Source organism: Nonomuraea sp. NPDC050227 (genome assembly GCF_044459705.1).
GTDB lineage: Bacteria > Actinomycetota > Actinomycetes > Streptosporangiales > Streptosporangiaceae > Nonomuraea.
Map to the genome: position 1 here is coordinate 281,877 of NZ_JBITJF010000006.1, position 56,459 is coordinate 338,335.

Genomic DNA, 56,459 nt, shown 5'->3' on the forward strand with positions numbered 1-56,459 from the left:
GTACGCGAAGGCGAGCTGGCCGTAGACCCGCGCCGCGCCGCGCCGGTCGGCGGCCAGCTCGGGATGGCGGTCGAGCATCCAGTCGAGCCCGGCGATCCGGTCCGCCCAGCGGGCCGCGTAGTAGGACGAACCACCCCACCGCACCCGGACGAGCGGCCGGTCGACGTGCGTGATCGGCCGCCGCCGGGCCGCGCGCAGGGCGAGGTCCCAGTCCTCGTTCTGGCCCCCGGGGGCGCTCTCGTCGGCCCACAGGGCCCCGCGCCGGAACAGGAACGTCGAGGAGTGCACCATCACCATGCGCGACCGCAGGAGGTCGGCCGCGGTCACCGTGTCGGCGCCCGCGAGCCTGGCCACCCGGCGCCCCGCGTGTTCGACCTCGATGGCACAGCTCGCGAACTCGCCCCCGGTCACGGCCAGCGCCCGCGCCTGGGCGGCGAGCTTGCCCGGCAGCCACAGGTCGTCGTCGTCGCAGAAGGCGACGAGATCGGTGTCGAGGGCAGCGATGCCGGTGTTGCGCGCCCCCGGCAGCCCAGGGGTGCGCCGGTTGGCCAGGGCGGGCACGCCCAGCTCCGCCCCCGGGCGCCCGCGCCCGCCGTCGTCGACCACGACCACGGCCAGCCGCCCCGGATAGTCCTGGGCCAGCACCGCCGCCACGGCCTCGCGCAGCAGCTCGGGCCGGTCGCCGCGGGTCGGGATCACCACCCCCACGGACGGCGGCGCGCTCACGCGGCGACCTCCCGGTAGCCGTACCGGACGCGGAGGGGCCAGGTGAGCGCGGTGACCAGCCGCCGGTCGCGGACGGGCAGCCCCGCACGCCACGAGTCGTCGCACCGCAGCCGGATCCCCCCGACCTGGAACCGCATCGGATTGCCGGACGCGGTGTGCGCGGGCCCGAGCCGCGCGGTCGTGCCCTCCAGGAACGGCAGGCCGGGCACGTCGAGCCCGAGGAAGCCGGCCAGCGCGGTCAGCGTGGGCTCCGGGTCGGCGACCAGGTCCTCGTAGCGCACCCGGGTCACGCGGGCCCCCTGGCGGGCGAGGAGCTCAAGACCGGCGTTCTGGGCCGTCCAGTGGAGGGAGGTGCGCAGCGGCCCCCAGCGGGTCATGGGACGCCCGTCCTCGGGCCGCTCGACGGTCCTGCGCCAGGAATGGGCCACCGCCCGCGGATCCCGGACGACGTGCACGACGCGGACGTCCATGCCGGCCGCGACCAGGCAGTGGGCGAGGGAGGCGTGCTTGCTGGAGTCGATCACGACGGGCGCGCCGGTCGCCTCGTAGACCCTCCGGTAGGCCCGCGCGTACTCGGCCAGGTCGGGATGCGCGATGCGCCCCATCCGGTGGGTGCGATCGACCCGCTGCCGCAACGCGAGCACCCGCTCGGCCACCGACGGCCGCCATCCGCCGAACGCCGCCCGGCCCACCTGCCGCCAGAAGTCACAGGCGGCGAAGGCGGCGCCGCAGCCGCACGGCTCTCCGGCCAGCACGCCCCTCGACCACAGGTGGACCACCTCGCCGAGCGCCACGACGCCGGGCAGCTCGGCGAGCAGCCGCTCCAGCAGAGTGGTGCCACTACGGCCGAGGCCACCGAGGAAGATCACTCGGGTGGCGGATGCGCGGTCGGTCACAGGGGGAGGGCCTTCACACGTCGCCAACACGGAACGCGACGACCCTAGCGCGGAGGGTAATCAGATGGTCAGGAAACCCCGCAAAGATCTACCGAAACGGCGAACGGCCCGGCGTGGTGTCGCCGGGCCGTTCCGGGACGCTCAGCTGGCGTCGATGATCATGCCTGCGCCGACCGTGCCGTTGGTGGCCTCGTCCACGAGGATGAAGCCGCCGGTCAGCCGGTTGCGGGCGTAGTCGTCGACGAACAGCGGCTGGGTGACCCGCAGCGAGACCCGGCCGATCTCGTTCAGGCCGAGGGCGGTGGCCTCCTCGTCCCGGTGCAACGTGTTGACGTCGAGCCGGTAGTGCAGGTCGCGCACCAGCGCCCGCGCCGTACGGGTGGTGTGCTTGATCGTCAGCTTGGTGCGCGGGGTCAGCTTGAGGCCGTCGGCCATCCAGCAGACCATGGCCTCCAGCTCCTGGGCCGCGTGCGGCTGGTTGTTGGGCCTGGCGATCATGTCGCCGCGCGAGATGTCGAGGTCGTCCTCGAAGCGCAGCGTGACCGACATGGGCGGGAACGCCTCCTCCACCGGCCCGTCGAACGTGTCGATCGAGGCGATCCGCGTGCTCAGCCCGGACGGCAGGTGGGTCACCTCGTCGCCCGGCTTGAGCACCCCGCCCGCGACCTGGCCCGCGTAGCCGCGGTAGTCGTGGAAGGCGTGGTCGGTGGCCTTCTGCGGACGGATCACGTACTGGACGGGGAAGCGCACGTCGACCAGGTTGCGGTCGGAGGCGATGTGCACGTTCTCCAGGTGGTGGAGCAGCGACGTGCCGAGGTACCAGGGCATGTTCTCCGAACGCGAGACGACGTTGTCGCCGTTGAGCGCGGAGATCGGGATGAACGTCAGGTCGCTCACGTTGAGCTTGGAGGCGAAGGAGGTGAACTCCTCCCGGATCTCCTCGAACCGCTCCTGCGAGTAGTCGACCAGGTCCATCTTGTTCACGGCCAGCACCAGGTGCGGCACGCGCAGCAGCGAGGTCAGGAACGCGTGCCGGCGCGACTGCTCCAGCACGCCCTTGCGCGCGTCGATGAGGATGATCGCCAGGTCGGCCGTGGAGGCGCCGGTGACCATGTTCCTGGTGTACTGGATGTGGCCGGGCGTGTCGGCGATGATGAACTTGCGCTTGGGCGTGGCGAAGTAGCGGTAGGCCACGTCGATCGTGATGCCCTGCTCGCGCTCGGCCCGCAGGCCGTCGGTCAGCAGCGACAGGTCGGTGTACTCGGTGCCGCGGTCGCGGGAGGTGCGCTCGACCGCTTCGAGCTGGTCCTCGAAGATGGCCTTGGAGTCGAAGAGCAACCGTCCGATGAGGGTGGACTTGCCGTCGTCGACGCTTCCCGCGGTGGCAAAGCGAAGAATGTCCATCAGAAGTAGCCCTCTCGCTTGCGGTCCTCCATGGCGGCCTCGGACGAGCGGTCGTCGGCCCTGGTGGCGCCCCGCTCGGTGATCCGGGTGGCCGCGATCTCCTCGATGATCTCCTCGACCGTGGCGGCCGAGGACGCCACGGCGCCGGTGCAGGTCATGTCGCCGACCGTGCGGTAGCGCACGACGGCCTCGAACAGCGGCTCGTCGTCGCCGCGGGACACGACGTCGGAGTCGGGCAGCAACATGCCGTCGCGCTCGAACACCTTGCGGGTGTGCGAGAAGTAGATCGAGGGGATCTCGATGCCCTCACGCCGGATGTAGTCCCAGATGTCGAGCTCGGTCCAGTTGGACAGCGGGAAGACCCGGATGTGCTCGCCCTTGCGGATGCGGGAGTTGTACAGGTTCCACAGCTCGGGGCGCTGGTTCTTCGGGTCCCACTGGCCGAAGTCGTCGCGGAAGGAGAACACGCGCTCCTTGGCGCGGGCCTTCTCCTCATCCCGCCTGGCGCCGCCGAAGACGGCGTCGAACTCGTGCTCCTCGATCGCGTCGAGCAGCGTGGTGGTCTGCAGGCGGTTGCGCGAGGCGCGCCGGCCGGTCTCCTCGACCACCCGGCCGCTGTCGATCGACTCCTGCACGCTGGCCACGATCAGGCGCGCGCCCAGCTCCTCGGAACGGCGGTCGCGGAACTCGATGACCTCGTCGAAGTTGTGCCCGGTGTCGACGTGCATCAGCGGGAACGGGATGGCCGCGGGCCAGAACGCCTTCTCCGCGATGCGGAGCATGACGATCGAGTCCTTGCCGCCGGAGAAGAGCAGACACGGCCGCTCGAACTCCGCCGCCACCTCGCGCATGATGTGAATGGCCTCGGCTTCGAGTACGTCGAGCTGCGACGTCGTGTAGTCGCGCTGGAGCATGGGCGCTTCCTCCGGCGGTTAGCGGTGCAGGTCCCGAATTCCGGCGAGCAGGGATGTCGCCAGCTCCGGTAGGGAAACCAGGATATCCGGTAGTGACGGGTCGGCTTGGTTGTAGGTCAGCTCCGAGCCGTCGACGCGGCTGGCGAACGCCCCGGCCGCCTGCGCGACGGCGACGGGGGCCGCGGAGTCCCACTCGTACTGGCCGCCGGCGTGCACGTACGCCTCGACCTCGCCGGTGAGCACCGCGGAGATCTTCGCCCCCGCCGAGCCGATCGGCACCAGGTCGGCCCCCAGCAGGTAGGCCAGCTTCTGGACGAACTCCGGCGGACGGGTGCGGCTCACCGCGATGCGGAAGCGGCCCTTCTCGAAGGCCGGCAGGGCGGGCGGCTCGGCGGTGGTCAGCGTACGGCCCTGCGCGGGCAGCGCCACGGCGCCCGCGGTCAGCTTGCCGCGCTCCCACAGCGCGACGTGCACCGCCCAGTCGGACCGGCCCTCCTCGGCGAACTCGCGCGTGCCGTCGAGGGGATCGACGATCCACACGCGCTCGGCGCCCAGCCGGCGCGGGTCGAGCCGCTCCTCGCGGGTGGCCTCCTCGGACAGGACACTGTCACTGGGACGCAACCGTGCCAGCGCCTCCATGAGGAACACGTGCGCGGCCCGGTCGCCCTCCGCGCGCAGCGCCGCGGAGTCGCCGAACCCGGTGCGCTCGCGGACCTGCAGCAGCCGCTCGCCCGCCTCCGTCGCCAGGTCGCCGGCCACGGCGTGGTCGTCGCGAATCGTCATCAATATGCTCCTTGCCCGCGGGCGACGGCCGACCAAGTCTTCCACAGGATCTGCAGGTCCAGCGTGAGGGACCAGTTCTCCACGTAACGCAGGTCGAGACGGACGGATTCCTCCCACGATAGGTCAGATCGTCCGCTCACTTGCCACAGCCCGGTCAGCCCCGGACGCACCAGAAGCCGTCTGCGCACGTCGTCACCGTAGCGCGCCACCTCCTCCGGAAGGGGCGGGCGGGGGCCGACGAGCGACATGTGTCCGAGCAGCACGTTGATGAGCTGGGGCAGCTCGTCGAGGGAGTGGCGGCGCATCAGCGTGCCGAGCGGCGTGACGCGCGGATCGTTGCGGATCTTGAACAGCACGCCGTCGTGGTCGCTGACGAGAGTGATCTTCTGCTGCTCCGAGCCGCGCCGCATGGTACGGAACTTCAGGATCGTGAACGGCCTGCCGTCCTTGCCGATGCGGGTCTGGCGGAACAGCGCGGGCCCCGGGCTCGTGCCGCGCACGGCCACGGCCAGGGCCGCCAGCAGCGGCGACAGCAGCACCAGCAGCGCGGCGGCGACGACGCGGTCGAAGACGTTCTTGACCAGTTGCCGGGCGCCGGTCAGCTCGGGGTGCTCGACGTGCAGCAGCGGCAGCCCGGCGGCCGGCCGGATCATCGTGCGCGGGCCGGCGACGTCCATCAGGGCGGGGGCGACCACCAGCTCGGTGTGGGTGCGCTCCAGCCGCCAGGCCAGCCGGCGCAGCGCGTCGCCGTCCATCTCGGGGCAGGCCAGCACCGCCACGGTGTCGGCGCGCACCTGGTCGACGACCAGCGGCACGTCGCCGAAGTCGCCCGCGACGGGCACCTCGGTCAGCACCCCGGGCGGCTCGCCGTAGGGCAGGCAGGCGGCCACGACGTCCATGCCGTGATGGCGTTCCCTGCGGAAGAGGTGGACCAGCTCGGCGACCGAGGCCGGATGGCCGACCGCGACCACCCGGCGCATGCAGGCCCCGGCCGCCCTGCGCCGGTTGAGCGAGCGCCGCAGCAGGTAGCGGGCGACCAGCGTGAGCAGCGTGACCAGGGGCAGCGCGAGCACGACGTAGCCGCGCGCGACGTCGGTCTTGGTGACGTACGAGCCGATCGCGGTGGCCGCGGTCAGCGCCACGCCGGCGTGCACGACGCGGCGGAACTCCTCGGAGCCGACGCCGATCATGCGGGGCTCGTAGGCCCGGTTGAGCGCGACCGCGCAGATCCACACCCACGGCAGCGCCACGCTGACCAGCAGGTACGGCAGCACGTAAGGGGTGAACCCGCCGAACCTGCCGCAGAAGGCGGCGGCGGACCCGATGCCCGCCCCGCACAGATCGCCCACCACGGCACGGAACCGGTAGGAACGCATCCACGCCGGAGTCACCGGGCTGACCCGCCACGAGAGGGCCTCGCCGGACTTCACGGGCTCTCCTGCCTCACTCCGTGAGGCGGCCTCGGTCGCCAAATGCCGTCTTCCCCCGCTCCGCTCCCGCCGTCGCTCCGGGCGGTGGCACGCCTCTGTGTGCCCGTTCCCGAACGGACAGTCACCGATGCTAGCCGCGCGTGCGGCGCGACAGGCGGCGAACGGTTCTATGCGGCGATCAGCGCGGAGGGCCGGAAATGTGGAGATCAGCCCGGTGGAAGTCGTTCTGGGTGGCTTCCAGGCCACGGGCCATGAGCGACTCGACGACGTCGGCGCCCCGGTCGACGAGGAAGGGCAGATCCTTGCGCTCGACGGTGGCGAAGTCGCGGAGCACGAAGGTGGCCGGGTCCATGCGGCCGGGCGGCCGGCCGATGCCGAAGCGTACCCTCAGGTAGTCGCGGGTGGCGAGGACCTTGGTGATGGACTTGAGCCCGTTGTGGCCGTTGTCGCCGCCGCCGAGCTTGGCGCGCAGCGCGCCGTAGGGGACGTCGAGCTCGTCGTGGACGACGATCAGCCGGTCGGGGCCGATCTTGTAGAAGTCGGCGAGCGCCTTGACCGGCCCGCCCGACAGGTTCATGTACGTCAGCGGCTTGGCCAGCACGGCCGCCCGCGTCTCCAGCACCTCGGACCTGCTCTTGTGCGCCTTGAAGCGCCCGCCGGCCCGCGCGGCCAGCTCGTCGAGCACCATGAAGCCCGCGTTGTGCCTGTTACCCGCGTATTCGGGCCCCGGATTGCCCAGTCCGACGATCAGCCAGCGGTCCATGTGCGCTCCCCTTACAGCGGAACGGGGGCGGCCTCGCGCCACCCCCGTTTTCGCGGTACGTGCTTACTCGGCGGCGGCCTCGGCGCTCTCGCCCTCGCCCTCGGCCTCGGCGGTCTCGCCCTCGGCGGCCTCCGCGGCCTCCGCGGCGGGCTCCTCGGTCGGCTTGGCGATGACGTGGAGGACCACGGCCTCGGGGTCGGCGGCCAGCGTGGCGCCCGACGGCAGGTCGAGCTGCGCGGCGGTGATCACGGTGCCGACCTCCATGCCCTCGACGTCGACCTCGACGCCGGTCGGGATGTGGGTGGCCTCGGCCTCGACGGCCACCGAGACGAGCTGCTGGTCGAGCAGGCCCTCGGAGTTGACGTCGCCGGTGGTGGTGACCGGGATCTCGACGGTGACCTTCTCGCCGCGCTTGACCAGGAGCAGGTCGACGTGCTCGACGAAGCCCTTGATCGGGTCGCGCTGCACGCCCTTGGGCAGGGCCAGCTCGTCGACGCCCTCACCCTGGAGGCGGATCAGCACGTTGGGCGTGCGGAGGGCGAGCAGCACCTCGTGACCGGGCAGGGTCAGGTGCTTGGGGTCGATGCCGTGCCCGTAGAGGACGGCGGGCACCTTGTCGGCGCGGCGGATCTTGCGGGCGGCGCCCTTGCCGAACACCGTGCGCGGCTCGGCGGCGATACGTACTTCAGACATGACATCTCCTAGGGATGCAGAGATCGGATTGTGGCGCGCTCCCCCTCACCCGCCCTAGCGGAAGGCGTTACGAGCGCAACCCGTACAGCTTACTCGCTCAGGTGTCGCCCTCGAACAGGCTCGTGACGGAGCCGTCGGTGAAGACCTCGGTGACGGCGCGGGCGATGAGCGGCGCGATCGAGAGCACCGTCAGCTTGTCGAACCGCTTGGCCTCCGACAGCGGCAGCGTGTTGGTCACGATGACCTCGGAGATGCGCGAGTTCTTCAGCCGGTCGACGGCGGGGTCGGAGAAGACCGCGTGGGTGGCGGCGACGATGACGTTGGTCGCGCCCTGCTCGTAGAGGGCGTCGGCGGCCTTGCAGATCGTGCCGGCGGTGTCGATCATGTCGTCGATCAGCACGCAGGTGCGCCCGCTGACCTTGCCGACAACCTCGCTGACCTTCACGGAGTTGGCCACGTCGAGGTCGCGGCGCTTGTGGATGAAGGCCAGGGGCGTGCCGAGGGTGTCGGCCCAGCGCTCGGACAGGCGGACGCGGCCGGTGTCGGGCGAGACGACGGTCGTGCTCTCCAGGTCGAGCTTGTTCTTCAGGTAGCTCTCCAGGACCGGCATCGCGAACAGGTGGTCGACGGGACCGTCGAAGAAGCCCTGGATCTGCGAGGTGTGCAGGTCGATCGACATGAGCCGGTCGGCGCCGGCGGTCTTGAACAGGTCGGCCATCAGCCGGGCCGTGATGGGCTCGCGGCCGCGGCCCTTCTTGTCCTGGCGGGCGTAGCCGAAGAACGGCATGACCACGGTGATGCGCTTGGCCGAGGCCCGCTTGAGCGCGTCGACCATGATGAGCTGTTCCATGATCCACTTGTTGATGGGACCGGTGTGGCTCTGGATCACGAACGCGTCGCAGCCGCGGACGGACTCCAGGTAGCGGGCGTAGATCTCGCCGTTGGCGAAGTCGATCAGTTTGGTGGGGGTGAGTGAGACGCCGACGTGCTCGGCGACCTCTTCGGCCAGCTCTGGATAGGCCCGGCCGGAGAAGAGCATGAGGTTCTTCTCGCCCGGCTGTTTGATGCTGGTCACTGTTCGTTCTCCTGCTGTGCTCGCTCGGCCAGCGCCCGTTCGGCGGCGGCGGCCGACTTGGTGCCCGCGCGCTTGCGCAGGACCCATTTCTCGATGTTGCGCTGTCGCGCCCTGGCCACGCCCATCGCCCCTGGGGGTACGTCGCTGACGATCACGGACCCGGCCGCGGTGTTGGCGCCTTCGCCGATCGTCACGGGGGCGATGAGCATGGTGTCGCAGCCGACGAACGCGCCGTCGCCCACGGTGGTGTGGTGTTTGTCGACCCCGTCGTAGTTGACGAAGACGGTGGAGGCGCCGATGTTGACGTCTTCCCCGATGGTGGCGTCGCCTGCGTAGGTGAGGTGGGGCACCTTGGAGCGCTCGCCGACCTTGGTGTTCTTCATCTCGACGAACGTGCCCGCCTTCGACCTGCGGCTGAGCACGGTGCCGGGGCGCAGGTAGGCGTAGGGGCCGACGTTGGCCTCGGGGCCGATCTCGGCGCCGTCGCAGACCGCGTTGCGCACGACGGCGCGCTCGCCGACGCGGGTGTCGGTCAGCGTGGTGGCCGGGCCGACCTCGGCTCCGGCGCCGATGACCGTGCGGCCGTGGAGCTGGGTGCCGGGGTGGACGACGGCGTCGGGCCCGATCTCGACGCCCACGTCGACCCACGTGGTGGCCGGGTCGACGACGGTGACGCCGGCGCGCATGTGCTGCTCCAGCAGCCGCTGGTTGAGCACCTTGCGGGCGAAGGCGAGCTGGACGCGGTCGTTGACGCCCTCGACCTCGACGTAGTCGGCGGCCACGCAGGCGCCGACCCGGTGGCCGTCGCCGCGCAGGATGCCGAGGACGTCGGTGAGGTACTCCTCGCCCTGGGCGTTGTCGGTGGACACGCGCTTGACGGCGTCGGCGAGCAGCAGGCCGTCGAAGGCGTAGATGCCGGAGTTCATCTCCTTGATCGCGCGCTGCTCGTCGTCGGCGTCCTTCTCCTCGACGATCTCCAGCACGGCGCCGGAGGGGTCGCGGACGATCCGGCCGTAGCCGGTCGGGTCGGGCACCTCGGCCGTCAGCACGGTGACCGCGTTGCCGTCGGCGGCGTGCTTGGCCAGCAGCGTGGCGAGCGTGCGGGCCTGCATGAGCGGCACGTCGCCGTAGGTGACCAGGATCGTGCCGGCGATCGTGCCGACCTCTTCGAGCACGGTGCGGACGGCGTGGCCGGTGCCGCGCTGCTCACGCTGGACGACGGCGCGCGCGTCGGGGCTGGTGGCGGCCAGATGGCCGCCGACCTGTTCGAGCGCGTGGCCGATGACCACGATGAGCCGCTCGGGATCGAGGTCGCGGGCGGCGGCGAGCATGTGGTCGACCAGCGCGCGGCCGCACAGCTCGTGGAGGACTTTGGGGGTCTGGCTCTTCATCCGGGTGCCCTCGCCCGCGGCGAGGACGATGACGGCTGCCGGGCGCGGCACACTCACGGACTGAGGCTCCCTGTGACTGGACGGATCAGGGTCGTCGGCGCGGCTACCGCGCCGCAACCCTCCCGACACCGTGAGGATACCTGCCCGGTTCGGAACTCTCTCGCGCGGGGAGTCGCGGGATGGCTGTCAAGGCTCCCGGAAGAGGACTCGAACCCCTACAAAGTGGACCAAAACCACTTGTCCTGCCGATTAGACGATCCGGGACGGACCGGACGCCGTGGCGTCCGACACACAGCCCTACGATACCGAGCCCGCACGGGCGTATGCGCCCCCAATTCTCTCGCACATCTCCGGTGCCGCGAATACCGGGGACACGCGGGGGTAGTCGGCGCGCTGGTCACATAACAGACCGCCCCAAAAGCCGCAAGCCACGAAACCCACTCACCTGGGCGCGCCGGCCGTCAGCTAAGTGACATCCACACTTAGGGCTTCCTTACTTACGATGGCGTAGGTTACGGTGGCGTAGCCTGGACATTCATCCTCATACATGTCGTTGGAGGTAGCCCATGACCGTTCTCGCCGAGCGTTCCTCCCCCGCCCCGAAGCCCGACTTCGAAGAAGAACCGAAGTCCAGGGCAGAGATCATCACGTTCGCACTCGTGGTCGGACTGCCCCTGGTCGCGCTCGCGGCGGCGGTCCCGCTGGCCTGGGGATGGGGACTCGGCTGGACGGACATCGTCATCGCCTTCGTCTTCTACGTCGTCTCCGGGCTCGGCGTCACCGTCGGGCTCCACCGCTACTTCACGCACGGCTCGTTCAAGGCCAAGCGGCCGCTGAAGATCGCGATGGGCATCGCGGGCAGCCTGTCGCTGGAGATGTCCGTGCTGGACTGGGTGGCCACGCACCGCAAGCACCACAAGTTCTCCGACAAGGAGGGCGACCCGCACTCGCCGTGGCGCTTCGGCCCCGGCTTCAGGTCGATGTCCAAGGGCCTGCTGTACGCCCACATGGGCTGGCTGTTCGAGAGCGAGCGCACCAACCGCGAGAAGTACGCCCCCGACCTGTGCAAGGACGAGGACATCCAGAAGCTGCACAAGTGGTTCCCCACGCTGGCCCTCGTCTCCGTCCTGCTGCCCGGCGTGCTCGGCCTGCTGCTGACCTGGTCCTGGCAGGGCGGCCTGACCGCGCTGTTCTGGGGCTCGCTGATCCGCATCGGCCTGCTGCACCACGTGACCTGGTCGATCAACTCGATCTGCCACGTCTTCGGCGAGGAGTCCTTCAAGACGCGTGACAAGTCGCGCAACGTCTGGTGGCTGGCCATCCCGTCGTTCGGCGAGTCCTGGCACAACCTGCACCACTCCGACCCCACCTGCGCCCGGCACGGCGCGCTCAAGGGCCAGATCGACCTCAGCGCCGGCCTGATCCGCCTGTTCGAACGGGCGGGCTGGGTGTACGACGTGCGCTGGCCGACGCCAGAACGCCTGGCGGCGAAGCGCATTGCCTGACGAGAATCAGCCGATGAACGGCCATTCGTCCGTGGCCGTCATTATGGAACCCGTGACCGAACCCCGATCTCGCAGGCGCATGTCCGGTAGAGAGCGCAGAGAGCAGCTGATCCTGATCAGCCGCACGCTGTTCGCCGAGAAGGGGTTCGACGGGACCTCTATAGAGGAGATAGCCGCCACCGCGCAGGTGTCGAAGCCTGTGGTGTACGAGCATTTCGGCGGCAAGGAAGGCGTCTACGCGGTCGTCGTCGACCGCGAGATGCAGAAGCTGCTGGGCATGATCACCTCGGCCCTCGCCGCCTCCCACTCCCTCATCAAGCTGGAGCGGGCCGCCCTGGCCCTGCTCCAGTACATCGAGGAGAGCAGCGAGGGCTTCCGCATCCTGGTGCGCGACTCGCACGCGGCCTCGGGCACGGGCACGTTCGCCAGCCTGATCAGCGAGATCGCCAGCCAGGTCGAGGACGTCCTGGCCGACGAGTTCGCCGGCCGCGGCTACGACCCCAAGCTCGCCCCGATGTACGCCCAGATGCTGGTCGGCATGGTCGCGCTGACCGGCCAGTGGTGGCTGGACGTGCGCAAGCCGGGCCGCGAGGAGGTCGCCGCGCACCTGGTGAACCTGGCGTGGAACGGACTGACCGGGCTGAACCCGAGCCCGGTCATCTCGGTGGCCACCCGCAACCAGGCCGCCGCCGCCAAACCGCGCGTCAGCGACAAGGATCTGCGCGAATTCGAGAAGGCCCGCGAGAAGGAGCTCAAGGAAGCCGAGAAGCTTCGCCAGCGAGAGTTGCGTGACGCGGAGAAAGCCCGGGTACGAGAGTTGAAGGAGCGCGAGCGGCTGCTGAAGGAGGCGGAGAAGGCCCGCGAGCGCGAGGAGAAGATCCGTCAGCGGGAGGCCAGGCTCGCCGAGCGCGCCGCACGCCTGGAGCAGGCCGAACAGCCAGAGTGAGTTCGTTGCGGCTACGTTAACGTTCCGTTCAACCAATCGGGGCAATATAGGCCATATGTCCGCGGAACCGCTGCAATCGGGAAACGACCTGCCCCTGCCACAGGAGCGGTTCCTCAACCGCGAGGAAAGCTGGCTCCAGTTCAACGAGCGCGTCCTCGAACTGGCCGAGGACCCGTCGATCCCGCTGCTCGAACGGGTGCGCTTCCTGGCCATCTTCGCCAGCAACCTGGACGAGTTCTTCCGCGTACGGGTGGCCGGCCTCAAGCGGCGCATGGCCACCGGGCTGCTGCTGCGCACCAAGAGCGGGCTGAAGCCGCGCGAGGAGCTGGCCCGGATCGCCACGATCGCCGACTCCCTGGCCAAGCGGCACGCCGCCGCCTTCCACGACCGCGTCTGCCCCCAGCTCGCAACCGAGGGCATCGAGATCGTCCGGTGGGACGACCTGGGCCGCGAGGAGCGCACGGAGCTGCGCAAGCTGTTCAGGGAGCGGATCAGGCCGGTGCTGACGCCGCTGGCGGTCGACCCGGCGCACCCGTTCCCCTACATCTCCGGGCTCAGCCTCAACCTGGCCGTGCTGGTGCGTAACCCGATCACCGACCACACCGTCTTCGCGCGGGTGAAGGTGCCCTCGCAGCTCCCCCGGTTCGTGCCGGCGTCGAAGGACCGGTTCGTGCCGCTGGAGGACGTCATCGCGGCGCACCTCGGCCAGCTCTTCAAGGGCATGGAGATCCTCCAGCACCACGTCTTCCGCGTCACCAGGAACGAAGACCTCGACGTCGACGAGGACGTCACCGAGAACCTCATGCAGGCGCTGGAGAAGGAGCTGCTCAAGCGGCGGTTCGGGCCGCCCGTGCGGCTGGAGGTCGAGGAGACGATCACGCCGGAGGTGCTGGCACCGCTCATCGAGGAGCTGGAGCTGGCCCCGCACGAGATCTACCGGCTGCCCGGCCCGCTCGACCTGACCGGCCTGCACGCCATCGCCGACCTCGACCGCGGCGAGCTGAGCTTCCGCCCGTTCGTGCCGGCCGAGGTGATCAACGCCGAGGACGACCTCTTCTCCACCCTGCGCGAGCGCGACGTGCTGCTGCACCACCCGTACGACTCGTTCGCGACCAGCGTGCAGCGTTTCATCGAGGTGGCCGCGGCCGACCCGCGGGTGCTGGCGATCAAGCAGACCCTCTACCGGACCAGCGGCGAGTCCCCCATCGTCGACGCGCTGATCGACGCGGCCGAGGCGGGCAAGCAGGTCGTCGTGGTCGTGGAGATCAAGGCCCGTTTCGACGAGCACGCCAACATCTCCTGGGCCAGGAAGCTGGAGCGGGCCGGCTGCCACGTGGTCTACGGCGTGGTCGGCCTGAAGACCCACTGCAAGCTGGCCCTCGTCGTACGGCAGGAGCCCTCGGGCGAGCTGCGCCGCTACTGCCACATCGGCACCGGCAACTACAACCCCAAAACGGCCCGCCAGTACGAGGACTTCGGCCTGCTCACCGCCGACCCGCTGGTGGGCGAGGACGTCACCGACCTGTTCATCCACCTGACCGGCTACTCCAACCACTCGGCCTACCGCCGGCTGCTGGTCGCGCCGCACTCGATGCGCAGCGGCCTGCTGGCCAGGATCGACCGGGAGATCGCCCACCAGCAGGCGGGCCGCCCGGCGCGGATCAGGATCAAGACGAACTCGCTGGTGGACGAGCCGATCATCGACGCGCTCTACCGGGCGTCCAGGGCTGGGGTGCCGGTGGACCTGTGGGTGCGCGGAATCTGCATCCTTCGCCCCGGAATCCCCAATTTGTCCGAAAATATCCGCGTAAGGTCGGTTTTGGGGCGCTTTTTGGAGCATTCCCGCGTGTACGAGTTCGGCCTCGGCAGGCGTCCCGAGGTGTGGATCGGCAGCGCCGACCTGATGCGCAGGAACCTCGACCGCCGCGTCGAGGCGCTGGTCAAGGTGACCTCCCAGCAGCACAAGGCGTACCTGATCGAGCTGATGGACCTGGCCATGGCCGACACCACGAACGCGTGGTGGCTCAACTCCGACGGCACCTGGATCCGCCACCAGGGCGAGGACCTGCAGAGCCACCTCGTCGGCACCAGGCGATGGAGGACCGTTGACGACTGACCTGCTCCGGGCCGCCGGAGCCGTGGTCTGGAGGGGCGCGGAGAGCAGCCCCGAGGTGGCGGTGATCCACCGACCGCGCTACGACGACTGGACCTTCCCCAAGGGCAAGCTGGAGAGCGGCGAGCACGTCATCGCCGCCGCCCTGCGCGAGGTCACCGAGGAGACCGGCCTGACGGCCGTCCTGGGCCGGGCCCTGCCGCCGATCCACTACCTCAGCGGCGGCCGGCTCAAGCGCGTCGACTACTGGACGGCGCGGGTCGCCTCCGACGCCGGCTTCGAGCCGGGCGACGAGGTCGACGGGCTGCGCTGGCTGCCCGTCGACCGGGCTCGCGAGCTGCTGACCTACGAGTGGGACGCCGGGCTGCTGCGCGCCCTGGCCGCCGCGCCGCTCGCGACCGTGCCGCTGGTGCTCGTCCGGCACGCCACGGCCGGGTCCAGGAGCCGGTGGGACGGCGACGACGCGCTGCGCCCGCTGGACGACCACGGCGGCTCCCAGGCCGCCGCCCTGGCCACCGTGCTGCCCGCGTACCGGCCCGAGCTGCTGGTCAGCTCGCCCAGCCGGCGGTGCGTCCAGACGCTGGAGCCGTACGGGGCCGAGATCAGGACCGAGATCAGGACCGAGCCGCTGCTCAGCGAGGAGGGCCAGGACCCGCACAAGACGCCGAGACTGGTCGGCGACCTCGCCGTGCCCGCCGCCGTGTGCAGCCACGGCAAGGTCCTGCCACACCTGATCCACGCGCTGAGCGGCAAGGACGTGCACCTGCGCAAGGGCGCGTTCGCGGTGCTGCACCGGGTCGGCGGGCACGTCGTCGGCGTGGAGCGTTACGCGACCTGACGGCTCACCAGGTGACCGGCAGACGGGCGAACCCCTGGGTGACCCTGCCCTCGTTGCGCGGCAGCTCGGCGACCGGCACGGCCAGGCGCAGTCCGGGGAGACGCTGGAACAGCCGGCTGAACACCGCCTCCAGCTCCACCCTGGCCAGGCTCGCGCCGATGCAGAACCGCGGGCCGTACCCGAAGGCGAGATGCGGGTCGGTCGGAGGACGGCCGATGACGAAGGTGTCGGGATCGGGATAGACCTGTTCGTCCCGGTTCGCCACGCCGGTATTGAGGACGACGGCCTCGCCGCGGCGGATCGTGCGGCCGTCGATCTCGATGTCCTCGTGGGCGTACCTGGGCAGGCCGTGCAGGCTCGGCACGGCCATGCGCAGGATCTCCTCGACCGCGGCGGGCGCGAGCCCGGGGTCCGACCGCAGCAGGTCGAGCTGGCCGGGGTTGGCCAGCAGCAGGAGCACGCCGTGGTCGATGCGGTTGACCGTGGTCTCGTGCCCGGCGAACAGCAGGCCGGCGGCCAGCTCGGCGATCTTGCCGTCGTCGTCCAGCTCGCCCGCCAGGTCCGACAGGACGTCCTCGGCCGGTTCGTGCCGTTTGCGGGCGATCAGCCCGGCCATGTAGGCGCTCAGCTCCGCCCGTGCCGCGACGCCGGCCGCCTCGTCCTGGAGGTCCGCCATGCGTGCGGACACGCCGCTGAAGTACTCCCTGTCCTCGTACGGGACGCCGAGCAGCCGGCAGATGACCAGCACGGGCAGCGGGAAGGAGAGCTCGGCGTGCAGGTCGGCCGGCGGCGTCAGCCCGGCCAGGCGGTCCAGCCGCTCCTCGACCAGGACGCCGACCTCGCCGGCCAGCCGCCTCATCCGGCGGGCCGAGAAGGAGGGCGCGAGCAGCTTGCGCAGGCGCTCGTGGTCGGCCTTCTCGGTGGCGGCCTCGCCCTGCGGCCCGCCGAGCAGGGCCGAGTTCGACACGCGCGGCGCCCGCTCGGGCTCGGGGTGGGAACGTCCCAGCCGGCTGTCGGTGAACAGCCTGCGTGCCTGCTCGTAGTCGGTGACCAGCCAGACCTCGTCGCCCACCGCGGTGCGCACCCGCGCGATGCCCTCCCTCGCCCGCAGCTCCCGGTAGGCCGCCGGAACGTCGAGGGGGTCGCTGCGCGCGAAGGGTATTGCCGGAAGGTTCGTCATAGAACCTTCTTAACCGCCTTCACGGTTTCCGCCCAGACTCTGGGGAAATCGGCCTCGGCACGTTCGGCGGTGTTGCGTTCGATCCCGATCAGCAGCCCGTACGTGAAGGTGTCCTCGCCCGCCTGCCGGGCGCCCTCGGCCTCCTTGGCCAGCGTCTCCTGGGCGACCACGCCGTCCCGGTGCGCCCCAAGCACCTCCTGGACGTTCTCGGCCAGCTCGGCCAGCCTGGCCATGCCCTTGCCGAGGGTGGGTTCGAGGGCTTCGGCGGTGTATCGAGCGCGTTTGGCCGCCTTGCGGACGTCGTGCAGGGCGATCTCGCGGCGTCCGGCGTCCTCGGTGGCCTGGGCGATTTCGTACGCCCTGGTCACGCGGTCCCAGCCGGCGGCGGCGAGGGCGGTGAGCTTGTCCTTCGCCGGCTTGGCGGCGGCCTTGCCCAGTTCGGGGGTGGCGATCAGGGCGTCGAGGGCGTCCAGGAGGGTGTAGTAGCGGTCGCCGCTGAGCGCGTCCTTGATGCGCTCGTACGCCTCCTGCTCGCGGACGCGCAGGTCCGCGCCGAGCCGGGTCTGGATGGGGCCGGTGACCAGCTCGGGGGCGAGGCCGGACAACTCCCCGGCGAACCTGGCCCTGATCACCTCCAGGTCGCGGGCCTCGCCGAGCACCGTGCCGAGCCAGCGCAGCTCCTCCTGGACCTGCTCCGTGCCGGTCACCACCGATTTGAACGCCTTGAGCGCGCTGCGCAGCCTGCGCGAGGCCACCCGCATCTGGTGGACGGCGTCCTCCTCGGCCCTGCGCACCCGCGGATCCTGGCTGAGGAGGGCGGCGACCTGGCTCGACAGATAGTCGATGACGGTCTCGCCCGCCGTGCCGGGTTCGGTGGCGGCCCTGGCGGGCGGGGCGGGTTCGAGGAGCCGGGCGAGCTTGCTGGCGCTGCCCGCCGGGCTCGCCCCGGCCTTGCGCAGCCGTTTGCCCACCTTGGCCAGCAGGTCGCGCCGATCCTCGGCCAGCAGCTCGGCCTCGACCTCGCGCCACCGCAGCACCTTGCCGTCCCGGTGGACGGTGCCCTTCACGCGGTCGTCGGCGATCTCGACCAGCCGGGTGCCGCCGTCGTGCAGCAGGGTGACGCTGCGTCGGGTGTCGAGCTCGGCCACCACCTGGAGCTCCGCGCCCCTGGCGTAGGCCCGGACGAGTTCGGCCAGCTCCGGCGGCACGACCTTGGTGCTGCGGGTGAGCGGGCAGGTGATCTCCTGGCGCACGCCCCTGGCCTTGGGCAGCTTCAGGTGCCAGCCCGCGTCGTCGCCGCCGCGCCTGCGTCTGAGCGTGACGCCGCGCGCGGCCAGCCGCAGGTCGGCCGTGTCGTAGTAGAGCGCCACGAGCTGATGACTGCGCGGGCCCGTGACCTGGGCCAGGCTACTCAGGTCCGGGATCGTGTAGTCGGTCGGAACGTCGAACTTGTCCTCGATCTCGATGCCCACTGCACCTCACAAGTGTCCGATATCGGACCATGATGCCACCTGCAGGTGAACATCACACGGCCTGCAGGAGCTCGATGCGGTTGCCCACGGGGTCCGTGACGTAGATGCGGCGGTAGCCCGGGAAGAGGTCGTCGGGCACCGCGCCGGGGATTCTGGCGGCGTAGGCGTCGAGGTCCTCGACCAGGAACGCCGGGTGGGCCTTGCGCGCGGGCCTGAAGTCGTCCTCGATGCCGAGGTGGATCTCCACGCCGTCGCCGCGGAACCAGGCGCCGCCGCGTCTGGCCAGCTCCGGCGGCTTGGGGACCTCGCGCAGGCCGAGCACGTCGCCGTAGAAGGCGCGCAGCTCGGGCTCGCTGCCCTTGGGCGCGGCGAGTTGGACGTGGTGCAGAGCTTTGATCGTCATCTCTGGGCCTCCACGGGTCGTTCCTGAGCCCCGGTCATTTCTGGGCTCCGGTCATTTCGCGGCCCCGGTCATTTCGCGGCCCCGGTCATTTCTGGGCGACTACGAAGATTCGACGGAAAGGGAAGGGGGTGCCGTAGCTTCTGGCCGGGTAGGCCTCGGCGAGCGGCCCGGCCAGGTCGGCCTTGAACCGCCGCTGCTCCGCCGGGTCGAGCCGGTCGAAGATCGGGCGCAGGGCCGTGCCGGAGACCCAGTCGAGGACCGGGTTCTCGCCTTGGAGCAGGTGCACGTACGTGGTCTCCCAGGCGTCCACCTGGCAGCCGCCGTCGTTGAGGAAGTCGAGATACTGGATCGGGTCGTCCACCGGGTTGGTCCTGTTGAGGTCGCTGAGCCGGTCGGACCAGGCGCGGGAGGCGCACAGCTCCCGGATGGCGACGTGGCTCGGGGCGTCGAAGTTGCCCGGCACCTGGAAGGCCAGCCAGCCGCCGGGGGCCAGCTCCTCCAGCCAGTGTTCGAGCACGCCGTGGTGGGAGGGCACCCACTGCAGGACGGCGTTGGAGACGATCACGTCCATGGGACGGTCGGGGTGCCAGGTGTCGACGTCGGCCACGGCGAAATGCACCGAGCCGGTGAGCTGGCGAGCCTTGCTGATCATCGCGGGCGAGGCGTCGAAGCCCTCGACGGTGGCGTCCGGCCAGCGTTCGGCCAGCATGACGGTGAGTTCGCCGCTGCCGCAGCCCGCGTCCACGACATAATCGGGAGCCACCGCACCGACTCTGGACATCAGCTCGATGAACGGCCGCGACCGCTCGTCGGCGTAGACGGCGTAGGTCACCGGGTCCCAGATATCTCTTGACATAGAGATAATTGATATCGAGAGAGATATCTCGATGTCAAGACAGTAGACTCTGTGTCATGACGCCACAGGATGACGAGGTCGACCGGCTGGTCGCGGCATGGCGGATCGAGCGGCCCGATCTCGACGTCGAGCCCCTCCAGGTCCTCTCCAGGGTGTCACGGCTGGCCAAACATCTCGACCGCGCCAGGCGGGCGGCGTTCGCCGAACATGATCTGGAACCTTGGGAGTTCGACGTGCTCACCGCGTTGCGGCGGGCCGGGAAGCCGTACGAGCTGAGCCCCGGGGCCCTGCTACGGGCCACATTGGTGACGTCCGGGACGATGACCAACCGCATCGACCGGCTCGCACAGGCGGGTCTCGTGCGACGGCGGCCCGACCCCGAGGACCGGCGCGGCGTGCTGGTGTCGCTGACGGACACGGGGGTGGCGCGGGTGGACGCGGCGTTCGCCGACCTGCTGCGGCGTGAGCGCGACCTGCTCTCCGGCCTCCAACCCGCCGACCAGCGTTCCCTCGCCGCCCTCCTCCGCCTGCTCCTCGCCCCCTTCGACTCCCCCCAATAACCCCTCTACAAGGTTTTACGCACGCTCTTCCGGCGGGCGGCACCCATTTCGGGGGTTTCAGGGCCACGACCGCCCGGCGACCAGGGCCTCAGGGCCACGGCCGCCCGGCGACGGAGGCCGCCACGTCGGCCACTGCCTCGCGCCCCGCACCGGCGACGGCGCCGGGCTGGTCTGCCGACGCCGCCTCTCCGGTGGCCGTCGAACCGGCGCGAACCCTCGCGTGCTAGAGCGCGGCGAGGGTCAGTCGCCGAGGCGGTCGGCCACTTCGAGCCATTCCGCCTCGACGGTGTCCTTCTGGGCCAGGACGTCGCGGAGCTGGGCGTCGAGGGAGCCCAGCTTGGCGTAGTCGCTGGCGGCTTCGGCCATGGCGGCGTGAAGGCGGGCCTCCTGGTCGCCGAGCTTGTCGAGCTGGCGTTCCAGGCGGTTGAGTTCCTTGCGGAGCTCGCGTTCCTCCTTCGCCGACAGCCCGGTCTCCGGCTGCGCGCCGGACGACGCCGCGACCGGGGCCGGAGCACCGGACGCCGGGGCAGGCGCGCTGCCGATACGGGCGGTCACCGCCGTGCCGGCGCTGCGGCGTTCGAGATATTCGTCGACCCCGCCCGGCAGCATCACCAGCTTGCCGTCACCCAGCAGGGCCACGCACCGGTCGGTCACCCGCTCCAGGAAGTAGCGGTCGTGGCTCACCAGGATCAGCGTGCCCGGCCAGCCGTCCAGCAGGTCTTCGAGCTCGTTGAGCGTCTCGATGTCGAGGTCGTTGGTGGGCTCGTCGAGGAGCAGCACGTTGGGGTCGTCCATCAGCAGGCGCAGCAGCTGAAGCCGCCGCCGCTCGCCGCCGGACAGGTCGCCGATGACCTTCCACTGCGCGTCGCCCTTGAAGCCCAGACGCTCCAGCAACTGGGACGCCGTCCACTCCCGCTTGCCCAGCTGGAGGTACTTGCGGATCTCCTCCACCGACTCCAGCACCCGCCGCGACGGATCGAGCTCGGTCAACTCCTGGGACAGATGCGCCAGACGTACGGTCTTGCCGCGGATCACCCGGCCCGAGTCCGGCTGGACGCCGTCGGCGAGCAACCGCAGCACCGACGACTTGCCCGACCCGTTGACGCCGATCAGACCGATCCGGTCGCCCGGCCCGAACTGCCACGTGCAGTGATCGAGCACCAGCGGCCCGTCACCGGGGCCGCCCGCGTGCAGGGTGACGTCTTCCAGGTCGTAGACGGTCTTGCCGAGCCTGGCCGCGGCGAACCGCATCAGCTCGACGGTCTCCCGCGCCGGCGGCTCGTTCGCGATCAGGGCCTGCGCCGCGTCGATCCGGAACTTCGGCTTGGACGTGCGGGCGGGCGGACCGCGCCGCAGCCAGGCGATCTCCTTGCGCATGAGGTTCTGGCGGCGTTCCTCGGCCGCCTGCGCGATGCGCGCCCGCTCGGCCTTGGCCAGCACGTACGCGGCGTAGCCGCCCTCGTAGCGCTCGACCCGGCCGTCGACGACCTCCCACGTGCGGGTGGAGACGGCGTCGAGGAACCAGCGGTCGTGGGTCACGACCAGCAGGGCGCTCTTCCTGGTCGCCAGGTGGGCGGCGAGCCAGGCGATCGCCTCGATGTCGAGGTGGTTGGTGGGCTCGTCGAGCATGACCAGGTCGTGGTCGTCGATGAGCAGACGGGCCAGCGCCGTACGCCTGCGCTCGCCGCCGGACAGCGCGGCGGCCTTGGCGCTGAGGTCGAGGTCGCCGATCAGGTTCGCCAGGATCTCGCGGACCTGCTGGTCACCTGCCCATTCGTGCTCAGCCCTGTCCCCCAGGACGAGCTGGGTCACGGTGGCCTCGGGGTCGAGGGTGTCCTGCTGGGACAGGAACCCGACCCGCAGCCCGCGCGTGTGGGTGACCCGGCCGCTGTCGGGACGCACGTCACCGGCGATGACCGACATCAGGGTCGTCTTACCGCCCCCGTTGCGGCCGACGACGCCGATGCGCTCCCCGGCCTCGATGCCCAGGGAGACGTCGCTGAGGAGCGGCTTGGGCCCGTAGGCGTGGGAGACCGACTCAAGGTTGACCAGATTCATGACGTGTCCAGGGTATCGGTCCACTCAACCGCTTCCCGACGCCCACGACGTCCCTTGATCGTCTACGGGCCAGGGATTGCCGGACCGAATGCCCGTCTTGAGCGCCCGGCTCACGTCCGTCCCCTGGAGGCGTCGCCCCCGCGCGACGAAACGTTGGCCCCCTCCCACGGTGGGCAGGCGCACGCGATGCCGGGCGCCCTCTCACACCGCCCGTCCGTGATCAGCAGGTCCGTACGAGCCGACCCCGAACCCGATGTCCGTGCCCCACCGCTGTTCAGATCCGGGTGCTGGCGGCTGGGGCGCGGATGAATGACGGCCCCCAACCACAAGAACGACCACCAGCCTTCCGCCCAACCCCCACCGACCGCCGCCTCACCAAGCACCGCAAACCAGCGCCTCAGACCGTTGCGTCAGGCACCGACGGCACCACCTGGGCCTGGGGCGAGCGGGCCACGCGGGCCACACCCGGCAGCCATTGCCGTAGGCCGCAACGTCGGACCACTGTGCCAGCCCGCCTTGCGCGCCCAACGTGACGGGCTCAGCGCGACAGGCTCAGCGCGACAGGCTCGCGTGCTGGGGCCGCGCGTGACTTGCCGCGCGTGATTTGCCGCGCGTGATTTGCCGCGCGTGACGGCTTCTGTCGTGCCGCACCGGCCGTGGCAGATCCGTCGCGCCCTGCCCAGCGGGACGACCCCAGCGGGACGACCCCGTGCGAGGTGGCCCCGTGCGAGGTGGCCCCGTGCGAGGTGGCCCCCTGCGAGGTGGCCCCCTGCGAGGTGGCCCCCTGCGAGGTGGCCCCCTGCGAGGTGGCCCCGTGCGAGGTGGCCCCGTGCGAGGTGGCCCCGTGCGAGGTGGCCCCCTGCGAGGTGGCCCCCTGCGAGGTGGCCCCCTGCGAGGTGGCCCCCTGCGAGGTGGCCCCCTGCGAGGTGGCCCCCTGCGAGGTGGCCCCGTGCGAGGCTGGCGTGGCGGGGGTTGTTGGGGGCGCTGGGGGTGTCGCCAGGGGGTTAGAGCAGGGTGGCGCCGGTTACGGGGCCGTGGGCGGCGACCGTGGTGGTGGCGGCGCCTGTGGCGGTGAGGCTGTTGGCGAGGTCGCGGGCGTGGGTGGCGTCGATGGCCAGGAAGGCGCACGTGGGGCCGGAGCCGGAGACGATCGCGCCCAGCGCGCCGTGCTGGCGCCCGCTGTCGAGGGTCGTGGCGAGCTCGGGACGCAGGGCCAGGGCGGCGGCCTGGAGGTCGTTGCTCAGGTGGGCGCCCAGGGCGTACGCGTCGCCGGTGCCGAGGGCCTCGATGAGCGGGGCGTCGAGCTCGGGCCAGGGCACGCGGGCGTTCGAAGCCTCGCGCTGGCGGTCGCACTCCGCGTAGACCTTGGCGGTCGAGAGGCCGCCGTCGGCCAGCGCGAACACCCAGTGGAACGTGCCGCCCGTGGGCAGCTCGCTGAGCTGCTCGCCGCGGCCGGTGCCGACCGCCGTGCCGCCGAGCAGCGAGAACGGTACGTCGCTGCCCAGGTCTCCGGCGATCTCCATGAGGTCCTCGAAGGGCAGGCCGAGCCCCCAGAGCTCGTTGCAGGCCACGAGGGCCCCCGCCGCGTCGGCACTGCCGCCCGCCATGCCGCCGGCGACCGGGATGGCCTTCTCGATGATCAGGTCGGCGCCGTACGAGCGGCCGGCGTGCTTGGCGAGGGCGCGGGCGGCGCGGATGGCGAGGTTGTCGTCGTCGACGGGCACCTGGTCGGACCATCTGCCATTGACCGTGACGGTGATCGACTCGGCCTCCTTCGCGACCACCTCATCGAAGATCGACACTGCGTGGAAGACATTGACCAGGTCGTGGTAGCCATCTTCCCGGAGCGGGCCGACTGAAAGCTGCACGTTGACCTTCGCGGGCACACGTACGGTCACCGAACTCATCGATCTTCTGCCACTTTCATCGCTTGCCGGGGTCAAGGACACTCGATGTTATCGGGGTGGGGTGCGCTGACATGCGGTTCTCGGAATTAGACGTGTGAGATGACCGACTGCGGGCCACGCAGAGTGAGGTTCGTCCTCCTTTCGGCCGATCAGGTGGCCATACGCCGACATTGCCGTCCTTCTGCCACCGCCTTCTCTTCGGGCCGACCTTCTCTCCGGAACGGCGCCCCGCCCCCTCCGGGCGTCGCCGATGGCCCGGACCGCACCGGGGAAGCTGCTTCGGCGGCGTCGCGGCCGTTGTGGGCGGTGGTGCAACAGGCGGGCTGGTGCCGGACATTTACCACTGTGTCCGGCACCTTTCGCTAGGAGAACTTGTGACACAGCGAGATCGCTTCGAGGCGGTCTACGACACGTACTACCCGGCGATACAGCAGTACGCCGCCCGCCGTACCAGCTCGCCCGAGGACACGGCAGACGTGCTCGCCGAGACGTTCCTCATCGCGTGGCGGCGGATCGGCGACGTCCCCCAAGGGGATAAGGCGTTGCTGTGGTTGTACGGCGTGGCCCGGCGGGTGCTGGCCAACCAGCAGCGCGGCGCCTCGCGGCGGGCTGTGCTGGCCGAACGCCTCCGCGACGAACTGGCCGCCGCCCGGACGGTGACGCCGGTTGAGCTCCACCACGTGCGCAGGGCGTTCGACGAACTACCCGAACGGGACCGCGAGGTGCTGGCGCTGGCGTGCTGGGAGGGGCTGAGCGGCGAGCAGATCGCCCAGGTCATGGGATGTACGGCGATCGCCGCCCGTACCCGGTTGCATCGTGCGCGCAGACGGCTGGCGGCGCTGCTGGAGCGGCAGCCGTCCCGGACGATGGTGATGAGGAAGGCATGAACGACATAGACGATCTGGTGAAGGCCATCGATCCCGCTCCGCAGGCGCTTCCTCAGGGATCCGGCGCGCGCGAGCTGCGCGACGCGATCATGGCGGCCGAGCCGCGACGGGCACGCCGCCTGCCGCTCCCCCGTCTGCGGGTTCTCTGGGCGCCGGTGGCGACGGCCGTGGTCGTCGCCTTGGTCGTCACGCTGGTCACGAGCTTGACCGCTGCTCCGCCCGTGCTCACGCCGTCGAGGCCCAACCAGGAGTTGTACGACCTCGCTGACAGGATCGAGAAGCTGCCTGCAGGCAGCGGCGCGTACTGGCGCGATGTTCGGATCGAGGGCAACGCCTGGTCGGTCGGCGGCGGGTACACGGTCATGGTGGCCGAGCGCCGGGAGACCTGGCAGCCGCGCGATCCCACCGACGTGGTGATCAGGCAATGGTCGCCGGCCATCGCCCGCCCGGCCACGGCCGCGGACGAACGTGCCTGGCGCGCTTCGGGGGCACCGGGACAGGTGGCGGGCCCTTGCTTTGGCGGCGGCAGAACGTCGTGCCGTCCGGTACCGATGAGCGATGGGGGTGTCGTGGGCGGGCTGCCGTCGGCTCGCGGTGGTGAGGCCAAGTCGATCACCGGTGTGGACGGTTCTCAGGGTTGCGTGTACAGCGCGGGGCTGGAACCTAACGGGGTTTATCCGGATATGACGGTCGCCGAGTTCACCATGGCGGACCTGTCCGTGTTCCCTGCTCGCCCTGACGAACTGATGAGGCGGCTGCACGTCTACCACGAGCTCTCGACGGCGCGCGGGTTCGCCCAGTCCTTCCAGGAGTTTCTGCCCGTCACCGTGAACCTTCTGGCCATGCCGCTCGGCCCTGCCCAACGTGCGGCGGCCATCCGGGTGCTGGCCGGGTTGCCGTCCACCAAGGTGGTCGGCACGGTCGGGGATCCGCTGGGCAGAGCCGGGCTTTCGGTGGACCTCGGCGGCACCGGGAGCCAACTGCTGTCGCCGGGCAGGGCGGTGACCGTCCGCGACAGGCACATCCTCGATCCCGTGACGGGTCGGTTGCTCGCATCGGTCTCCTACGCGGCTCGTACGGCTGCGGGGGCGAGGGAAGGCGAGGTCGTGAGCTATCGGGCACGCGGCCCCGAATCCGGTTGGACCGGCCCGCCGGCTCCGGCAACCAGGGGGTGCAAGCGGGACAGCTGACCGGGCCTGGAGTGGTGGTGCCGCGTCGGCCTCCTTGGTCTGATGCCGGCGACCTTCGGGGTCAGGGGTGGTCATGGCGCACCACCACCCGCTTCTGGGAGCTGAACATGCGGGATTTGGCCGAGGCGGACCTGGGTGGCGGCGGGCACGGTGTGCCCCGTCCGGGACGACGGCCTGCGGGGGCCTTTATGCGGCACTCGTCGATCTGGTTCAGCAGAGTTTGTGGTGGTCGGCATTGGTTCGTCCTTGGGATGCTGAGAGGACTACTTGATGTGGAGGTGCTCGTGTCCGAGGTGACGGTTGTCGAGGTGCCGCAGTGGCGGGGGTCCGGGGCTCGTACGGCTGAGCGGCTGCGGGAGGGGGCGCGGCTGGTTGCGGAGATGGTGGACGCGGATCGTCGGATTCAGGTCGAGGTCGATGACGATGATCTGGTGGTCACTGCTTCCAGGGTTCGGGCTGCGGTCGTCGAGGCTGGGTGGGACGGGCTTCTGGTCACCGCGGGTGGGGACTGCGGTGTCGAACTGGAGCCGGTGGCGGCGGCGCGGCGGAGGTTCGGGGATGGGCTGGTCGTCGTCTGGTTCGATGCGCATGGGGATCTGAACACGCCGGAGTCGTCGCCGTCGGGGGCCTTTCACGGCATGGTCCTGAGGGCGTTGACCGGTGAAGGGCCTGACGGGCTGGTGGCCGGGCAGCCGGTCGGGGCCGGCCAGGTGGTGCTGGCGGGGGTGCGTGATCTGGATCCGGCTGAGGTCGCGTTCGTCGAGGCTCGGGGTGTGCGGTGGGTGCGGGCGGCGGATGCGGAGGCTCTGGTCGAGGCTGTCGGTATTGCGGCTGCGGCGGCGGGCGGGGAGCGGACGGCTGTTTATGTGCATGTCGACTTCGATGTCCTGGATCCGCAGATCTTCGGGAGCGTGGGGTCTCCTACGCCTGAGGGGTTCCGGCCTGAGGAGCTTCTGGAGCTGGTGAGGGCCATCGCGGAGCGGTTCGAGGTGGTGGGGTTGGGGCTCATGGAGTATGAGCCGGCGGGGGCGGAGGATCAGGCGTTGCTCACGTCGGTGGTGAAGGAGTTGGTGGCGGTCTGCGCCGGGTGGTAGGTGGCGCTCGCGGTGGAGCGGTCCCCTTGGGTGCTGGTCGGGGCGGGCGCTCGCCTGCGGTGCCGGTCAGGGTCAGTGGTGGGCGCTCGCCTGCGGCGCTGATCAGGGCGAGCGGCGGTCGCGTGCGGTGCTGATCGGGTGGACGGTGGGCGCCCGTAGCGCTGATCAGGGCGAGCGGCAGTCGCCTCAGGGGTAGAAGGTGGGTGCCTGTGGTGCTGGTCAGGGTTGGCCGCAGAGGCCCATGGCACTGCTCGGGGTAAGTGTCTGGTCGCAGCGCTGGTTTCGCGGCCCGTGGCTCTGATCAGGGTTGTAGCCGGTCGCAGCGCTGATTCGTGGTGGTTGCTCTCAGGTGATGAGTAGGCGTCCCGGGTGGATGGCCGCCTGCCGGAAGGTGCGTCGTCAGCAGGAGCTGGACGCCCGGGGCGGCGGGCGCCCTGGTTGACGGGCGACCGGAGTTGGCTGGCGCCCATGGTTGGTGGGCGTCCGGGGTTGGTGGGCGTCCGGGGTTGGTGGGCGTCCGGGGTTGGTGGGCGTCCGGGGTTGGTGGGCGTCCGGGGTTGGTGGGCGTCCGGGGTTGTGGGCGTTGACGGGTGGTGGGTGTTCGGGGGCTGGGTGTTCCTTGCGCCGAGGGTGCGGTGGTGTCAGGCGGGGCGGATGGTTCCTCGGTAGGCGGCTCGGTAGTAGGCGGAGTTCAGGAAGTTGGTTCTTCGTACTACGTCGCCGGTTCGGGGGGCGTGGATCATGATGTTGTCGCCCAGGTAGAGCGCTACGTGGGTCGGGTCGCCGGGGCCGCCGAAGAAGAGGAGGTCGCCCTTGCGTCTGGAGGCGAGGGGGACTCTGCGGCCCTGGCGGAACTGGGTGCCGGTGTAGTGGGCGAGCCTTACTCCGGCCTTGGACCAGGCGTAGAGGGTGAGGCCGCTGCAGTCGAAGCCTCTTGTGTTCGCGCCGGTGCCGACTCCGATGGTGGGGCCTCTTGAGGAGCCGCCGCCCCAGGAGAACGAGACGCCAAGCTGGGAGAGGGCGGCGGCGGCTGCGATTTCGCCCTTGTGCTTCGGGCGCTTTCTGGGTTTCTTCGGCTTGGGTTTCTTGGGGTGGTGGGGGGCCGGGCAGCGAGTGGTGGCGGTTGCTGCGGCGCCGGCGGCGGGGATGGTGATGGTGGCCCTGAGGCATGGAGTGGGGGTGGCTCTGGCGAGGGTGGGGTGGGCTCCTGTGACGGTCAGGAGGCCGCTGCTGAGGATGACCGACAGTTGGGTGACGTGGTGGCGGGTGTTCATGAATGGCTCCTCCGTCGTGATGAGGGACGGGAGCCAGGATCACCTGGGTGAAGCGGGGGCGGAGGGGCCGAACGGGGTTCTGTGGATGGGTGGGTGTTGAGCGTCTTGGGTTGTGGACAGCCGCCCGGAGTCGGGGGCTCGTCCGGGCACGAGTGGATGTAGGCCGGGCGCGCGCCTATGCGGAAGGACGACGGCGTGCCTGCACGGAAGGACGGGGGGGCGTGTGGGGCTGTGCAGGTTCGCCGCGCCGACGCCAGGTGGACGCCCCGAGGCCGCAGGTGAGCCGACGCCAGGTGGGACGCCCCGAGGCCGCGTGTGACGTGAGGCGGGGCACCTGGGGTGTGCGGGCGTCACGGGACGCCAAGCCCTGGGAAGTGGAGGGGGTGCCTGGTTGGGGCCCGGGGGGTGGGGCTTGGGCTTTTTGGGGTGGGTTGGGTTAGGGCTTTTGTTCGGCTATTCGGGCGAAGGAGTCGACGGTGAGTTGTTCGCCTCTGGCCGAGGGGTCCACGCCGGCGGCTCTCAGTGCCGTTTCCGCCTGTGACGGGCTGCCGGCCCAGGACGCCAGGGCGGCCCTCAGGGTCTTGCGGCGCTGGGCGAAGGCGGCGTCCACGACGGCGAAGACCTCTTCCCTGGTGGCCGTGGTGGCCGGCGGTTCGCGGCGGGTCAGGGAGACCAGGCCGGAGTCGACGTTCGGGATGGGCCAGAACACCGTACGGCCGACCGGGCCCGCCCGGCGGACGTCGGCGTACCAGGCGGCCTTGACCGACGGCACGCCGTACACCTTGGAGCCGGGACCGGCGGCGAGGCGGTCGGCCACCTCCAGTTGCACCATGACCAGGCCCTTGCGCAGCGAGGGCAGCGTCTCCAGGAGGTGGAGCACCACGGGGACGGCCACGTTGTACGGGAGGTTGGCCACCAGAGCCGTGGGGTCGTGACCGGCGAGGTCGTCGAGGGAGATCTTCATGGCGTCGGCGTTGACGACCGTGAGCCGGTCGGACGGGCCGCGCTCGGCGACGGTGAGGGGCAGTTGGGTGGCCAGGACCGGGTCGATCTCGACGGCCACCACGTGCGCGGCCTCGGGCAGGAGCGCCAGGGTGAGCGAGCCGAGGCCGGGCCCGACCTCGATGACCACGTCGTCGGCCGACAGGTCGGCCACGCGGACGATGCGCCGGACGGTCCCCGCGTCGATCACGAAGTTCTGGCCTAGCTTTTTCGTGGGGCGAAGATCTAGCTTGTTCGCCAAAATACGTATTTCTGCAGGGCCCAACAGCCTCATCATCCAACCAGTCTCCCGCATCGAAGAACCTGCGATGGCGGATGGGGGAGACCTAAGGAGAGGATGGCGTGGAACAGGAAGGGACGTCCCTGATGGAGCCAACGGGCGCCGCGCCGCTCCGTCCGACCGATCTGCGGGAGATCGGGCCCTACCGCCTGCTCGGACGACTCGGCGAAGGCGGCATGGGGACCGTCTTCCTCGCCAGGGCCCCGACGGGGCGATTCGTCGCGCTCAAGGTGGTGAAGGCGGAGTTCGCCAACCAGGAGGGGTTCGCCGCCCGCTTCCACGCCGAGGTGGACAACGCGCGCCGGGTGGCGTCGTTCTGCACGGCTCAGGTGCTCGACAACGGCAACACCGGGGACGGACGTCCTTACATGGTGACCGAGTACATCGCGGGCACTCCCCTTTCCGACCAGATCGTGACTTTCGGGGCACTCGACCCGGGTCCGCTGCACGGCGTGGCGCTGGGGGTCGCCGCGGCGCTGGCGGCGATCCATGTGGCCGGGCTGGTGCACCGGGATCTGAAGCCGGCGAACGTCATCCTGTCGCTGTCCGGGCCGCGGGTGATCGACTTCGGGATCGCCAGGGCGCTGGACCGGGACACCGGGTTCACGCTCTCCGGGGAACTGCTGGGCAGCCCCGGATGGTGGGCTCCCGAGCAGGTGCGGGGTGAGCTGGTGTCCCCGGCGGCGGACATCTTCGCCTGGGGGTGTCTGGTGGCGTACTCGGGCAACGGGCGGCATCCGTTCGGGCGGGGCGATCCCATCACGATGGCGACCCGCGTGCTGAACACGCCGCCCGAGCTGGGCGCGCTTCCCGCGCCGCTCAACGAGCTGGTACGCCGTGCCACCGCCATGGATCCCGCCCATCGGCCCACGGCCCAGGAGCTTCTGATCGCCTTGGTGGGCGGGAGCACTCCGGCTATCTCCGACAATCCGCCTACGTTGGTCGCCACGGAGATGCTGACCGACTGGGAGCCGCCGCAGAACGTCGTGGACGAGCCGGACGTCACGGCCACGTTCACCACCCCGCCGCCGAGCGACGCGACGGGCGCGCGCAACCCCGGCCCCAGTACCGCCCCGCGGCCGGAAGCGGGAGCGCGGCCGGGAGCCGGGGCGGGGCGGCCCAAGGTGCCTGGGGCGTTCGGGGCCGACGCCGGGCCCGATGTTCGGAACGCTTCCGGAGGGGCCGCCGGCTTAGCGGGCGAGCAGGCGGGGACGCGGCAGGCGTCCCCGGACGAGCTGGCGCGGCGCGAGGAGCAGGCCGCCCGCGAAGAGCTGGCCCGCTGGGAGGCCGAGGCGCAGGCCCGCCGCCAGGAGCAGGACCGCCAGCTTGAGCAGGCCCGCCAACTGGCACGCAGGCAGTCCGCCTCGGGCGGGCAACCGGCACGGCCCCGGCCGACCACCGAGCCGCGGCCTCCCTACGAGTCGCGGCCCACCACCGAGTCACGGCCGACCACCGAGTCACGGCCGACCACCGACACCCGGCCCGCCACCGAGGCCCAACCCTTCACCGGCCCCCGATCCACCGCCGAGCGACGATCCAGCGCCGAACGTCGATCCGCCGCTGAGCATCGATCCGCCGCCGGCTCCCGACCGGCCGCGGGGACCCGACCGGTCGCCGGGGCCCGGAGCGGCGAGGGTACGGACCCGGGCGCCCTGACGTACGCCCCCGATGAACCGGACACCCTAGGCGGCACCCGTACGAAGGGCACCCGTTGGTTGATCGCCGCCGCGGCCGCCGTCCTGGCGATCGTGGTCACCGTCACCGTCCTGATCGTGAACTCCGGCCGCACCCCCTCCTCCGTCGCCACCTCCAACAGCCCCTCCAGGGCCGTGACGAACCCGCGTCCGGGCGACGTGGGCCGCAGGTTCGCGCTGGGCGGGAACTTCGACGACCCGGTGGTGGTCGTGCCGGAGGCGCCGGAGTGCGGGTTGAAGGAGTTCGAGGGGCAAACCACCACGAAGGGGCAGCTCTGCGTGGTCCACTGGACCGTGATCAATCCAGGCGGTGAACTCCGCCGGCTCGTCCGGCCGGTCGTCACCTTGGTCGACGACAAGGGCGGCGAGCACGACCCCGCCCCGGTCACCCTGCCCCCGGCCCTCCAGCCGGGCGGGCGGGTGGACGGCGCCTTCGTGTTCGACCTGGCGCCTTATCGCAAGCCCGTGAAGATGTCCGCGACCATGCTGGAGAACGGCCGACAGATCGAGGTCGCCCTGTGAGCCCCGTCCGAACGCTCCCCGCCGGCGCCTTCCGGGCGGTGGCGATGGCCGTCCTGCTCGCCGCCGGCGGCGTCCTGTCACCGGCGCCCGCTGCCGCGTCGGCGGTGGCCTGCGCCGGAGCCGCCGACTTCGACGGTGACGGCGCGGATGACGTCGCCGTGGGCGACCCGTTCGGCGACGGGCAGAAGGGGTCGGTCCATCTGCTGTCGGGCGCCAAGGTGACCCCCGTCGCCGTGCCGGGGCCGGTCAAGGGGGACGGGCTGGGCTGGTCCGTACGGCTGGCCGACGTGAACGGCGACTCCTGCGCCGACCTGCTCATCGGCGCCCCCTTCGCGGACGTGGACGGCGAGCAGGACGCGGGCAGCGTCTACGTCGTCTACGGCGGCAAGGCCGCGCCCCCGCAACGCCTGACCGCCCCGCAGCCGCAGCGGTTCGCGCACTTCGGCTGGTCGCTGGCGGCCAGGGGCGACCTGACGGTGATCGGCGCGCCCTACGAGGACGACGGCCAGATCGAGGACGCCGGCGCGGTCTACGTGCGCCAGGGCTCGGGCGCGCTGCGCCGGATCAGCCAGGAGACCGTGGACGTGCGCGGCAACAGCGAGGTCGGCGACCAGTTCGGCTGGTCGCTGGCGATCGGGCCGCGCAACGGCCTGGTCGTGGGCGTCCCGTACGAGAACGACGACGGCGCGGGACGGCAGGTCCAGGCCGGCAAGATCGACTCGGGGTCGGTGGTCTTCATCGACGACGTGCTGGCTCCCCGGATCGTGAGCCTCAAGCTCGACTCCCCCACCAAGGCCTCCGGCGACCGGTACGGCTACGCGGTCGCCTACGCCGAGGGCAACGGTTACGCGGTCAGCGCGCCCGGCCCCGGCTACGTGCAGCTCCTCGACCCGAGCAGGAAGCAGACGAGGATGCTGAAGCAGGGCGGCAGGCAGGCGTTCGGCTTCTCGATGGCCGCCTCCTCGGACGGCAGGCTGGCCGTCGGCGCGCCCTACGGCGGCGGCGTCCAGGTGTTCTCGTGGAAGAACCCGGCCGACGACCGGAAGCTCGCGACGGCCGAGGGGCTGTTCGGCTGGTCGGTGGCCTTCAGCGGGAACAAGCTCTTCGTGGGCCAGCCGGACGGGCCGCCGTACGGGAAGGTCGCGGTGGCGCCGCGCAACGCCGACGACGTGCAGTCGGTGCAACCCCCCAAGGGCACCGACTTCGGCACCTCACTGGCCGGGTGAACGGACCGGGCGAGCGGGCCGGGGCCCGGACAGGGGGGCGTCAGGTGAACAGGCGGTCGCCGCAGTTGGGCCACTGGGTCTGCCACCGGCCGCCGACCCGCTGATAGAGCAGCTGCGCCCGGTAGGTCTGCTCCTCCTCGGGCCAGGCGCTCGGCAGGCCGACGCCGCCGACCGCCTGCCACATGGGCAGACTGAACTGGTACATCCCGTAATAGGGCCCGTCGGGGTTGTACGCCCGGGGGTCGCCGCGCGCCACGCAGTCGGCCAGCGCCTGCCAGTCGAGCCGGGTCACCTCCCACGGGATCTGTACGGCTCGCGGCGGCATGACCGTGATGACCGTCCCGTCCTCGGGGAAGCTGTCGAGCGGCGGGCGCACCATGGACCCGCGCCGGACGACGACGCGCTCCTGCCTGAGCACCTGCCGGACGGTACGCGCCGTGGTGCGCGCGGCGAGCCGGGTGGCGCCCGCGACCACGTAGACCCTGCGCTCGGTGTACGCCGTGAGCGACATTCCCGACAGCGGCACCGGACGGCCGGGCGGCGCGGACAGGCTGCCGGCCGCCGCCTCGACGTCGAGCTCGGCCAGGGCGTCCCGGACGTTGGTGGCGGTGACCAGGTGGGTCGTGGTGTGGCCGTCGAGGGTCAGCGTGATCAGGCGGGCGTGGCGCACCTCGATGGTGGAGCCGTCGGCGATGCCCTCGCTCAGGGCGGGACGCACGACGTCGCCCTGCCCCACGGACACGCCCGCCTCGCCGAGCGCGTCGGCCACCCGCGGGGCGAAGCCGCGGATCGCCACCGGCGTGCCGTCGACGACCACGACGACGTCCTTGACCAGGTACGAGGCCGCGACCAGCAGGCCGGCGGCCAGCGTACCCAGGACGCACACCACCGGCGTCCACGGAGAACGCCAGGGGATCCGCGGACGCGGCGCACGCCTCCTGCCTCGCACGAACCACCTCCGGAAACGGCCAGGGACCGCCCGAACGCTAGCGGCGGCGACGCGCCCGCCTCCACCGCTTCACGAAAAGCAGCGAAAAGCCGAACGGAAAGATGGTCACCACTCGCCGAAGACCGTGACTCCGTTGGTGCTGATCGCCGCGCACAACTCGTCCGGATGGACACCCTTGACCTCGGCGAGGCAGCGCAGGGTGAGCGGGATGAGGTAGGGGGCGTTGGGCTTGCCCCGGTACGGGACCGGCGGCAGGTAAGGGGCGTCGGTCTCGACGAGCATGAGCTCCATGGGGGCCACGGCGGCAGCCTCGCGCAGGTAGCCGGCGTTCTTGTAGGTGACGGGCCCGGAGAAGGACATGAAATATCCGGCTTCCGCGCACTTTTTCGCCATTTCGGCGTCGCCTGAGTAGCTGTGGAACACCACCTTGTCCGGCGCGCCCTGCTCGGCCAGCACCTTCAGGACGTCGTCGTGCGCGTCCCGGTCGTGGATGACCAGCGCCTTGCCGGTGCGCTTGGCGATCTCGATGTGCGCGCGGAAGCTCGCGTGCTGGTCGTCCTTGCTCGCCCAGTCGCGGAAGTAGTCGAGGCCGGTCTCCCCCACCGCGCGGACGTCGGCCTGTCCGGCCAGCGACTCGATCTCGGCCAGCACCTCGGGGGTCGCCTCGTGGGCCTCGTTGGGGTGGATGGCGACCCCGGCGTACACGCCTTCCTGCTCGGCCGCCACCTCGGCGTTCCAGCGCGAGGAGGGCAGGTCGTACCCGATGGTGACCAGCCTGGTCACGCCGACCTCGCGGGCGTCCCGCAGGATGGACCGTACGGTGGCCGCCGCCGCCTGGGCGGCCTGGGCCACCGGGTCGCCCGAGGACGCCTGCCTGTTGCCGACCATGATGTCCAGGTGGCAGTGGCTGTCGAACACCGGTGCGGAAAGCGGCTCGGGCGGGGCGGGAATCTTGCTCACGCATCTAAAGTAGCCTCCATGCGCTTCGGCATTCTCGGCAGCACCCGGGCATGGGACGCGGCCGGCGTCGACGTACCTCTGGGTGGTCCGGCCAGGCGCGCGCTGCTGGCGTTGCTGCTCGTCCGTCCGGGCGAGATCGTCAGCCAGGACCGCCTGATCGACGTCCTGTACGGCGACCGCTCGCCGAAGAACGCCCAGCACGCCCTGCACTCCCAGGTCTCCCGCCTGCGGCGCGACGGGATCCCGGTCGAGCTGACGCCCGCCGGCTACCGGCTGCCGGCGGCCCCCGGCGACATCGACGCCGGCCGTTTCCTGCACCTCGCCGACACCGGCCGCGCCACCCTCCTCGGCCACCGCACCGCCGAAACCGACGGGGCGGACGACGGCCGGGCCGACGCCGCCCTGGCCGGGACGTTGTTGCGGGAGGCGCTGGCCCTGTGGCGGGGGCCCGCCTTCGCCGACCTCGACCCCGTGCACGGCGCGCCGCTGGAGGAGCGCCGCCTGGCCGCGCTGGAGGACCGCATCGAGGCAGACCTGCGCTGCGGCGGCCACCAGGGCGTCATCCCCGAGCTGGGCGAGCTGGTCCAGCGCCACCCCCTGCGCGAACGGCTGCGCGGCCAGCTCATGCGGGCGCTGCGCGCCGACGGCCGGCCGGCCGAGGCGCTGGTGCTCTACGAGGAGACCCGGCGGCTGCTGGCCGAGGAGCTCGGCGCCGACCCCTCCCCCGAGCTCGCCGCCCTGCACCGATCTCTCCTGCGCGGCGCGACCGACCCGCCCCCGGCCCCGCCCCTGGCCCCGGCGCCCCGGCCCGGGCCGGGCCCAGCGGCGGTGCCGCTGCCCGGCAGGCTCACCAGCTTCGTCGGCCGCGACGGCGACCTGGCCGAGGTCCGGGCGCTGCTGGCCGCCGCCCGTCTCGTCACGCTGCTCGGCCCCGGCGGCGCGGGCAAGAGCCGGCTGGCGGTCGAGCTGGCCAGAGACCACCGCGACGCCGTCCTGGTCGAGCTGGCCCCGCTCGGCCCGGGGGCCGACCTCGCGCGAGCGGTCCTCGCGGCGCTGGGCGTACGCGACGGCGCGCTGCTGGGGGCCGCGGCGCTGGGCGCGTCCGGTGAGCCTGATCCCCTGGGCCGCCTGGTCGCGGTGCTCGCCGATCGGCCGGTCCTGCTGGTCCTGGACAACTGCGAGCACGTCGTCGGCGAGGCCGCGGCGCTGGCCGAGCGGCTGCTGTCGGCGTGCCCGGCGGTGCGCGTGCTGGCCACGAGCCGTGAGCCGCTCGCGATCACCCCCGAACACCTGTGGCCGGTACGCCCCCTGACCCCCTCCGACGCCCGCACGCTCTTCACCGACCGGGCCAAGGCCGTACGTCCTGGTTTCACCCCTGGTGAGCCGGTCGAACGCATCTGCGCCGCGCTCGACGGCCTCCCGCTGGCCATCGAGCTGGCGGCCGCCCGCATGCGTACGCACGAGGCCGGCGAGCTGGCCGAACGCCTGGCCGGTCAGGGCCGGTTCAGCCTGCGCGGCAGCCGTACGGCCGACGCCCGGCACCAGACGTTGCGCGCGGTCGTCGCCTGGAGCTGGGAGCTGCTCACCGAGCCCGAACAGGCCATGGCCATGCGCCTGACCGTCTTCTCCGGCGGGGCCACCGCGGCCGCCGCCGCGGCCGTCTGCGGCCTGCCCGAGCACCTGCTCGACTCGCTGGCCGACAAGTCGCTCCTGGAGGTTGCGGGCGGCCGCTACCGCATGCTGGAGACGATCCGGGCGTTCTGCGCCGACCGGCTCGGCGCGGAGGCCGCGACCTTCCGGCGGGCGCACGCCGCGTACTTCCTCGCCCTGGCCGAGGAGGGCGATCCCCGGCTGCGGAGCGCGGAGCAGTTGCCGTGGCTGGCCCGGTTCGCGGCCGACCACGACAACCTCCAGGCGGCGCTGCGCTGGACGGTGGAGCAGGGCGAGGTGGCGCTCGGGATGCGGCTGCTGGCCGCGCAGACGTTCTCGCTGTGGATGCGCGGCATGCGCACGGTTCCCGCCAAGGCGGCGGCGGCCCTGCTGGAGGCCGCCGGTCCACGGCCCGATCCCGCGCTGGGGGACGCGTACCTGCTGACCCTGCTCACCGCGGCGAGCGAGCGGCGCGAGCTGTGGGAGCGCCACAAGGACGGCGCAGAGACGATGATCGCGGCGGACGGCCTGCGGAACCCGGTCGTCACCTGCCTGTGGGCGATGGTCGCCTCGGCGTCGGTCGACCCCGCCGTCACGATCGCGCTGATCCGGCGCGGCGAGCGCGGCCCCGACGCGTGGGAGACGGCCGCCACCCGGCTGATCTGGGCCTACCCGCAGATGGCGGCCGGGGAGTTCACCGCCGCCGAGGCGGACCTGAAGGCGGCCCTCCAGGGTTTCCGCGGCCTCGGCGAGCGCTGGGGCTCGGCGATGACGCTCGACGCCCTGGCCTGGCTGGCCAGCACGTGCGGCGACGAGGCCACCGCGCTGGCCCGCACCGAGGAGGCCATCACGCTGGCCGAGCAGCTCGGCGCGGAGGAGGACCTGGCCGACCACTACTGCAACCGGGGCGACTACCGCATCCGGCACGACCTGGCCGGCGCGCGGGCCGACTATGAGCGCGCGGCGGAGCTGGCCGGGCGCACGGGCGGCGCGATCCTGCCGGCGGCCCTGCGCGGCCTGGGCGACGTGGCGGTACGCGAGGGCGACCTGGTCCGGGCCCGGGAGCTCTACGAGGATGCGTTGCGCCGGTCCGACCCGGTCTGGGTGAAGACGTCCGGGAACATGGCCAGGCTGCTCGTCGGGCTCGGACGGCTGGCCGCGGCCGAGGGCGACACGGCCGGGGCGCGGGCCTCCTACCTGCGGGCGATGGAGAGCACGGTCACGTCGGGCGCGCTGTCGGAGAGCGTCAGGGCGATCGAGGCGCTGGCGGTGCTGGCCTTCGACGACGATCCGGCGGCGGCGGCCACGCTGCTCGGCGCCGCCGTCGCGATCCGCGGCATCGACGTGCCCGAGGACGAGCACGTCGCCGGGCTGTCGCGGCGGCTGCGCGAGGCGCTGGGCGAGCAGGGGTACGCGGGGGCGCGGCGGGCGGGCGCGCGGCTCTCCCACCGGGAGGCGCTGATGCTGGCCGGCGTCCCGGCGGAGGTCATCGACGCCTCCCCCCTGCACTCCCTCGACGACTTCCCGCTCCACGACCCGGCCTGAGACGCGGGATACCCCAAGCAAGGGCACAGAGGGCGGTGAGCGTGGGGTGAGGGGGCGGTGAGCGGGCCCCGGCAGGCTCTCGGGCATGGACATCCTGATCTCCGGCGCGAGCGTCGCCGGCCCCGCCCTGGCCCTCCACCTCATCCGCTCCGGCCACCGCGTCACCGTCGTCGAACGCGCCCCCGCCCTGCGTGAGGGCGGCTACTCCGTCGACTTCCGCGGCGAGGCGCACATGACCGCGCTGCGCGCCCTCGGCATCCTCGCCGACGTCGAGCGCCTCCAGACCCACATGGGCGACATGTCGTACGTCAACGAGTCCGGCAAGAAGCTCGCCTCCGTGCCCGGCGACCTGTTCTCCGGCGACGTCGAGATCCTCCGCGGCGACCTGGCCCGCATCCTCTACGACGCCACCAAGGACCGCGCCGAGTACGTCTTCGGCGACTCCATCACCTCCCTCGCCCAGGACGCGGACGGGGTGACGGTGACGTTCGAGCGGGGCGCGACGCGCAGGTTCGACCTCGTGGTGGGCGCGGACGGCCTGCACTCCAACGTGCGCTCGCTGGCCTTCGACGCGCCGGAGGCCGCCGTCACCAGCCACCTCGGCCTCTACTGCGCGGTGTTCACCCTCGACAACTACCTGGGCCTCGACCACACGGGCCTGCTCCACAGCACGCCCGGCAAGACGGTCGGCCTCTACAGCGCCAGGAACAACACCGAGGCCAAGGCCATGTTCTACTTCGGCTCACCGCCGCTGGAGCACGACCGCCGGGACGTCACCCGGCAGAAGGAGCTGCTGGCCGAGGCGTACCGGGGGGTCGGCTGGGAGACGCCCAAGCTGCTGCGCAGGATGTGGGACGCCGACGACTTCTACTTCGACTCCACCAGCCAGGTGCACCTGGACTCGTGGTCGCGCGGCCGGGTGGCGCTGATCGGCGACGCCGCCTGCTGCCCGTCGCCGCTGTCGGGCATGGGCACGGGCCTCGCGCTGGTCGGCGCGCACGTGCTGGCGGGCGAGCTGGCCGCGGCCGGCGGCGACCACCGGACCGCGTTCGCCCGCTACGAGCAGGAGGTGCGCGCCTACGCCACCGGCTGCCAGAAGTCGGCCGTGGGCGTCAGCAAGTTCATGGTGCCGGAGAACCGGCTGATGGCCTGGTTCATGAACCAGAACTACAAGATCATGCCGTATCTGCCGTGGAAGGGCGTGATAGCGAAGTCGGTCAGGAAGACCGCCTCCGCCATCACGCTCAAGGACTACGGCCTCAGTCGGCCAGCCGGCCCAGCTCCTCTTCGACGACCTTCTGGTCGAGCTTCTTGAACAGCGGCACGGGCGGCGCGAGCGGGGTGCCGGGCTTGATCGGCCGGTGCTCCCAGCGCGCGGCGCCGTCGTACTCGCCGGTGATGACGGGGTAGGGGGCGCCGCCGTCTTCGTCGACCTCGCGGATCTCCGGCATGCCGGACCAGACGCCCTGGCCGCCGAGCATCGAGAAGACCTTGTTGGACGAGCCCGGCAGGAACGGCGTGAGCATCGTCTTGGCGTCGTCGACGACCTGGAGGGCGACGTGGAGGATCGACTTCTGCCGCTCGATGTCGTCCTTGAGCTTCCAGGGCTCCTGCTCGGCGAGGTATTTGTTGGCCTCGCGGACGACGTCGAACGCCTCGGTGATCGCGTTCTTGAACCGCGACCTGCCCAGCTCGGCGCCCACCGGGGCGAACGCGTTGCGCGAGCGCTCCAGCATGGCCCGGTCGGCGTCGGTCAGGTCGCCGGCCTCGGGCACGACGCCGAAGTTCTTGGACGCCATCGAGATCGACCGGTTGACCAGGTTGCCCCAGGCGGCGACGAGCTCGCCGTTGTTGCGGTTGACGAACTCCTGCCAGGTGAAGTCGGTGTCCTGGTTCTCGGGGCCGGCCACCGCGATGTAGTAGCGCAGGGCGTCGGCGTCGTAACGCGCCAGGAAGTCGCGCACGTAAATTACTACTTGCCTGGAGGAGGAGAACTTCTTGCCCTCCATCGTCAGGAACTCGCTGGAGACCACCTCGGACGGCACGTCGAGCGCGCCGAGCTCACCGGCCGAGCCGCCGCGCGCGCCGATGCCGCTGTAGCCGAACAACATCGCCGGCCAGATCTCGGCGTGGAAGACGATGTTGTCCTTGCCCATGAAGTAGTAGCCGCGGGCGTCGGGGTTCTGCCACCACTGGCGCCAGGCGTCGGGGTCGCCGGAGCGCCTGGCCCACTCGATGGAGGCCGACAGGTAGCCGATGACCGCGTCGAACCACACGTAGAGGCGCTTGTTGGGCTGGTCGCGCCACCCCTCCAGCGGGATCGGCACACCCCAGTCGAGGTCACGGCTGATCGCGCGGGGCTGGAGGTCGCCGAGCAGGTTGAGGGCGAACTTCAGCACGTTGGGCCGCCACTCGCCCTGCTTGGACTGCAGGTAGGAGCCCAGGACCTCGGCGAAGGCGGGCAGGTCGAGCATGAAGTGCTCGGTCTCGACGAAGACGGGGGTCTCGCCGTTGATGCGGCTCTTGGGGTTGATGAGCTGGATCGGGTCGAGCTGGTTGCCGCAGTTGTCGCACTGGTCGCCGCGCGCGCCGTCGTAGCCGCAGATGGGGCAGGTGCCCTCGATGTAGCGGTCGGGCAGGGTACGGCCGGTCGAGGGCGAGATCGCGCCCATCGTGGTCTTGGGGAAGATGTAGCCGTTGTCGTAGAGGCCCTTGAAGATCTGCTGCGTGACGGCGTAGTGGTTCTTCGTCGTGGTCCGGGTGAACAGGTCGTAGGAGAGCCCGAGACCGGTCAGGTCTTCGGCGATCACCCTGTTGTACCTGTCGGCCAGCTCGCGGGCGCTGACGCCCTCCTTGTCGGCCTGCACCTGGATCGGAGTGCCGTGCTCGTCGGTGCCGGACACCATCAGCACCTTGTTGCCCGCCATCCGCTGGTAGCGGCTGAAGACGTCGGACGGCACGCCGAAACCCGAGACGTGCCCGATGTGGCGGGGGCCGTTAGCGTACGGCCACGCGACGGCGGTCAAGATGTGCTGGGACATGACCTAAGCCTACGGGGCCCGGCCCCGCTCCTCGTCCAAACCCCCAACCCCCGCGCGGAAAGACGGAAGCCGGCGCCGGCACGTGGCCGGCGCCGGCTCCCACCGGGACGCGGAGGACCCTAGCGCTTGGACTTCTCCAGGGAGACCGCCTCAGCGGCCTCCTCGGCCGCCTTGGCGGCCACGTCGATCGAGCTCTCCTTGGTACGGCGGATGCCGAGGATGCTGATGAACAGCGAGGCGAAGATCGTCTGGAAGCTCATGACGAGCGCCGTGGCGGCCGGGACGACCATGCGCAGCGACTCGCGCGGGTCGAGCGCGCCGAAGCTGCGCACCTGCCAGTGGACCAGCGACATCACCAGGCCGACCAGACCGGCCAGCGCCAGCAGGCCGCCGACCACGAGGCCCTTCTCCAGCGTCACGATGTCGATGATCTTCCGGATCCGCCGCGACTCGGGCAGGAAGCCCTCCTCGGCCGCGTAGACCTTCGTGAACACCGCGAACAGCGCCGCCTGGAAGCCGATCACGACCAGCGCCGACGACCCGACCAGGGTGTCGACGTCGAAGGCCAGCTCGCCGATCTCCACCGGCCCGAACGTCAGCGCCGTGCCCGCGATCAGGCCGAGGACCATCAGGAACACGCCGGGGTAGAAGAACAGCCACTTGGGGCTGTAGAGCAGCAGGAAGCGCAGGTGGCGCCAGCCGTCGCGCCAGGAGCGCAGGTGCGGCGGGCGCGAACGGCCGTCGGGCGAGAGCGTGGTGGGCACCTCGCGCACGTCGAGGCCGGACAGCGTGGAGCGGACGACCATCTCGGAGGCGAACTCCATGCCCCCGGTCTGGAGGTGGAGGCGCAGGATCGAGTCGCGCCGGAAGCCACGCAGGCCGCAGTGGAAGTCGCCGATGGCCGACGGGAAGAACAGCCGGCCGATGAACGACAGCACCGGGTTGCCCAGGTAGCGGTGGAGCGGGGGCATGGCCCCGGGGGCGATGCCGCCCTTGAACCGGTTGCCCATCACGAGGTCGGCGCCGTCGCGGAGCTGCTCGACGAACGGGAGCAACGAGGTGAAGTCGTAGGAGTCGTCGGCGTCGCCCATGATCACGTACTTGCCGCGGGCGGCGCGGATGCCGCCCATGAGGGCGTTGCCGTAGCCCTTCTCGTCGACGTGGACGACACGGGCACCGGCATCACGCGCGAGCTGCTGCGAGCCGTCCGTGCTGCCGTTGTCGGCGATCAGGACTTCCCCTTCGATTCCGTGCTCCTCCATGCACGCCAATGCCTTGCGCACACAGACTTCCACGGTCTCCGCCTCGTTGAGGCAGGGCATGACCACCGTCAGTTCCACGTCTCAACCCTTCAGTAATAAGGCTCTTCCAGTGAACCATCATGCCCTGTGCCCGGCGTGCTCGGGTCAAGACCTAAAAACGACTGGCATTCTTTACAGCATGGTGAGCGTCGCGGAGATTACCCCTGTGGACCACTCCGCTCCTGGCCGGGCAGCTCGCGTGCTGTCCCTCGTGCGCCGTCATCGCGTGTTCGCCGTGGCCTTCGGCGTCGGCGCCGTGCTGCGGCTGATCACCATGCTCGGTTACGGCCCGGCGATGTGGTTCAACGACTCCTACGAGTACGTCAACGTGGCGCTGCACCCCAGGCCCCACCCGATCAGGCCCGACGGCTACAGCTTCTGGCTGATGCTGCTCAAGCCGTTCCACAGCTTCACGCTCGCCATCTTCACGCAACACCTGATGGGCCTGGCCGCGGCCGCGCTCATCTACGCCCTGCTGCGCTGCAAGTTCGCGCTGCCCAAGTGGGCGGCCACGCTCGCGGCGGCGCCGGTGCTGTTCGACGCCTACCAGATCCAGCTTGAGCAGATGGTCATGTCCGACACGCTGTTCACGCTGCTGGTCGTGGGCGTGGTGACGCTGGTGCTGTGGAAGCGGCGGCTGTCGTGGCGGGCCGGGATCGTGGTCGGGCTGCTGCTCGCGCTGACCTGGCTGACCCGGTCGATCGGCATGCCGATCCTCGGGCTCGTGGTGCTCTACCTGATCGTCCAGCGCACGGGGTGGCGGCCCATCGTGGCGGTCATCGCGGCGTGCGCGGTTCCCGTTCTTAGCTATATGGGTTGGTTTTCGACAAATTACGGCAAATTCGCCATGACCAACAGCGACGGGCTCATCCTCTACATGCGTACCGCGATCTTCGCCGACTGCAACGAGATGAAGATCGACAAGTACAAGGAGGTGCAGCTTCTCCTGTTGTGCATCAACGACCCGGTCAACCAGCGCAAAGACTACGCACAGTGGTATCTGTGGGGCCAGGGCAACGGCGACGGCACGGGCACCGGCGAGGTCCTCCACCGGTGGGGCATCAACAAGAAGTTCAGCGGCATCACCAACGACGCGGCCAGCGCGTTCGCGACGCGGGCGATCCTGTCCCAGCCGGGCGACTACCTGAAGGTGGTCGCACGCGACTTCTTCCGCTCCTTCCACTGGGGACGGCCGCGCTTCCCGGACGAGTCGACGTACAACATGTACCAGTTCAAGCCCTATTACGAGGTGGACGACACCGGGCGGCCCAAGCGCCTGCCGAAGTGGTCCTCCTACGGGGGCGGCCACACCGACACCGACGCGTTCAGCTACGAGCAGGGCCCGCCCGAGACCAGGATCGTCCACCCGTGGGCGGACATCATGAGCGGCTACCAGAAGATCTTCTACCTGCGCGGCATCATGCTCGGCGGCATCATGCTGATCGGCCTGTACGGCATCGTCGTCCGCTGGCGCAGGTTCGGCGGCCCGGTGGCGCTGCCCTGGCTGGGGGCGTTCGGGCTGTTGCTGGCCCCGGCGGCGACGGCCGAGTTCGACTACCGCTACGTGCTGCCGGCCGTCCCGCTGGCCTGCATCGCGGCGGCCATCACGCTGCGCAAGGGCGTCACTTGGGGGCGGCGGTCACCCAAGAGCGCATCAGCATCCGAGCCCACCACTGTGTCTGCGTGAGCGTCTCGGCCGTGAGCACCGGCTGCAGCCACCAGAAGTTGATCAGCACGATCATCGCGAACGCGCCCGCGAACGCCGCCCCGACGGCCCTGCGCGTGGGCGGCGCGTCGGCCCGGCCGAGCACGAGCCCGGCCATCAGCACGACCGCCAGCACCATGAACGGCACCACCGGCAGCATGTAGAACAGGTACATCGTGCGGTCGTCGGCCAGGGCGTAGTAGAACCAGGGCAGCCAGCCCATCGCGTACGCCAGCAGCACCGCCCCGGCCCGCCAGTCGCGGCTCCTGGCGTACAGGACGGCCGTGCCCGCCAGCGCGAGCAGCGCGCCGAACCACAGGGCGGGGGTGCCGGTCCCGTGGATCGCCTGCGCGCACGCGGAGGCCCCGCACGCCGACGGCGGCACGTCGGCGGGGTAGTAGAACGACACCGGGCGGACGAGCAGCGGCCACGTCCAGGGGTCGGACATGTACTGGTGGTACTCGTGCACCCCGCTGTGGAAGGTGAAGACCTGCCACTGGTACTGGACCCATGAGCGCATGGAGTCGAACAGGAAGAAGAAGGGGCCGGAGGAGGTGGCCTGGTCCCAGTTGCGGCCGTAGCCGTTGGCGGAGGCGAACCAGCCGGTCCAGGTGGCCATGTAGGCCACGAAGGGGATGACGGTGAAGGACAGCAGGGCGTGGGGGAGGTCCTTGTTCCAGGCTCCGGCGTAGGGGCGTTTGAGTCCGATGGCCCGGCGGGCGCCGAAGTCCCACATGAGGGACATGATGGCGAAGGCGACGGCGAAGGCGAGTCCGGACCATTTGACGGACATGGCGAAGGCGAGGCAGACGCCGGCGGCCAGGCGCCAGGGCCGGGCGCCGAGCCAGGGGCCATGGGGTGAGACGGGTGAGTTCTCGTACCAGGCGACCAGCCGTTCGCGGGCGCGGTCACGGTCGACCACCAGGCAGGCGAAGGCCGCCAGCACCCAGAACATCAGGAACACGTCGAGCAGCGCCGTGCGGGACAGCACCAGATGCAGGCCGTCGAGCGCGAGCAGCAGCCCCGCCAGGCAACCCAGCAGCGTCGAACGGGTCATCCGGCGCGCCACGCGGGCCAGCACGAGGATCGACAACGTGCCGACCAGCGCCGCCGCGAACCGCCAGCCGAACGGGTTCATCCCGAACAGCCACTCACCGGCGCCGATCATCCACTTGCCCAGCGGCGGATGCGCGACGAACGAGGCGCAGTCGGACGACTGGGGGCACTGGCGGAAGATGTCCAGGTTCCCGGCGATGAGCCGCCGGTCGGCGATCGGGTTCTTGGCGTCGCCCAGCATGGCGCGCTCGACGCCGTACCTGAGCAGGGACCAGGCGTCCTTGGCGTAGTAGGTCTCGTCGAAGACCACGGCCTTCGGCTCACCGAGGCGGACGAACCGCAGCAACCCGCCGAAGAGGGCGACCAGCAGCGGCCCCGCCCACCCTAAGAGGGGCCGCCCCTGGAACGGCGGGACCAGCCGTCGTGCCGTCTCCCCCATGTCGATCACCCTATGCGTTTGTGCACCAGGTCATAAAGTTCGCGTCTCGGCACGCCCGCGCCCTTGGCCACGTCGGCGATGGCGATCTTCCGCTGCTCGCCCTCCGCCACGCGGCGGTCGACCTCGGCGACCAGCTCGTCCATGTCGGGCTCGCCCGCCCCCGGCACGCGGCCCGCGACGACCACGGTGATCTCGCCCTTGACGCCGCCCGCGGCCCACTCGGCCAGCTCGCCGAGACTGCCGCGGCGCACCTCCTCGTACGTCTTGGTCAGCTCGCGGCAGACGGCGGCGGGCCGGTCGGCCCCGAACGCCTCCGCCATCGCGCCCAGCGACTCGGCCAGCCGGTGGGGGGCCTCGAAGAAGACCATCGTCCGCTCCTCGGCCGCCAGCGCGGACAGCCGCCGCGCCCGGTCGCCGGTCTTGCGCGGCGGGAAGCCCTCGAAGCAGAACCTGTCGCTGGCCAGCCCCGACACGGCGAGGGCCGTGGTGACGGCGCTCGGCCCCGGCAGCGCGGTCACCGTGATGCCCGCCTCGACCGCCAGGTGGGTCAGGCGGTAGCCGGGGTCGGACACCCCGGGCATCCCGGCGTCGGTGATGACCACGACCGTACGGCCCTGTCTCAGCGCCTCGACCAGCTCCTGGGCGCGGCCCGCCTCGTTCTGGTCGTAGTAGGACACCACCCGGCCGCTGATCTCCACGCCCAGCTCGGTGGCGAGCCTGCGCAGCCGTCTGGTGTCCTCGGCGGCCACCACGTCGGCGTCGGCGAGCACCTCCCGCAGCCGCGGCGAGACGTCACCCGCCTGACCGATGGGGGCTCCGGCCAGCACCAACCTGCCTTCTCCAGTCACCCGACCATTGTGGCAGGGCATACCAATTAGACCGTGATTCTTGCAGTACCTAACGGCTTGGGGCCCGTACGATGTCCGAATGGCGGTGACCGATTCCCCGTACCAGGCCTACGACAACCCGGAGGTCGGCGAGAGTCAATCGCAGACGCGGTCCCTGCGTGACCGGGTGATCCCCCCCATGCGTGGCAGCGTCCTGTGGGGGTGGGTCGGCCCGCTGCTGGTCACGCTCTTCGGCGGCATCCTGCGCTTCGTCAACCTGGGCCACCCGCGGGCCGTGGTCTTCGACGAGACCTACTACATGAAGGACGCCTTCTCCCTGATCAACTGGGGCGTCGAGCGCGTCACGATCAAGGACGCGGACAAGGCGATCCTGGCCGGGAAGACCGACATCTGGCAGTCGTGCACGCAGGAGACGCTCGACAAGTGCGCCTCGTACGTGGTGCACCCGCCGCTCGGCAAGTGGATGATCGGCGCCGGTGAGTGGCTGTTCGGGCTCAACCCGTTCGGCTGGCGGTTCGCCGCGGCGCTGATCGGCACGTTGTCGATCCTCGTGCTGGCCCGCGTGGCGCGCCGGATGACCCGCTCCACGCTGCTCGGCTGCTTCGCCGGGCTGCTGCTGGCCCTCGACGGCCTGCACTACGTGCTCTCGCGCACGGCACTGCTCGACGTGTTCCTGATGTTCTGGGTGCTGGCGGCCTTCGCCTGCCTGGTGGTCGACCGCGACCGCGCCCGCGAGCGACTGGTCGCCTGGTACGAGAACTCACCCGTCTCACCCCACGGCCCCTGGCTCGGCGCCCGGCCCTGGCGCCTGGCCGCCGGCGTCTGCCTCGCCTTCGCCATGTCCGTCAAATGGTCCGGACTCGCCTTCGCCGTCGCCTTCGCCATCATGTCCCTCATGTGGGACTTCGGCGCCCGCCGAGCCATCGGACTCAAACGCCCCTACGCCGGAGCCTGGAACAAAGACCTCCCCCACGCCCTGCTCTCCTTCACCGTCATCCCCTTCGTGGCCTACATGGCCACCTGGACCGGCTGGTTCGCCTCCGCCAACGGCTACGGCCGCAACTGGGACCAGGCCACCTCCTCCGGCCCCTTCTTCTTCCTGTTCGACTCCATGCGCTCATGGATCCAGTACCAGTGGCAGGTCTTCTCCTTCCACAACGGGCTGGAGACGTCCCATCCGTACATGTCGGAGCCGTGGCAGTGGCCGCTGCTGCTGCGTCCGGTGGCCTTCTTCTACGAGGGCAAGCAGAACGTGTGCGGGGCCAAGGACTGCTCGGAGGCGGTGCTCGGCGTGGGCACGCCGGTGATCTGGTTCGGCGCGCTGGCCGCGCTGGTGGCCCTGATCGCCTGGTACGTCTCCTCGCGCGACTGGCGGGCCGGGGCGGTGCTGCTGGCGTACGCGATGGGCTGGCTGCCCTGGTTCTACTTCGCCATCTCCGAGAACCGCACGATGTTCCTGTTCTACGCGATCCCCATGGTGCCGTTCATGATCCTGGCGCTGACGTTGTGCGCCGGGTTGCTCATCGGGCCCGCCACGCCGACGGAGAGCGGGGCCATGCCGATGCGCCGCACGCTGGGGGCCGCGGTGGTCGGCGCGTACGCGCTGCTGGCACTGATCAACTTCTGGTGGTTGCACCCGATCCTGTCCGCCGAAGTGATCCCGTACACCGAGTGGAAGGCCCGGATGTTGTTCGACAAACGATGGATCTGACCCGGTCACTGTAGGTAAACATCGGTTTCGTAGGGTAGTCGCTGTGCAAGACCCAATACGCACCGCATTCGGTCATCGTCATAGCTGGGTGCGATACGGCAAACTTCGAGGCATGAGTGCACCGGATGTCACCGCCCTTCTCGCCGAGTTGGAGCGATCTCAGCCGGACCTGGCCGAGGAGGCCAGGACCGCCGTCGAATGGTTGACGGGTGGGGAACCGCTGGAGACGGTGACCCAGCTCGACGTCTGCGAGTTCCTCTGGTACACGCTTCCGATCAAGGTGGGCCCGCTCCGGCCCGGAGGCGACCACGAACGCCTGTCCCGCTCACTGGCACGGCTGCTGCAACTCGGCGGCATGGAACGTTACGCCGCCCTGTGCGTGTCCCCCACCACCGCGCAGATCCTGCGCACCTACGCCCAGGAGGGCGAGGACGCCGGCACCAGCGCCTACCAGAAGGCCCTGGAGGCCACGGGCGTGCTCCCGCCCGACGTGCCCGAGCTGCAGTGGAGCATGATCATGGGCCCGGAGGAGCTGGGCGCGCACGTGGCCTGCTCCGCGGCGCTCGAACTGGCGATCGTCGCCGGCGACGACGTCGACCGCGGCGCGCTCACCCGCCGCTGGCTCACCGAGCCCCGCGCCGAGCTGGGCGGCGACAGCTGGCTCAACCGCGTGCACGGCGAACGGCTCAACCGCTGGGTGCTCGGCCGCGGCCCGGCCAGGCGGGAGCTGGCGCAGCCGTTCGAGGTGCGCCTGCACGCGCCGGTCACGCCGCAACCCCTGCCAGCCCTGCGCAAGCTGCTGTCCCTGGCCGCCTCCGAGGGCAGCCTGCCGCTCCGGCTGGCCCCCTCGCCCGCGGCGCTGCGGCTGCGTGAGCTGGCCGAGCGCGAGCTCGGCGCGATCAGCCGCGACGGCGCCCGGCTGGCCATCACCGACTACGGCCGGCACCTGCTGGGCTCGCCGGAGGCCATGTGGGAGGCGGTCACCCGGCTGCTGCTGGCCAGGGGCGAGCACGAGTTCGAGGTCTCGGCCCGCGAGGCCACGCTCATGCTGCTGGCCGACGGCGTCCTGATGTCCCCCGCCCAGCTGCGCGAACGGGTGGCCGAGGTGGTGGGCGGCGAGGGCTGGCACCCGGCCACGAGCCTCGACGACGTCACCGCGCCGGTCGCCGACCTGGTCTCCCAGCTCACCGCGCTGGGCCTGGCCTACAGCGACGACCTGGTCGTCCGGATGGACCGGCCCGGCCAGTACGCGGCCCTGGCCGCGCTGCGCGCCCACGCCCTGCGCCCGCGCAAGTACGTCAGCTCTGGCTGACCGCCTTGACGGCCTGCTTGAACTCGGGGCACTCGACCAGCGGGTCGTGCTCGCACACGGCCGCGTGGCGCAGGCTGTCGCGCAGCCGGGTGAGCTGCCGCACCCGCTGGTCGACCTCGCGTTCCTTGGCGGCCATGCGCTCGCGCAGCCGCGTGTCCGCCGGCCGGGCGCGCAGGAACTCGGCGATCTCCGACAGCGTGAACCCGGCGTCGCGGGCGCAGGTGATCAGCGCCAGCCGGTCGAGCGTCTCGGGCAGGTAGACGCGGCGCAGGCCGTTGCGGCCCTCGGCCTCGATGAGCCCCTTGCGCTCGTAGAAGCGCAGCGCGGACGCGGCCAGCCCGGTACGCCTGGCCACCTCGCCAATGTCGATCAACGTGTCCCGCATGCCCCGGCTCCTCGACTTGAACCACCCTTCAAGCCGGATATTAGCGGAGACCCCCTGAAGAATGGTTACGCAGCGTAGTTACGATGGACACATGGAGCTCTTTCCGGCCATGCCACTCGAAGAGTGGGCCGACACCAAGGAGACCTTCCACCGCTTCGCGCAGATCGTCGGGAAAATCCGGCTGACGGTGAGTAACCGGCGTAACCATTGGTGGCAGGTGCCGTTCCATCTGACCGGGCGCGGCCTGACGACGCGTCCCATGGGCGGGCTCGGCGAGCAGCCGCTGTTCTGCGTGGACTTCGACCTCGTCCGCCACCGCCTGGTGATCGACGTGCTGGACGGCCGCAGCGCGGAGTTCAGCATGATCGGGCTGTCGGTGGCCGCGTTCCAGTCCCGGCTCTTCCAGACGCTGGCCGACCTGGGGATCCGGCCGGAGATCTGGGCGGTGCCGTACGACCTGGACGACGAGACGCCGTTCGCCGAGGACACCCGCCACGCGCACTACGACCCGGTCCTGATCAACCGCTACTGGCGGATCCTGTCGCAGGTGGCGCAGTTGCTCGACCGGTTCGCCGCGGACTTCGGCGGCAAGGTCAGCCCGGTGCACCACTTCTGGCACACGTTCGACATCGCGGTCACCCTCTTCACCGGACGCCCGGCCGACGTGCCGGAGGAGGCCGACCCGGTCACCCGCGAGGCGTACAGCCGGGAGGTGATCAGCGCCGGGTTCTGGTTCGGCGACAAGGAACGGCCCTGGCCGGCGTTCTACTCCTACACCGCGCCGGAGCCGAAGGGGCTGGAACGGGAGCCGCTGCTGCCCGAGCAGGCCGAGTGGCTGCCCGCGCGCGGCAGCCATCTGGCCGTGCTGCGCTACGACGACGTGCGCGCCATGGGCGATCCGGTGGCGAGCGTGCTGGAGTTCCTGCAGAGCGCCTACCAGGCCGGGGCCAAGCTGACCCACCTGGACGTCGAGGAGCTGGCCTGCCCCGGCGGCATCACCGACCCGTACTACGTGAAGAACCGCCCGGCCTGAACGACGCGAAAGCCCGCCCTCCGGAGAGGGCAGGCTTTCACGTGTGCGTGTACCGGTGTGCAGGTCGCCTCTCGGCGAAAGGCACAACGCGGCTCCAGCCGAACGGTAGTCCGCGAAGGCAATAGGTGAGGCCCGGGGACACTGGACACACCGGCCACGGTCTATGTAACGGGGGTTCCCCCAGGAACATTCCCCGCGTTCCCCCCGATTCCCCTCAGGTCCGGACGGCGGCCGGCTGCCGGGCCGGCAGCCCGTTCTCGCGGACCAGCAGCAGGACGGCGAAGGCCAGCAGGCCCGCGACACCGCCGGTCCAGGCCACGGTGGAGCCCACGGCCGCCGCACTGACCTGCGCGCCGATGAGCGACTGGGCGCAGGCCAGGCCGAAGGAGCCGCCGAGCTGCTTCGACAACGCCGAACCCGCGGTGGCCGCGCCCATGTCGGCGTGCGGGACGCTGCCCTGCGTGGCGATGGTGAGCCCGCCCATGGCCGGGCCCGTGCCGAGCCCCACGAGCAGCAGCCAGACCCCGACCAGGTACGGCGAGGTGCCCGGCCCGAGCGCGGCGAAGGCGAGCGTGCCGGCGCTGACCAGCGCGGCCCCGGTCAGCAGCACCGGCCTGGTGCGGCCCGACCGCAGCACGAGGACGGCCGTCAGCCGGTTCCCGGCGATCATGCCCACCAGCATCGGGAGCAGCAGCAGGCCGGACACCGTGGCCGAGTAGGCGCGTACGTGCTGGAGGTACAGCGGCAGCAGCACGCCCGCGGGCAGCCCCGCCACCTGGAAGAAGAACCCGCCCGCGAGCAGCGCCGCGTACGTGCGGCGGCGCATCAGCCGCGGCGGCAGCACCGGCGTGTCCGCCCGCCGCTCGACGGGGACGAGCGCGACCAGCAGCGCCACCCCGCCGAGCAGCGAGCCGAGCACGGCAGGGTCGCTCCAGCCGCGGCCGGTGTTGCCCTTGAGGCTCAGGCCGATCAGCACCAGCGACAGGCCCGCGGTGAGCAGCGCGATCCCGGCCGCGTCGAGCCTGCCCGAGGTGCGCGGCGGACGCCGGTCGGGCAGCAGCAGCGCGATCAGCGCGGCCGCGAGCGCCCCGGCGGGCAGGTTGACCAGGAACGCCCAGCGCCAGCCCGCGTGGTCGGCCAGCAGGCCCCCGAGCAGCGGCCCGCCGACCATGCCGACGATCATCATGGCGGCCAGCAGGGTCTGCATGCGGATCAGGCCCTCGCTCCGGTGCGGCGGATGGAGGTCGCGGATCAGGGCCATGCCCAGGGTGAGCAGCGCCCCCGCGCCGATCCCCTGGACGGCCCTGCTGACGATCAGGACCTCCATCGAGCCGGCGAGCCCGCAGGCCAGGGAGCCGGCCAGGAAGATCGCGAGGCCGGAGAGGAGGAGGCGGCGGCGGCCGTACAGGTCGGAGAAGCGGCCGTAGATCGGGACGCTCACCGACGAGGTGAGCAGGTAGGCGGTGATCAGCCAGACGTACCAGGAGGTGGTGCCGCCGACCTGCGCGACGATGCGCGGGAGCGCGGTGCCGACGACGGTGCCGTCGAGCATGCCCAGGAAGGCGCAGCCGAGTAAGGCGAAGGTGACCGCCGTGCGGCGGCGGGGCGCGAGGTCCTCGTAGAGGTCGGTCAAGGGCGTTCGCCCGCCCCGAGCGCGCCGTTCAGGAACAGGTCCACCAGCTCTTCCGAGCCCAGCGGGGACGGGCCGCGGCCGGCCGCCATCACCAGGAACTGGAACGCCTCGGCCAGGCGCTCGGGGGCCAGCCTGAGCCGGTCGCGCTCGGGCTCGAACAGCCCGGCCAGGGCCTCGCGGGAGGCCGCCATCGACTCCTCCCGCCCGGACCCGGGCCGCCCGCCCCCTTCGGCGGCGCGGGGCTCGCCTCCCGGTGCCGGACGGGCCTCGCCTCCGGGTGCGGGGCGGCGCAGGCCGCCCGTGGTGGCGAGGGCGCCCGCGACCGCGCCCATCCTGGCCAGGTAGCCGCGCAGCGCCTCGGCGGCCTCCACCAGCCGGTCGGCCAGCGGCAGGTCGAGGGAGATCGCGGACACGTGGGCGAGGGTGTCGTCGGGGCGCAGCGCCTCGGCCATGCAGGCGGCGAGCAGCGCCTCCTTGTCGCCGAAGGCGCGGAAGATCGTGCCCTCGCCGATGCCGGCCGCGCGGGCGACCTGGGCGGTGGTCACGGAGGTGCCGTACTCCACCACCAGGGGGAGGGCGGCCTTCACGATCATCTCGCGGCGTCGTTCCGGGCTCATCGCCGGCGCTCTCCGCCGGCTCGTCTCGTTCGTCATGCTGACGACAGTACGGAGTGAGTACTCACTCCGTCAAGGGCACGTGCGTCGCCGTGGCACCATCGAAGGCGTGCCTTTCGCCATGACGACGGGCGGCGTCAAGCTGTCCTACCAGGTCCGCGGCAGCGGCCCCGCGCTCGTGCTGCTCCAGGGCCAGGCCAACGACCACCGCTGGTGGGACCCGGTCCGCGACGACTTCGACCGCGCCCACCGCACGATCACCTTCGACTACCGCGGCACCGGCGACAGCGACAAGCCCGACGAGCCCTACACCACCCGCGGGTTCGCCGAAGACGTGCTGGCCGTGCTCGACGAGCTGGGCGTCGCCCGCGCCGACGTCTACGGCACGTCGATGGGCGGCCGGGTGGCCCAGTGGCTGGCCGCCGACCATCCCGGCCGGGTCGGGGCGCTGGTGCTCGGCTGCACCTCCCCCGGCGGCGTCCACGGCCTCGAACGCGGCCCCGACGTGCGCAGGGCGCTCGCGCAACCCGACCGGGCCGCCGCCGGGCGGGCGCTGCTGGAGCTGATGTACACGCCGGGCTGGCTGGCCACGCATCCGGGGCCGTACCGGACGGTGGGCGATCCGGGCATGCCCGCCCACGCGCGCCGCCGCCACCTGGCCGCCAGCGCCGGGCACGACGCCTGGGCCGTGCTGCCCGCCATCGCCGCGCCGACGCTGGTCGTGCACGGCGCCGACGACGTGTTCAACCCGGCCGCCAACGCCCCGCTGCTGGCCGGGCGCATCCCGGGGGCGGAGCTGCGGCTCATCGAGGGGGCGCGGCACGCCTACTTCGAGGAGTTCCGCGAGGTGGCGAGCCCGCTGGTGCTGGAGTTCCTGGCGCGCTCGCGCGGGTGAGCCGGGCGGCCAGCCCCTGAAGGTGGGCGACGAGCTCGGGCGGCTCGTGCGCCTCGAACTCGCAGCCGAGCGTGATCAGCCGGAAGGCCAGCCAGTCCAGGGTGTCGGCGGAGGCGCGCAGCAGGCAGGTGTCCGCGTCCAGCGGGGTGAGCTCGCCGGGGATCGCGCGGGCCACGACCTCGGCGGGCGCGTGCAGGGTCACCACCGCCTCGTACGTGGGCGCGCCCGAGTAGAGCTTGGCGGCGACGTACGCGGCGGGGTCCGCCGGCTCGGTCGTGGTGATCCGGGCGCCCGTGGCCCGCACGTCGTCCATGCGGTCGACGCGGAACAGCCGCCGGTCGTCCCGGTCGTGGTCGTGGGCCAGCAGGTACCAGCGCCGCCCGGCGGCCACCAGCCGGTACGGGTCCACCAGCCGGGCACTCCGCGCGCCGTCGCCCGCCAGGTACCGGAAGCGCACCCGTTCGCGGTTGGCGACGGCCATGGCCAGCGTCGTGAGCCGGCCCGGATCGACGTCGAACCCCTCGGCGCCGGGCAGCGGGACGGTCGCGGCGCCGAGCGAGGCCACCCGGTGGCGCAGCCGGGACGGCAGCACCTGCTCCAGCTTGGCCAGCGCGCGCACCGACGCCTCCTCGATGCCCTGCACGGGATGCCGGGCCGCGGTGACCAGGCCCACGGCGATGGCGACGGCCTCCTCGTCGTCCAGCAGCAGCGGCGGCATGGCCGCGCCCGCGACCAGCCGGTAGCCGCCGTCCGCGCCCATGGTGGCGACCACCGGGTAGCCGAGGTCGCGCAGCCGCTCGACGTCGCGCCGGACCGTGCGGCGGCTGACCCCGAGCCGCTCGGCCAGCTCGCCGCCCGGCCATTCGCGCGGGGTCTGGAGCAGCGACAGCAGGCTCAGCAACCGCAAGGACGTCATGGTCCAAGAATGCCGCCGATGTAGGACAGGAGTTGACCTACTGGCCTTCTAACGTCGTCTCGACGCACCGATCGAGGAGGCACATCATGACCGTCAACCCTGTCCCCGAGGGCTACACCACCGTGACCCCGTGGATCATCTCGCGCGACACGGCCGGGCTGATCGACTGGCTCAAGACCGCCTTCGACGCCGTCGAACTGGGCCGGATGACCGGCCCGGACGGCGAGGTCCAGCACGCCGAGGCGCGGATCGGGGACGCCGTGGTGATGATGTTCGACGCCCGGCCCGAATGGCCCGCGACGCCCGGCTTCCTCCGCCTGTACGTGCCCGACGCGGAAGCCGTCCACCGCCGCGCGGTCGAGGCGGGCGGCACGTCCGTCACCGACGTCACGCACCTGTTCTTCGGCGACCTCGTCGGCCGGGTCCGCGACCCCTGGGGCAACCTGTGGTGGATCCAGACCCACGTCGAGGACGTCTCCGCCGAGGAGGCGGAGCGCCGCCTGACCGACCCCGGGTTCGTCAGGGCGATGGAATACGTCCAGAGCGCGGAATTCTTCCCCGGGCGGTGAGCGCGGCGATGGCCGGCAGCGGGAAGAGCAGCAGGTAGAGGTTGGGGATCCACCAGGCGGGCGAGAAGTCGCCGCGCAGCGTCCAGAACGCGATCGCCATCAGCCCCGAGGCCGCCGTCAGCACCAGCGAGACCAACATCAGCGGCTCGCCCGCTGGCGAGCGCCGGCGCAGCAGCCACAGGCTGGTCAGGCCGGTGGCGCTGGCCAGGAGGTCGATCCAGAGGAACGACCAGTTCCAGTCGGCCATCAGCGGATCGGCATAGTCGGCGAACGCCCACTCGGGCGGGATCAGGCCGAGGCCGGTGATCGTGAAGTAGGCCACGAAGCCGACATCCGTCAGCACCATCAACGCCTTAGTCGCGCGCAGCACGGTCGATGGCCTCCATCAGGTAGCGGCGGGTGGGTTCGTGCAGGCCGGGGCCGGGTTCGCCGAGGCCGAGCAGGCGGGCGGCCCACCAGCCGTCCACCGCCAGCCGGACGGCGGTCGCGGCGGCCGGGTCGATGCCGTCGTCGGCCAGCCGGGCCTGCCAGGCGGCGAACCGCTCGCGCAGCGGCTCCAGCCCGGCCGGGTCGACCAGCACGCCCGCCAGCAGGGCGACGGTGACCCGGTCGGCCGGGACGGAGGCGGTGTGCCGTTCGGGGATCGTGGCCCGCACGTACGCCCGCAGGAAGTCGCCCGGCCGGCCGCCCGCCGCCGCCAGCGCCTGGTCGAAGGCGTCGGTCAGCCGCGCGACCATGGCGGCGACCAGGGCCTGCTTGGTCGGGAAGTGGTAGAACAGGCCGCCTTTGGAGACGCCCGCCCGCCGGGCGACCGC

The 56,459-nt window shown here is 71.3% G+C and carries 48 protein-coding genes and 1 tRNA gene (2 of these 49 cut by a window edge); 18 read left to right on the forward strand and 31 right to left on the reverse strand.

The window, feature by feature from the left end; all coding sequences use genetic code 11:
* From ACIBK9_RS24825 to ACIBK9_RS24875, 11 genes are all read right to left on the reverse strand, one after another.
* On the reverse strand, positions 1-726 hold the 5' portion of the coding sequence (locus ACIBK9_RS24825) for a glycosyltransferase family 2 protein (protein ID WP_397161402.1). It extends 162 nt beyond the left edge of the window; 726 of the gene's 888 nt are visible here — the first part of the coding sequence; its start codon is at positions 724-726; the stop codon falls past the left edge of the window.
* Positions 723-1,622: a sulfotransferase gene (locus tag ACIBK9_RS24830; RefSeq protein WP_358294547.1), complete on the reverse strand. Its 900-nt coding sequence runs from the start codon at positions 1,620-1,622 to the stop codon at positions 723-725. The genes ACIBK9_RS24825 and ACIBK9_RS24830 overlap by 4 nt, the downstream gene beginning before the upstream one ends.
* 141 nt (positions 1,623-1,763) lie before the next feature.
* Positions 1,764-3,026 (reverse strand): sulfate adenylyltransferase subunit CysN, encoded by a 1,263-nt coding sequence (gene cysN / locus ACIBK9_RS24835; RefSeq protein WP_352321986.1) that lies wholly within the window; start codon positions 3,024-3,026, stop codon positions 1,764-1,766.
* On the reverse strand, positions 3,026-3,940 hold the full coding sequence (cysD, locus tag ACIBK9_RS24840; RefSeq protein WP_397161405.1) for a sulfate adenylyltransferase subunit CysD: 915 nt from the start codon (positions 3,938-3,940) through the stop codon (positions 3,026-3,028). The genes cysN and cysD overlap by 1 nt, the downstream gene beginning before the upstream one ends.
* Positions 3,941-3,958: 18 nt before the next feature.
* Complete coding sequence (locus ACIBK9_RS24845; RefSeq protein WP_397161407.1) at positions 3,959-4,723, reverse strand: 3'(2'),5'-bisphosphate nucleotidase CysQ; 765 nt, start codon at positions 4,721-4,723, stop codon at positions 3,959-3,961.
* Positions 4,723-6,099, reverse strand: a complete 1,377-nt coding sequence (locus ACIBK9_RS24850; protein ID WP_397161706.1) for a sugar transferase — start codon at positions 6,097-6,099, stop codon at positions 4,723-4,725. The genes ACIBK9_RS24845 and ACIBK9_RS24850 overlap by 1 nt, the downstream gene beginning before the upstream one ends.
* Positions 6,100-6,331: 232 nt before the next feature.
* Positions 6,332-6,916 (reverse strand): aminoacyl-tRNA hydrolase, encoded by a 585-nt coding sequence (pth, locus tag ACIBK9_RS24855; protein WP_352353028.1) that lies wholly within the window; start codon positions 6,914-6,916, stop codon positions 6,332-6,334.
* Between the two features lie 63 nt (positions 6,917-6,979).
* A complete protein-coding gene (locus tag ACIBK9_RS24860; protein ID WP_352353029.1) occupies positions 6,980-7,609 on the reverse strand; it encodes a 50S ribosomal protein L25/general stress protein Ctc in 630 nt (209 codons plus the stop codon).
* 97 nt (positions 7,610-7,706) lie between these two features.
* Complete coding sequence (locus tag ACIBK9_RS24865) at positions 7,707-8,684, reverse strand: ribose-phosphate diphosphokinase (protein ID WP_397161409.1); 978 nt, start codon at positions 8,682-8,684, stop codon at positions 7,707-7,709.
* Positions 8,681-10,132, reverse strand: a complete 1,452-nt coding sequence (gene glmU / locus ACIBK9_RS24870; protein ID WP_352353030.1) for a bifunctional UDP-N-acetylglucosamine diphosphorylase/glucosamine-1-phosphate N-acetyltransferase GlmU — start codon at positions 10,130-10,132, stop codon at positions 8,681-8,683. The genes ACIBK9_RS24865 and glmU overlap by 4 nt, the downstream gene beginning before the upstream one ends.
* 135 nt (positions 10,133-10,267) lie before the next feature.
* A tRNA-Gln gene (locus tag ACIBK9_RS24875) sits at positions 10,268-10,339 on the reverse strand.
* Positions 10,340-10,641: 302 nt separating this feature from the next.
* Between ACIBK9_RS24875 and ACIBK9_RS24880 the strand changes: the two genes are divergently transcribed.
* The 4 genes from ACIBK9_RS24880 to ACIBK9_RS24895 are packed head-to-tail and all read left to right on the forward strand — an operon-like array spanning position 10,642 to position 15,477.
* Positions 10,642-11,580 (forward strand): acyl-CoA desaturase, encoded by a 939-nt coding sequence (locus ACIBK9_RS24880; RefSeq protein WP_397161411.1) that lies wholly within the window; start codon positions 10,642-10,644, stop codon positions 11,578-11,580.
* A gap of 43 nt (positions 11,581-11,623) precedes the next feature.
* The gene (locus tag ACIBK9_RS24885; protein ID WP_397161707.1) at positions 11,624-12,526 is read left to right on the forward strand and encodes a TetR family transcriptional regulator; all 903 of its coding nucleotides are present in this window, start codon (positions 11,624-11,626) and stop codon (positions 12,524-12,526) included.
* A gap of 55 nt (positions 12,527-12,581) precedes the next feature.
* Positions 12,582-14,642 (forward strand): RNA degradosome polyphosphate kinase, encoded by a 2,061-nt coding sequence (locus ACIBK9_RS24890; RefSeq protein ID WP_387676927.1) that lies wholly within the window; start codon positions 12,582-12,584, stop codon positions 14,640-14,642.
* Complete coding sequence (locus tag ACIBK9_RS24895) at positions 14,632-15,477, forward strand: NUDIX domain-containing protein (protein ID WP_397161413.1); 846 nt, start codon at positions 14,632-14,634, stop codon at positions 15,475-15,477. The genes ACIBK9_RS24890 and ACIBK9_RS24895 overlap by 11 nt, the downstream gene beginning before the upstream one ends.
* Before the next feature lie 4 nt (positions 15,478-15,481).
* Here the strand turns inward: ACIBK9_RS24895 and ACIBK9_RS24900 are convergent, their stop codons facing one another.
* The 4 genes from ACIBK9_RS24900 to ACIBK9_RS24915 form a co-directional block, all read right to left on the reverse strand.
* Complete coding sequence (locus ACIBK9_RS24900) at positions 15,482-16,657, reverse strand: cytochrome P450 (protein ID WP_397161415.1); 1,176 nt, start codon at positions 16,655-16,657, stop codon at positions 15,482-15,484.
* Complete coding sequence (locus ACIBK9_RS24905) at positions 16,654-18,129, reverse strand: CHAD domain-containing protein (protein WP_397161417.1); 1,476 nt, start codon at positions 18,127-18,129, stop codon at positions 16,654-16,656. The genes ACIBK9_RS24900 and ACIBK9_RS24905 overlap by 4 nt, the downstream gene beginning before the upstream one ends.
* Before the next feature lie 52 nt (positions 18,130-18,181).
* A complete protein-coding gene (locus ACIBK9_RS24910) occupies positions 18,182-18,532 on the reverse strand; it encodes a VOC family protein (RefSeq protein WP_364337684.1) in 351 nt (116 codons plus the stop codon).
* Positions 18,533-18,617: 85 nt separating this feature from the next.
* Positions 18,618-19,388 (reverse strand): trans-aconitate 2-methyltransferase, encoded by a 771-nt coding sequence (locus ACIBK9_RS24915; RefSeq protein WP_397161420.1) that lies wholly within the window; start codon positions 19,386-19,388, stop codon positions 18,618-18,620.
* 56 nt (positions 19,389-19,444) lie between these two features.
* On the opposite strand from ACIBK9_RS24915, the gene ACIBK9_RS24920 reads away from it, so the two are divergent.
* Positions 19,445-19,948, forward strand: coding sequence for a MarR family transcriptional regulator (locus ACIBK9_RS24920; protein WP_352321957.1), 504 nt, complete (start codon positions 19,445-19,447; stop codon positions 19,946-19,948).
* Positions 19,949-20,188: 240 nt separating this feature from the next.
* Here ACIBK9_RS24920 and ACIBK9_RS24925 read toward each other — a convergent pair whose 3' ends face one another.
* Together ACIBK9_RS24925 and ACIBK9_RS24930 are read right to left on the reverse strand one after the other, a co-directional pair.
* On the reverse strand, positions 20,189-22,006 hold the full coding sequence (locus ACIBK9_RS24925; RefSeq protein WP_397161422.1) for an ABC-F family ATP-binding cassette domain-containing protein: 1,818 nt from the start codon (positions 22,004-22,006) through the stop codon (positions 20,189-20,191).
* Positions 22,007-23,010: 1,004 nt separating this feature from the next.
* Positions 23,011-23,913, reverse strand: a complete 903-nt coding sequence (locus tag ACIBK9_RS24930; protein WP_352321954.1) for a 4-(cytidine 5'-diphospho)-2-C-methyl-D-erythritol kinase — start codon at positions 23,911-23,913, stop codon at positions 23,011-23,013.
* Positions 23,914-24,287: 374 nt separating this feature from the next.
* On the opposite strand from ACIBK9_RS24930, the gene ACIBK9_RS24935 reads away from it, so the two are divergent.
* The 3 genes from ACIBK9_RS24935 to ACIBK9_RS24945 all read left to right on the forward strand — a co-directional run bounded on the left by ACIBK9_RS24935 (position 24,288) and on the right by ACIBK9_RS24945 (position 27,084).
* Positions 24,288-24,800, forward strand: a complete 513-nt coding sequence (locus ACIBK9_RS24935) for an RNA polymerase sigma factor (RefSeq protein ID WP_397161425.1) — start codon at positions 24,288-24,290, stop codon at positions 24,798-24,800.
* Positions 24,797-25,990, forward strand: a complete 1,194-nt coding sequence (locus ACIBK9_RS24940) for a hypothetical protein (protein WP_397161427.1) — start codon at positions 24,797-24,799, stop codon at positions 25,988-25,990. The genes ACIBK9_RS24935 and ACIBK9_RS24940 overlap by 4 nt, the downstream gene beginning before the upstream one ends.
* 272 nt (positions 25,991-26,262) lie before the next feature.
* Positions 26,263-27,084 (forward strand): arginase family protein, encoded by an 822-nt coding sequence (locus ACIBK9_RS24945; RefSeq protein ID WP_397161429.1) that lies wholly within the window; start codon positions 26,263-26,265, stop codon positions 27,082-27,084.
* A gap of 641 nt (positions 27,085-27,725) precedes the next feature.
* Here the strand turns inward: ACIBK9_RS24945 and ACIBK9_RS24950 are convergent.
* Both ACIBK9_RS24950 and rsmA read right to left on the reverse strand, forming a co-directional pair.
* The gene (locus ACIBK9_RS24950) at positions 27,726-28,358 is read right to left on the reverse strand and encodes an NlpC/P60 family protein (protein ID WP_397161431.1); all 633 of its coding nucleotides are present in this window, start codon (positions 28,356-28,358) and stop codon (positions 27,726-27,728) included.
* A gap of 436 nt (positions 28,359-28,794) precedes the next feature.
* Positions 28,795-29,634, reverse strand: coding sequence for a 16S rRNA (adenine(1518)-N(6)/adenine(1519)-N(6))-dimethyltransferase RsmA (gene rsmA, locus ACIBK9_RS24955; protein ID WP_397161708.1), 840 nt, complete (start codon positions 29,632-29,634; stop codon positions 28,795-28,797).
* Between the two features lie 68 nt (positions 29,635-29,702).
* Between rsmA and ACIBK9_RS24960 the strand changes: the two genes are divergently transcribed.
* Together ACIBK9_RS24960 and ACIBK9_RS24965 are read left to right on the forward strand one after the other, a co-directional pair.
* Positions 29,703-31,856: a protein kinase gene (locus ACIBK9_RS24960; protein WP_397161433.1), complete on the forward strand. Its 2,154-nt coding sequence runs from the start codon at positions 29,703-29,705 to the stop codon at positions 31,854-31,856.
* A complete protein-coding gene (locus ACIBK9_RS24965; RefSeq protein ID WP_397161435.1) occupies positions 31,853-33,082 on the forward strand; it encodes an FG-GAP-like repeat-containing protein in 1,230 nt (409 codons plus the stop codon). Before ACIBK9_RS24960 ends, ACIBK9_RS24965 begins: the two co-directional genes overlap by 4 nt.
* A 40-nt stretch (positions 33,083-33,122) precedes the next feature.
* On the opposite strand, the gene ACIBK9_RS24970 is transcribed toward ACIBK9_RS24965, so the two are convergent.
* Both ACIBK9_RS24970 and ACIBK9_RS24975 read right to left on the reverse strand, forming a co-directional pair.
* Positions 33,123-33,968 (reverse strand): ubiquitin-like domain-containing protein, encoded by an 846-nt coding sequence (locus tag ACIBK9_RS24970; protein ID WP_397161437.1) that lies wholly within the window; start codon positions 33,966-33,968, stop codon positions 33,123-33,125.
* 168 nt (positions 33,969-34,136) lie between these two features.
* Positions 34,137-34,991: a TatD family hydrolase gene (locus ACIBK9_RS24975; protein ID WP_397161439.1), complete on the reverse strand. Its 855-nt coding sequence runs from the start codon at positions 34,989-34,991 to the stop codon at positions 34,137-34,139.
* A gap of 18 nt (positions 34,992-35,009) precedes the next feature.
* Here ACIBK9_RS24975 and ACIBK9_RS24980 point away from each other — a divergent pair, with 18 nt between their 5' ends.
* The gene (locus ACIBK9_RS24980; protein ID WP_397161441.1) at positions 35,010-38,186 is read left to right on the forward strand and encodes an ATP-binding protein; all 3,177 of its coding nucleotides are present in this window, start codon (positions 35,010-35,012) and stop codon (positions 38,184-38,186) included.
* 85 nt (positions 38,187-38,271) lie between these two features.
* Positions 38,272-39,501 (forward strand): FAD-dependent monooxygenase, encoded by a 1,230-nt coding sequence (locus ACIBK9_RS24985; protein WP_397161443.1) that lies wholly within the window; start codon positions 38,272-38,274, stop codon positions 39,499-39,501.
* On the opposite strand, the gene metG is transcribed toward ACIBK9_RS24985, so the two are convergent.
* Both metG and ACIBK9_RS24995 read right to left on the reverse strand, forming a co-directional pair.
* Positions 39,446-41,227, reverse strand: coding sequence for a methionine--tRNA ligase (metG, locus tag ACIBK9_RS24990; protein WP_397161445.1), 1,782 nt, complete (start codon positions 41,225-41,227; stop codon positions 39,446-39,448). The genes ACIBK9_RS24985 and metG overlap by 56 nt on opposite strands.
* Positions 41,228-41,346: 119 nt before the next feature.
* Complete coding sequence (locus ACIBK9_RS24995) at positions 41,347-42,567, reverse strand: glycosyltransferase (protein WP_387676865.1); 1,221 nt, start codon at positions 42,565-42,567, stop codon at positions 41,347-41,349.
* Positions 42,568-42,727: 160 nt separating this feature from the next.
* Between ACIBK9_RS24995 and ACIBK9_RS25000 the strand changes: the two genes are divergently transcribed.
* Entirely contained in the window at positions 42,728-44,215 is a 1,488-nt protein-coding gene (locus ACIBK9_RS25000; protein WP_387676862.1) for a hypothetical protein, read from the forward strand.
* Here the strand turns inward: ACIBK9_RS25000 and ACIBK9_RS25005 are convergent.
* Complete coding sequence (locus ACIBK9_RS25005) at positions 44,151-45,728, reverse strand: dolichyl-phosphate-mannose--protein mannosyltransferase (protein WP_397161448.1); 1,578 nt, start codon at positions 45,726-45,728, stop codon at positions 44,151-44,153. The genes ACIBK9_RS25000 and ACIBK9_RS25005 overlap by 65 nt on opposite strands.
* A 5-nt stretch (positions 45,729-45,733) precedes the next feature.
* Positions 45,734-46,576 carry a 16S rRNA (cytidine(1402)-2'-O)-methyltransferase gene (gene rsmI, locus ACIBK9_RS25010; RefSeq protein ID WP_397161450.1) on the reverse strand — a complete coding sequence of 281 codons (843 nt, stop codon included), beginning with the start codon at positions 46,574-46,576 and terminating at the stop codon, positions 45,734-45,736.
* A 79-nt stretch (positions 46,577-46,655) separates the two neighbouring features.
* On the opposite strand from rsmI, the gene ACIBK9_RS25015 reads away from it, so the two are divergent.
* Together ACIBK9_RS25015 and ACIBK9_RS25020 are read left to right on the forward strand one after the other, a co-directional pair.
* On the forward strand, positions 46,656-48,287 hold the full coding sequence (locus tag ACIBK9_RS25015) for a dolichyl-phosphate-mannose--protein mannosyltransferase (protein ID WP_397161452.1): 1,632 nt from the start codon (positions 46,656-46,658) through the stop codon (positions 48,285-48,287).
* Between the two features lie 112 nt (positions 48,288-48,399).
* A complete protein-coding gene (locus ACIBK9_RS25020; protein WP_358300844.1) occupies positions 48,400-49,599 on the forward strand; it encodes a hypothetical protein in 1,200 nt (399 codons plus the stop codon).
* Here the strand turns inward: ACIBK9_RS25020 and ACIBK9_RS25025 are convergent.
* A complete protein-coding gene (locus ACIBK9_RS25025; RefSeq protein WP_352326258.1) occupies positions 49,586-49,984 on the reverse strand; it encodes a MerR family transcriptional regulator in 399 nt (132 codons plus the stop codon). The two genes, ACIBK9_RS25020 and ACIBK9_RS25025, sit on opposite strands and share 14 nt — an antisense overlap.
* Before the next feature lie 91 nt (positions 49,985-50,075).
* Between ACIBK9_RS25025 and ACIBK9_RS25030 the strand changes: the two genes are divergently transcribed.
* Positions 50,076-51,017, forward strand: coding sequence for a DUF5996 family protein (locus ACIBK9_RS25030; protein ID WP_364341228.1), 942 nt, complete (start codon positions 50,076-50,078; stop codon positions 51,015-51,017).
* Positions 51,018-51,231: 214 nt separating this feature from the next.
* On the opposite strand, the gene ACIBK9_RS25035 is transcribed toward ACIBK9_RS25030, so the two are convergent.
* Both ACIBK9_RS25035 and ACIBK9_RS25040 read right to left on the reverse strand, forming a co-directional pair.
* Complete coding sequence (locus ACIBK9_RS25035; protein ID WP_397161455.1) at positions 51,232-52,650, reverse strand: MFS transporter; 1,419 nt, start codon at positions 52,648-52,650, stop codon at positions 51,232-51,234.
* Complete coding sequence (locus ACIBK9_RS25040) at positions 52,647-53,303, reverse strand: TetR/AcrR family transcriptional regulator (protein WP_387676845.1); 657 nt, start codon at positions 53,301-53,303, stop codon at positions 52,647-52,649. The genes ACIBK9_RS25035 and ACIBK9_RS25040 overlap by 4 nt, the downstream gene beginning before the upstream one ends.
* 70 nt (positions 53,304-53,373) lie before the next feature.
* Here ACIBK9_RS25040 and ACIBK9_RS25045 point away from each other — a divergent pair, with 70 nt between their 5' ends.
* The gene (locus tag ACIBK9_RS25045) at positions 53,374-54,159 is read left to right on the forward strand and encodes an alpha/beta fold hydrolase (protein ID WP_397161457.1); all 786 of its coding nucleotides are present in this window, start codon (positions 53,374-53,376) and stop codon (positions 54,157-54,159) included.
* Here the strand turns inward: ACIBK9_RS25045 and ACIBK9_RS25050 are convergent.
* Positions 54,068-55,075 carry a helix-turn-helix transcriptional regulator gene (locus tag ACIBK9_RS25050; protein WP_397161459.1) on the reverse strand — a complete coding sequence of 336 codons (1,008 nt, stop codon included), beginning with the start codon at positions 55,073-55,075 and terminating at the stop codon, positions 54,068-54,070. The two genes, ACIBK9_RS25045 and ACIBK9_RS25050, sit on opposite strands and share 92 nt — an antisense overlap.
* 86 nt (positions 55,076-55,161) lie before the next feature.
* Between ACIBK9_RS25050 and ACIBK9_RS25055 the strand changes: the two genes are divergently transcribed.
* On the forward strand, positions 55,162-55,644 hold the full coding sequence (locus ACIBK9_RS25055; protein ID WP_397161461.1) for a VOC family protein: 483 nt from the start codon (positions 55,162-55,164) through the stop codon (positions 55,642-55,644).
* Here the strand turns inward: ACIBK9_RS25055 and ACIBK9_RS25060 are convergent.
* A complete protein-coding gene (locus ACIBK9_RS25060) occupies positions 55,595-56,014 on the reverse strand; it encodes a DUF5360 family protein (RefSeq protein WP_352353063.1) in 420 nt (139 codons plus the stop codon). The genes ACIBK9_RS25055 and ACIBK9_RS25060 overlap by 50 nt on opposite strands.
* Positions 55,998-56,459, reverse strand: the 3' portion of a protein-coding gene (locus ACIBK9_RS25065; RefSeq protein ID WP_352326247.1) for a TetR/AcrR family transcriptional regulator. It continues 87 nt past the right edge of the window; 462 of the gene's 549 nt are visible here — the last part of the coding sequence; the start codon falls outside the window, past its right edge; the stop codon is at positions 55,998-56,000. Before ACIBK9_RS25065 ends, ACIBK9_RS25060 begins: the two co-directional genes overlap by 17 nt.

What these genes read in the sequence shown, in the direction of transcription:
- ACIBK9_RS24915 (WP_397161420.1), bottom strand. Translation starts at nt 19,388, where the DNA reads ATGTCAAGAGATATCTGGGACCCGGTGACCTACGCCGTCTACGCCGAC.
- ACIBK9_RS24910 (WP_364337684.1), bottom strand. Translation starts at nt 18,532, where the DNA reads ATGACGATCAAAGCTCTGCACCACGTCCAACTCGCCGCGCCCAAGGGC.
- ACIBK9_RS24950 (WP_397161431.1), bottom strand. Translation starts at nt 28,358, where the DNA reads ATGAACACCCGCCACCACGTCACCCAACTGTCGGTCATCCTCAGCAGC.
- rsmA (WP_397161708.1), bottom strand. Translation starts at nt 29,634, where the DNA reads ATGAGGCTGTTGGGCCCTGCAGAAATACGTATTTTGGCGAACAAGCTA.
- ACIBK9_RS24880 (WP_397161411.1), top strand. Translation starts at nt 10,642, where the DNA reads ATGACCGTTCTCGCCGAGCGTTCCTCCCCCGCCCCGAAGCCCGACTTC.
- ACIBK9_RS24985 (WP_397161443.1), top strand. Translation starts at nt 38,272, where the DNA reads ATGGACATCCTGATCTCCGGCGCGAGCGTCGCCGGCCCCGCCCTGGCC.
- ACIBK9_RS25050 (WP_397161459.1), bottom strand. Translation starts at nt 55,075, where the DNA reads ATGACGTCCTTGCGGTTGCTGAGCCTGCTGTCGCTGCTCCAGACCCCG.
- ACIBK9_RS25030 (WP_364341228.1), top strand. Translation starts at nt 50,076, where the DNA reads ATGGAGCTCTTTCCGGCCATGCCACTCGAAGAGTGGGCCGACACCAAG.
- ACIBK9_RS24930 (WP_352321954.1), bottom strand. Translation starts at nt 23,913, where the DNA reads ATGAGTTCGGTGACCGTACGTGTGCCCGCGAAGGTCAACGTGCAGCTT.
- ACIBK9_RS24940 (WP_397161427.1), top strand. Translation starts at nt 24,797, where the DNA reads ATGAACGACATAGACGATCTGGTGAAGGCCATCGATCCCGCTCCGCAG.
- ACIBK9_RS24845 (WP_397161407.1), bottom strand. Translation starts at nt 4,723, where the DNA reads ATGACGATTCGCGACGACCACGCCGTGGCCGGCGACCTGGCGACGGAG.
- ACIBK9_RS25020 (WP_358300844.1), top strand. Translation starts at nt 48,400, where the DNA reads ATGAGTGCACCGGATGTCACCGCCCTTCTCGCCGAGTTGGAGCGATCT.
- ACIBK9_RS24885 (WP_397161707.1), top strand. Translation starts at nt 11,624, where the DNA reads ATGGAACCCGTGACCGAACCCCGATCTCGCAGGCGCATGTCCGGTAGA.
- ACIBK9_RS25015 (WP_397161452.1), top strand. Translation starts at nt 46,656, where the DNA reads ATGGCGGTGACCGATTCCCCGTACCAGGCCTACGACAACCCGGAGGTC.
- ACIBK9_RS25055 (WP_397161461.1), top strand. Translation starts at nt 55,162, where the DNA reads ATGACCGTCAACCCTGTCCCCGAGGGCTACACCACCGTGACCCCGTGG.
- ACIBK9_RS24925 (WP_397161422.1), bottom strand. Translation starts at nt 22,006, where the DNA reads ATGAATCTGGTCAACCTTGAGTCGGTCTCCCACGCCTACGGGCCCAAG.
- ACIBK9_RS24980 (WP_397161441.1), top strand. Translation starts at nt 35,010, where the DNA reads ATGCGCTTCGGCATTCTCGGCAGCACCCGGGCATGGGACGCGGCCGGC.
- ACIBK9_RS25025 (WP_352326258.1), bottom strand. Translation starts at nt 49,984, where the DNA reads ATGCGGGACACGTTGATCGACATTGGCGAGGTGGCCAGGCGTACCGGG.
- ACIBK9_RS24850 (WP_397161706.1), bottom strand. Translation starts at nt 6,099, where the DNA reads ATGCGTTCCTACCGGTTCCGTGCCGTGGTGGGCGATCTGTGCGGGGCG.
- ACIBK9_RS25040 (WP_387676845.1), bottom strand. Translation starts at nt 53,303, where the DNA reads ATGACGAACGAGACGAGCCGGCGGAGAGCGCCGGCGATGAGCCCGGAA.
- cysN (WP_352321986.1), bottom strand. Translation starts at nt 3,026, where the DNA reads ATGGACATTCTTCGCTTTGCCACCGCGGGAAGCGTCGACGACGGCAAG.
- cysD (WP_397161405.1), bottom strand. Translation starts at nt 3,940, where the DNA reads ATGCTCCAGCGCGACTACACGACGTCGCAGCTCGACGTACTCGAAGCC.
- ACIBK9_RS24860 (WP_352353029.1), bottom strand. Translation starts at nt 7,609, where the DNA reads ATGTCTGAAGTACGTATCGCCGCCGAGCCGCGCACGGTGTTCGGCAAG.
- ACIBK9_RS25005 (WP_397161448.1), bottom strand. Translation starts at nt 45,728, where the DNA reads ATGGGGGAGACGGCACGACGGCTGGTCCCGCCGTTCCAGGGGCGGCCC.
- ACIBK9_RS24920 (WP_352321957.1), top strand. Translation starts at nt 19,445, where the DNA reads ATGACGCCACAGGATGACGAGGTCGACCGGCTGGTCGCGGCATGGCGG.
- ACIBK9_RS24900 (WP_397161415.1), bottom strand. Translation starts at nt 16,657, where the DNA reads ATGACGAACCTTCCGGCAATACCCTTCGCGCGCAGCGACCCCCTCGAC.
- pth (WP_352353028.1), bottom strand. Translation starts at nt 6,916, where the DNA reads ATGGACCGCTGGCTGATCGTCGGACTGGGCAATCCGGGGCCCGAATAC.
- metG (WP_397161445.1), bottom strand. Translation starts at nt 41,227, where the DNA reads ATGTCCCAGCACATCTTGACCGCCGTCGCGTGGCCGTACGCTAACGGC.
- ACIBK9_RS24890 (WP_387676927.1), top strand. Translation starts at nt 12,582, where the DNA reads ATGTCCGCGGAACCGCTGCAATCGGGAAACGACCTGCCCCTGCCACAG.